A 48,149-nucleotide genomic window follows, 5' to 3' on the forward strand; every position below is an offset into this window, starting at 1 on the left:
AAGAATTACTAAGACAAATTCTCCTGTTTTTTTAATTGACGAGGTGGATAAAATTTCTGCTTCAAATTATGGGGATCCTTTTTCGGTTCTTCTTGAAGTTTTAGATCCCGAACAGAATGTTAAATTTAGAGATCATTATCTTGATCTTCCTTTTGATATTTCGAATGTATTTTTTATTTTAACTGCTAATTCTGTTGAAACCATACCAAGACCTTTGTTAAATAGAATGGAGGTTATTGAAGTTTCCGGATATGTTGATAACGAAAAAATAGAGATTGCAAGAAAGTATTTAATCCCTAAAGTTTTAAGTGAAAACGGAGTTGATAAAGATTCTTTAAAATTTCAAAGCTCAGCTCTTGTTCAAATTGCTCAAGAGTATGCAAGAGATAATGGAGTGAGAAATTTTGAAAAATATTTAAACAAAATTGTGAGAAAGGTTGCAAGAAAGCTTATTGAGAATACTGAAATTAAATCCTATCAAATTTCTAATGAAAATTTAGAAGAATATGTTGGTGTGCCTGTTTTTAGAAAGGAAAGCATGCTTAATGCTATGTGTTCGGGGATGGTAATGGGTCTTGCATGGACAAATTATGGGGGTTCAACTTTAATGATTGAGACTGTAAAGACGGAGTCCAAGGTAGGTGGAATTAAATTGACAGGTAGACTTGGAGATGTTATGAAGGAATCTGCTAATATTGCCTATACTTATGTTAATAGTATCAAAGGAGATCTAAATATTAGCAAATCTTTTTTTGAAAAAAATATTATTCATTTACATATTCCAGAAGGAGCTACCCCAAAAGATGGGCCTTCTGCAGGAATTACAATAGCTAGTGCTTTTATTTCTCTTGCTCTTAATAAGGTGGTTCGACCCCATTTGGCTATGACTGGAGAACTTTCTCTTACTGGGAATGTAATGATGATAGGGGGACTTAGAGAAAAAATAATTGCAGCAAAGCGTAGTGGTGTTGAGCACATTATTGTTCCTCAGGCAAATAGAGTTGATTTAGAAGAGATTCCTATTAACATTAAGAGCGGCATTAATTTTTATCTTGTAGATAATATGCGAGAAGTCATTAAATTATTGTTTTAATTTTTTTAAATTGTTATTTAAGGCTAGTTTTACCCTAGGTTTAAATAAATAAATTAATAATGGAAGAAGAGTTAGCGATGCAAGAGATGTCGTTAGCATTGTAAAAGCAATTATTGCTCCAAGAGTTGATATTATTTTATAGGCCGAAAATGTTAAGGTTAAGAACCCTATTCCAACTGAAATAGAATTTGCGAATATTCCATTAAATACGCTAGGTATTGATTCAAGAAGTGCAGTTTTGTATATTTGATTTTTTTGGTATTTTAAAATGAAAGTATTGAAAAAATGAATTGAATAATCCACTCCAACTCCCATGCTTACAGATGCGATTGTTGCTGTTGCAGGGTTTAAGGTTATCCCAAATAATCTCATTACAGCAAAGTTTAAAAATACCGACCATGCTACTGGGATTGCAATAATTATTCCGGTTTTTACAGATTTAAAGAAAAACATAAGCAATAGTGTTATTGATCCAAGAGTTGTTATTATGTTCATAATCTGCTCTCTTACCATTGTTTTAGCTATTAACACCTTATCATATACCCCCGAGAAATGATATTTATTATTTCTCATATGTTCATTAATTGTTTCAATAGCATATTTTTCAAATTTTTTTATTCCTTCGGTTGAATTGTCTTCAATTCTTACTATAATAGATATTAATGACCAATCATCATTAATATACATTTTTTTATTGTCTTTAGTCCAATCGCTTCTATCTACTAAATTTATTAGTTTATTTAGTATAGTTTTGTTTTCAGGCAGTTTATACTCTAGCGGAGATTCTTTTTTAATTTTAAAATTTGTAAATTTTAAAATTCCATTAATAGAGCTCGATTGAGTTTTTGTAGAAAATGCATCAAGCTTGTCTGTAATTAAATCTAAGATTTGCATTGCTTTAGCATTTTTAAATTCACCCGGCTTGCCTTCAAGTTCTATTTTAAAAATCGATATACCCCCCATTTCTTTTTGCATTAGGTTTAATGTTTTTTTCACACTTGTAGTTTCTTTAAAGTAATCTTTTTCGTCAAAGTTGATTTCGATTTTTAAAAGACCCACAATAGAAATTCCCAGTATGATGACGACTATTATAGAGGATGTATATTTTCTTTTTAATATAGACTTTGTTATTTGTGTATTTAGCTTGGCAAGTTTTTCAAGGAATAATATTTTAGGTATTTTATTTTCATTTTGTTTTTCAAGAGATCTTTTTTTTGCAAATGGGATTAATGTTATTATTCCAGGCAAAACGGTTAATGAAATTGTCATTGAGATAATTACTCCAATTGACATGAAAATACCCATTGTTTTGTAAGCATTAATCGAAGAGGTTGTAAGAGATAAGAATCCAAATGCAGTTGTAAGAGATGTGAGCAGTATGGGTGTTTTAAGTTTTTTAATTGTTGTTTTTATTGATTCTTTTGAGAGTTGTTCTTTTTTTATTAATTTAAATATTCCATTTATTATGTGTACAGCATTAGCGCATCCGATTGAAATGAGTAAAACAATCATTGAAGTTTCTGGCACTGTAATAGGGGATTGTACAAGTCCTTTAATTCCAAAAGTCCAAATCAATGATAATAATGCAATAAAAATGGGAATTAATGCGCCAATTAGATTTTTTATAATAAGATAAAGTGAAATTATTACTACAAAAGTAGCAAGAGGTCCTAGAATTTTGAAGTCTTCAACCATGTAGTTTAAGATTTTTTCTCTTACTATCAAATCTCCTGTAAGATACAACTTTAGATCGTCTGTTTCATATTTTTTAATTACTTCCTCCATATCATCAAGTTCAGTTTTTAAATTTCTACTGAAGTTGATTTTGTCACTCTCTGATGGGATTATTATGAAGTATATTAAATTTTCCGAGTTGCCTAGGAATGTGTTTTTTACAAATGGAGTTGACTTTATTTTATTTTTTATTTCTTCCATATCTTTATCTGTGTAGATTTCTTTTTTAAATTGTGGAAAATAAGAAAATATGCTTGTAACGGCATTTGGAGATACTTTTAAAATTTTTGTTATTTCATTGATTACACTGTTTATTGTTTCAAAATTTTTTTTATTGAAAATATTTTTTTTATCTTGAAATATTACTATTGTAGATAAAAGTGAATTACTCTTATCAATGTCTATTAAGCTTTCAGTTTCTTTAGTCTTGGGTATAAGTTTTAAGATGTTTGCATCGAATTTAAGATTTTTTAAAAAAAATCCTAAAAAAATAGTGATTAATATAAATATTGTGAATATAATTCCTTTATATTTAATGATCAGACTTTCAAAGTCCATATTGTGCCTCTTTTTTACCTTATCACTATGTTGACAAGCTTGTTTTTAATTGCAATTATTTTTACTATTTTTTTATCGGATAAGTTTGATTTTATTTTGCTATTTTGCATTGCTATTTTTTTTAGCTCTTCTTCATCTGTTTCTTTGTTTAGTAAAATTTTGTCTTTTATTTTTCCATTTATTTGCAAGACAATTTCTTTTGCGTCTTTAATAATAAGTTTTTCATCGAATTCTGGCCATTTTGAATTTTTGAATAAACTAGGAGTTTCTCCAATATATTCCCACAGCTCTTCTGCTAAATGGGGTGCATACGGGGATAAAATAATTATAAATGGTTTGAATATATATAAATAATTTTTTTTATACTTTAAAATTTCATTTATAAATATCATCATGGCGGAGATTGCTGTGTTGAAATTTAGCTTTTCTGTGTCTTCTGTGACTTTTTTAATTACTTTATGTAGTTGAGATATTATTTCTTTTGGAGGATTGTCTTTTGATAGTTCTTTTTCTTTTAGGCTCCAAATTTTGTTTAAAAATCGAAAAACACCAATGATGCCTTTAGTGTTCCAAGGTTTAGAATCTGTTAGTGGTCCCATAAACATTTCATAAATTCTTATTGAGTCTGCTCCAAATTCCTTGATAATGTCGTCTGGGTTTATTACGTTCTTTAAAGATTTTGACATTTTGGCAATTACTTGGGTTACTTCTTTATTATCTTTTTTGTCAAAAAATTTATTGTCTTTTTCTATAACTTGGTCATTAGGTATTAAAACACCATTTTCTTTTTGATAAGAAAATGCCGTTATTATGCCTTGATTTATCAACTTTTTAAAAGGCTCTTTTGTATTTACATACCCTAGATCATAAAGAACCTTGTGCCAAAACCTTGAATAAAGTAAATGTAGTACTGTGTGCTCAGCTCCACCTATGTATAGGTCAACCGGCATCCAATATTCAATTTTTTTTTTACTTGCAAATTCTTTTTGGTTTTCAGGGTCGAGGTATCTCAAATAATACCAACAAGAGCCTGCCCATTGTGGCATTGTGTTTGTTTCTCTTGTAAAACCCGTATTATTTACATTTACCCAATCTTTAATCCTTGATAAAGGAGATTCTCCCGTTTCAGAAGGTTTAAAGTCCGCAGTTTCTGGAAGCTTTAGGGGAAGATCATTTTTTTCTAAAGGTATTGCATTTCCAAGTTTGTCAAACAAAATGGGTATAGGCTCTCCCCAGTATCTTTGCCTTGAAAAAATCCAATCTCTAAGCTTGTAGGTAACTTTTTCTTTCCCTTTTTTGTTTTTAGTGAGCCATTTTATTACTTTATCTTTTACTTCAGAATTTTTAAGATTATTAAATTCATTAGGGGAATTTATTGAAATTCCATCATCAGTAAATGCTTTTTCTAGTATTTCATTTTTCCCCGATTTTGATATCACAGGCAAAATTTTTAATTTATACTTTTTAGCAAATTGAAAGTCTCTCTCATCATGTGCTGGAACACCCATTACAGCTCCACTGCCATAAGTTCCTAGTACGTAGCTTCCAACCCAAATGGGAATTTTTTCGTTTGTTATTGGATGAAATGCATAAGATCCTGTAAAAACACCCGATTTGTCTTTTTCAAGAGAGGTTCTCTTAAGATCACTTTTTAGTTCTTCGTGCTTTACATATTTTAAGACATTACTTTTAAAGTTATTTTTTGTTATTTTTTCTATTAGTTTATTTTCTGGTGCGATTACTAAATATGTGATACCAAAGATTGTGTCTGGTCTTGTTGTAAAGACTTTGATTTTATCATTGCAGCCTTCAATTTCAAAGTCAATTTCAACTCCTGTTGATTTGCCAATCCAATTTCGTTGCATTTCTTTTACAGGTTCAGGCCATTCTAATTCTTCAAGATCGTTTAACAATCTTTCAGCATACTTTGTAATTTTTAAAACCCATTGTCTTAAATATTTTTTTTCTACGTTGTGAAATCCCCTTTCAGATTTTGGTCCATTCGGGGTTTGAATAATCTCTTCATTTGCTAATACTGTTCCAAGCTCAGGGCAGTACCATACAGGCATTTCTTTTGCATAAGCCAACCCTTTTTTATACAATTCCAGAAAAATCCACTGTGTCCATTTATAGTAATTTTCGTCGTGTGTTCTAATTTCTCGATCCCAATCATATGCAAATCCCAAAGCTTTTATTTGTTTTTTAAACTTATTAATATTTTCTTCTGTGCTTTTTTTAGGATGAGTTCCCGTTTGTATTGCATAATTTTCAGCAGGAAGTCCAAAACTATCGAATCCTATTGGGCGAAGTACATGAAATCCATTCAAAAGTTTGTATCTTCCAAATATGTCAGTAGCTGTGTATCCTTCTGGATGTCCAACATGGAGCCCGCTGGCAGAGGGATAGGGAAACATGTCAAGTATGTATAATCTTTTTTCTTTGGGAATGCTTGGATCTTCTTTTACCTTGTATATTTTGTTATTATTCCAAAATTCTTGCCATTTTTTTTCAATTTTTATGAATTCGTATTTAGACATTTGTCCTCTTGAAAATTAATCTACAATTTATTCTCTAGAATCCTTTTAAATCGCATTTTTGTAAGTTTTACTTTAATAAGTTACTAACAATTTTATGCTGTGAACTGGACTTGAACCAGCATGAGCTTGCGCTCACTAGCCCCTCAAGCTAGCGTGTCTACCACTTCCACCACCACAGCATTATTTCATTATATTTTTTATTTTAAATTCTTGTCAACTTTTTTATTTTTTTTAATTATGCATATTATTATTGTTGTTGTTACTGTAATAAATATTGCAAATATGATTATTTTTATTTTTGAAAATATTACTTCAAATGATTGTCCTAGTTTAAAGCTTAGGGTAAAGTAAATCATTATTGAGAGTAACGTTGCAAAAAAGTCAGAAACAATAAATAGATTCGATTTCATATTTCCCATTCCTGCTGATATAAATATTGCGTTTCTAACTCCAAAGGGTATAAACCTTCCTATGAATAAAGTTAATACTCCGTATTGACCATAATAGTAATTTATTTTGTCAAGCAGGTTGTTGTCTTTTTTATTTTTAAACAGCTTATTTCCCATTAATTTTCCAATGTAAAAAGATATTATGTCTCCAAGATAGGCTCCCCAAAAAATTCCTAAAAATATTAATAGGGTATATTCATTTTTTCGACTAGATAAAATTCCACCCATTAGTACTATTGCATCCTCAGAAATAGGAACATTAAGACCTGCTAAAATTAGCAAAGAAAAAAATACTATTGGGGAATAAGCTATGTTTGAATCAATGGATTCTATTATTTTGTTTATATACATTGTTGTCATCTATTTCTTGTTTTATAAGTTAAATATATGCTTGCTAAAGTTAAATATGCAAAGTAAACAATGAGAACAGTTTTTGCTATTTTTAATGCTGTTGCAGGTAGCTTTAAAAATATCGATACAGCAAATATTAGGCAGCTTATTATTGTTATTGGTGTGGTAATTTTTCTTAATTCTTTAGTTTTTGATGGGTAAATAAACTTTATTGGGATAAAGCTTAGAATAATGCATATTGATATCGTAATAAGATTTGTTATTTGTCCTATTTTAAAGATTATGTTTAATATTACAAAGATATTCCATAGAGAAGGAAATCCTCTAAAGTAGTTATCATTTGTTTTTGCATCTGTTCTTGAGAATTGATATGCTGATGAGAGTAAAATTCCAATACAAATGGCGATTTTATATTTTTCTGCAATGAATTCTCCCAAATAAAAAAATATAACGGGTATGAATGTATAGTTTATATAGTCTGTAATGTTATCAAGTAGAGTGCCATCAATTTCAGGTATTAATTCCTTTACCTTAAGCTTTCTTGCCATAGTTCCGTCAATTCCGTCTATTATAAGCCCTATTACTGTTAACTTTAAAAGAAGAGAATAATCACCATTTACAATTGAAATTATTGAGTAAAGTCCTACAATCAATCCAGATGCTGTAAAAGTATGTACAAGCCAAGCTAAAATCAAATTGATATTTTTCACAGTAAATCTCCTTTTATTGGAATATTTTTTTTATCTCTTCGAGTCTACATTTGAAAATGTTAATAACATTTTCTATCGGTGCTTTTTTTGTTAAATCTACTCCGGTAATATTTAAGGAATCTAATGGATATTTAGAACCACCTGTTTTCAAAAATTTTATATAATTTTCTACCGCATCTTTTTTATTTTCTTTAATGTCTTTGTATATTGATAAAGCGGCCGCAATTCCTGTAGCATACTGATATACATAAAAGGGTGAATAAAAGTGAGGAATCCTAAGGCATTCAAGGGGACTTAATTCGTCAAATTTTAGACTAGGTCCAAAGTACTTTTTTAGCAAATTCATATAAGTTTCCGTTAGTGTTTCTTTTACTATAGGTTTTTCTTTACTAATCATTTCATGAATAATGTACTCAAATTCAGCAAACATTGTTTGTCGAAAGAATGTTGAAACCATGTCGTCAATTTGTGTGAGTTTTATATATTTTATTTTTTTAGTATCTGTTTCGTTTTTAAGCAAATATTCTGCTAATATTTGTTCGTTAATTATTGATGCTATTTCTGCTTCAAAAATGGAATAATTATAATGAGGAAATGGATTGTTTTTTATGCTAAAGTAAGAGTGCATTGAATGTCCCGCTTCGTGTGCAAGCGTAAACATATCTCTTATTGATTCGTCTTTGTAATTAAGAAGTATATAAGGTTTCCCATTATATGATCCGGCGCTAAAAGCTCCTGATCTTTTTCCGGTATTCTCGTATTTATCAACCCATCTTTCTTTTAAAAGACCGTTTCTTAAGATTTCTGTATATTCGTTTCCCAGTATCTTTAAAGATTTTAATATTTTTTCACAAGCTTCTTCAAACGAATTTTTAAATGTTATTCCTTTTGTTAATGGTACGTAAACATCGTAATGATGTAGATATTCTTGGTTTAAAGCTTTTTTTCTAAATTCATAATAGTCATTAAGAGCAGATAAATTTTCATTTACAGTTTCTATTAAATTTGTATAAACTTTTTTGTCAATGTTATTTGAAAATAGTTGCATTGAAAAGGTATTTTCAAACTTTCTTGTCTTTGCAATGAAATGATTTTTCTTAAAGTCTGAAATAATAAGATTAGCAAGTGTATTTTCATTGTTTTTGTATTTTTGATAAAATTTCAAAAAGGCTTCTTTTCGTATTTTTTGATCTTCGTTTTGTAAAAATAGTGTATAGGTTGAATTGGTTAGAGTGTGTCCATTAATTTCTCCGAATTCCATATCAGCATTTGTTAATGCTGAGAATATGTTTTGATAAGTTGAGTAAAGAGGGGTGTAGTTAGCAAGTATTTCTTCTTCTTGTTCGCTTAAAATATGTTTTTTTTCTTTTAGTATTTTTTCAATTGCAATTTTTTTGTCTTTAAGCTCAGGTGCAGTTATCCAAGCTTGAATTTTTTTTGCATCTGTTTTTAGTATTTTGGGCATGAAGAATGAGGTGGTATTAGATACTTTTGTAGCTAAATTGACACATATAGAATATATTTTATTTGAATCTTTGTTGGTTACATCTGTTTCTAATTGAAGCATTGCATAGTAAGAGACTTTCTCTAAATCTTCCATAATTTTATAGTATTTATTTAAAGTTTCTTTAAATAAATCAAAATTTAATTCCAATTTTTCATATTTTTTAAATTCTTTGGTTTTAATTTCAATATCATTGACTGCTTTTACATATTCTTCTTCATTTGCAAATAGAAAAGATAAATCCCATTTATCATTCTCATTGATTTCATTTCTATTTATCACTAAATTCTCCTCTTCCTTTTCTTCATTGTTTGGAAAGAAATAGTACATTGAAACTTTATAAACATTGTGCCTTTTATTTTACAATAAAGTCTAAACTTTATATATAAAAAGCCTTTAAGTTTAACTGTTGAATAAAGATTCTAATAAAAATTTTTTAAATTTTAAAAATGCTATTCCTCGATGGGATATTTTATTTTTTTCTTCAAGTTTTAAATCGCTAAGCTTTTTATTATTTTTAGTTAAAAATATTGAATCATAACCAAATCCATAGTTTTTATCACCATTTAAGCTTAAGGCAATTTTTCCTTTAATAATTCCTTTAAAATTTGATATTTGTCTATTTTTTGATATATAGCTTATGTTGCATATAAAATATGCTTTTCTATTTTTTTCATTTTTCATTAAGTCTAAAATAAGTTGATTTTTTTCATTAGTGTTTAATTTTTTACACAGTTTATAAGTGTCATATCTTTTAGAGTAAATTCCAGGTTCCAAGTTTAGCGCTTCAATGCATAACCCAGAATCCTCTCCAAAAACATTTTGTTTTTTATTTAAAATTTCAAACAGCGCTTTTGCTTTGAGCAAAGAGTTTTCTTTAAATGTTTTTCCTGTTTCTTTTATGTTAAAGTTTTGAGGGACTATTAAGTTTAAATTGGGTATATTCAATATATTTTTTACTTCATTTATTTTATTTTCATTTGTTGTTGCAAAAAATAGTGTTTTCATTTACATAATAGTAAAGTATTTGTGAATTTAATTGTATAATCATATTAGTTTTAAGTATTGTTTTCTTTAATAATTATGTAATTATGTTTATTTGTTGAGTATTTTTGTACCAGGTTTTTATCGAAAAAATTTGTATTGTTGTCTAAGGTATTAAAATAAATTTTTAATTTTTTTGTTTGAGCTTGGTATTTTTTAGTAAGGTTTGACATGAAAAAAAGAATTAAATTCAAGATTATTTTAGGTTTTAAGGGAATTTTCAAGTTTTTTTTGGCTATTTATAATTCTTTTTTTGTAGCCCTTAAAGTTATACATTCTTTTTTAAAGCAAAATATTAGCTTTATGGTTATTCCTCATGTTAAAGGGAATGTAAAAAATATTAAAATTTCTTTTTTGACTTTATTTTTCTTTTCTATATTTTTTTTAGGTGGTTTTATAGGGTTTGTTTTGCTTGCTGTTAATTATGTTACTCTCTCATCAATTGTGAAATCCACAGAGAAAAATTACTCTTTAGCAGAATCTGAGATTGAAGATTTTAGAAATACAGTTGTGGAAATTAATTCTGTTGCAAAAAATTTTTCCAAAATTTTAGATGAGCTTAAAACCTCTTTAAAAATTAATTCTAGTAGTGTTGATTTAAATAAAAATAAACAAGATGGAGACCTTTCTGATTTTATTGATTTGCAAATTTTAGAAGCTAATTCAATAAAAGAACTTAGCGATCTTAAAAATATTAAAAGCAAAATAGAAAGTTCAATTCCTCCACTTAAAAGCATAGTCAAGGTTTTGCATGCTCAGGATAAACTTTTAAATGATATTCCTTCTCTTTGGCCCCTTGCAGGTGGATCTGGAATTATTACTTTGCATTTTGGCCCCGCTATTGAACCTTTTACCAGGCAGTGGTACATCCATAAAGGCATAGATCTTGGAGGAGTTAGAATTGGGACTCCCATTGTTGCAACTGCTGATGGAGAGGTTGTTAGGGCAAGTTATCAGTCAGCAGGCTATGGCAATTTTGTTCAAATTAAGCATAAGTATGGACTTGCAACGCTTTATGCACATATGTCGCGTCTTAATACTTCTAAAGGGGCTTATGTTAAAAAGGGGCAGATAATTGGATTTATGGGGCAAACAGGTTATGCAACAGGCCCACATGTTCATTATGAAGTTCGTGTAGGTTCTCAAGTTATTAATCCCGATATGTATTTAAATTTAGCAACAGGAGTTTCGAAGTAGATGTTAAATTTTTTGACTGTTAAAAAAGAAACAAAAGCATCATCTTTGTTTCTTTTTGATGAAATAAAAACAATAGTGGGTGTTGGTGATTTTTTTAAAGGAGATTTAGTTTCAAATAATTTTATTCGACTTGATGGCGATTTTATGGGCACTATTAGTTCTACAAAAAGAGTAATTATTGGAGAGAGTGGGAGAGTTAAGTCTAGTATTGATGCTAATGAGCTTGTTATTTCTGGAATGGTTGTTGGCAATATTTATGCTAAAAGCAAAATTAAAATATTCGCATCAGGATGTGTTATTGGAAATATTTCTTGTAAGTCGATTGAAGTTGAAGAAGGCGCTATTATTGATGGGTATATGGATATTGGTGCTGAATATCTTAGAGTCCCTGAAAGAAATACATTTTTTTATACTGGTTCTTATAAGGTTAATGAAGATCTTTTAATTGAAATTAATAAAGAGCATCAAGAAGAAAAAAAATCTTTTCAACCTTTAGAAGGCGAAGATGATAAATATTTTTCAAGTGTTATGAGCAAAATAGATGAAAGTAAATAATTTGATTGCGGGAGCATTAAATCTTAATTCAAAAGATTATAAAAAAGGTGGCAAAAAAGTATTTTTTGACAAAAGTAATGTTTTTTCTTCGGTATTTCAGATTGAAAGTGTTAAAGAGGATAAGCGTTTTATTTTGCTTGAAAATGGTGAATTTAATCTTGATTTGATTAAAGATATGTTAGATGGAATTAACGAAATTGGCGAGAGACTTTTGAGTGAGCCTTCCAGGCAAAATGTGATTTTTTACAAAAAAGTTATTTCAGAGTTTATATCCATTATTATATCATCTTCTGTTTGTTTGAAAGAACAAAAAGGGGGTAGTTTAGGAGATCCTAAGCGTCCTAAGTATAGAATTATTAAGATTATTAACGATAAGTTAGACAAACTTGCCTATTCTGTTTTACAAAATCAAATGACCCAGATTAAACTTTTAGACAGCATTGAAGAGATTCAAGGTTTGCTTGTTAATTTACTAATGTGAGTTAGGTTTAAACTTTTAAAATGCTTTTAATTTCAAATTAAAAGGGATTGCTTGACAATCCCTTTGTTTAATAGCAAAAATATTTAATTTGTAATTAAATATTTTTTACTTATTTCTAAAAAGGTTTTTATTTGTTCATTTTTCCACTCTTCAGATTTATTTAATTTTTTCATCATTATTTCAGCAACTCTTGGAGCAGCTTCAATTGTAGCTTGAGGATTTAAAGGTAACGATCTTGTTCTTCTTGCTAAAACATCGTCAATAGTTTTGGCTTGCTCAAATTCAATTGAAAAAGCTATTTGAGCTTCATTTAAATCCAAGTCTTCGTGTATCTTTTTGTCAAACCCTTCCATATTTTTTAGAATTTCAAAGTCACTACCATAAGCTTTAAAAGGTTCAGGAATTTTTATTACTTCTTCTTTTTCAAGATAACCGTGTAACTTTAAATTTTTTGTAGTTGATGTATAACTTGGTATTAAATTTTTTTCTATGGCCTTAAGCAAGGTTTTTTCTGCCATTTTTCTATATGTAGTATATTTTCCCCCCGCTATTGTAATAAGGTTTGAATCTGATATAAATATTTTTTCATTTCTTGAAATTTTTGAAGTGTTGCCCTTAGCTTTTGGATCTATTATTAAGGGTCTTATTCCAGTATATACGCTTTTTATATCCGATTTTTCTATTTTAATATTTAAATAGTTGTTTAAATTATTTATTATAAAGTCAATCTCTTCATCAAATCTCTCAGGTTCTGCTTCTATATCTTTTATTGAAATGTCGGTGCTTCCGCAAACAACACTATCATACCAAGGAATAGCGAATAAAATTCTATTGTCACTAGTTTTAGGTATTAATATTGCATGATTTTTGGGGAATTTGTCTTTTTTGATTATCAAATGGCTACCTTGGGAAGGTTTGATAATGTTTAAAGCTTTTTCATCATCTAATCTTCTTATTTCATCTGAAAATATTCCTGTTGCGTTTATTATACATTTGCTTTTTAATGAAATTTCTTCTTTTGACAATGTATTTTGTATAATAACCCCTGAAAGTTTTCCGTTTTCCTTGCTAAATTTTTTAAGCTCTGTATAGTTAAAGGCAATGCCCCCTTTTTCGGTAAAAGTTCTTAATAATGTTATTGCCATTCTAGCATCATCGAATGAATCATCGTAATATAGAACAGAGCATTTAAGGCCTTCTGTTTTAATATTGGAGGCTTTTTCAATGGTAGATGCTTTGGATAGTAATTTAGTTTTATATTTGGCAGTTTTTTCTTTGCCCATGAGATTGTGGTAATAACTTAATCCAAAATAATAATAAGGTATTTTTAAAATATTATAAATAGGAGTAATGAATGCACATTCGTTAATTAAATGAGGTGCATTTTTCTCAAGAATGGCTTTTTCGTGTAAAGCTTCTTTAACTAAAGAAATATTCCATTGAGCCAAATATCTTACTCCACCGTGAATTAATTTGCTTGATCTAGAGGAAGTTCCTTTTGCGTAATCAAATTTTTCTACAAGCATTGTCTTGTATCCTCTTGTGATTGCGTCTACTGCAATACCAAGACCTGTTGCGCCCCCCCCAATTATTATTAGATCAAATTCTTGATTTTCAAGATCTTTTAATTTTGTTTCTTTGTTATAATTCATGAAATTTGAATATTCCTCCATTTTAGTTAATTTCTTTTCCTTTTAATTAAATGCTAGATTTTAGAAATTTGCAAAAACCATTTGTTTTAATTTCATTAAGTAGCGCTATAAAGCAATTAGACATCGATTAAAAAATTTAATTAAGTGCTGTTCGTATAATCGATTGATTTGCTTACCAGGCATTTTTACTATATATTGTTTTAGTTTTAAAGAATTAAAAAAATTGTACATAATTTTTTCTCCAGTATATTTTGTTATGATCTTTAAAGTCTTGTTTTGAACTTTTATAGACCGTGAGAGTTTTATACCCAAGATTTTGACCTTTCGATTGCTTTGTTCCAATTCTCAAGAAGATTTTCTTTTTTATTTTTTGGCATTGAAGGTTCAAATATCTTATCTACTTGCCAAAGGCTTATTATTTCTTCAGCACTTTGCCAATAACCCGATGCAAGCCCTGCAAGATAAGCAGCTCCAAGAGCGGTTGTTTCTGTTATTTTTGGTCTTACAACTTTACATCCTAAAAGATCAGCTTGAAATTGCATTAACAGATTGTTTTGACTTGCTTTCCCGTCTACTCTTAATTCTTGAATTTCAAAGTTGGGAACGGATTTTTTCATGGTATTTAGTATGTCAAAGCTTTGAAATGCAATGCTCTCAAGAGCGGCCCTTGTAATATGAGCTTTTGTTGATCCTCTTGTTATTCCGATAATTGTTCCTCTTGCATAAGAATCCCAATGAGGTGCACCAAGTCCAACAAATGCTGGTACAAAATAAACCCCCCCATTATCTGAAGCAGAGCTTGCCAATGATTCTGCATCTGAGCTTTTTCTGAAAAGTTCAAGGCCATCTCTTAGCCACTGGATTACGGCTCCACCAATAAAAACACTTCCTTCAAGAACATAAGTTACAGATTTTTTTCTTCCCCATGCAATTGAAGTTAAAAGCTTTTCATGGTTAATAATTGGTTCTTTACCTATATTTACTGTTACAAAGCAGCCAGTTCCATATGTGTTTTTAGCCATACCTTTTTTAAGGCAAGCTTGTCCAAATGTTGCTGCAAATTGATCTCCGGCAATTCCTGCAATAGGAATTTCTACTCCAAATAGCGATGTGTCTGTTTTACCATATATTGTAGAACTCTCTTTAAGTTCGGGTAAAATTGCTTTTGGAATATTTAATATGCTTAAAAGTTCATCATCCCATTCTAATGTTTTTATATTTAACAATAATGTTCTTGAAGCATTAGAATAATCGGTTGCATGTACTTTTTTTTGAGTTAGATTCCATAGTAGCCATGTATCTATTGTTCCAAAGCATAATTCACCATTTTCAGCTTTTTGTCTGGCACCTTCTATATTATCTAGGATCCACAGTATTTTTGTCCCGCTAAAATATGAATCTAGTACTAAGCCTGTTTTTTCCAAAATAATTTTATCTTTTCCCTCTTGTGTTAATTGGTCACAAATTTTTGAAGTTCTTCTATCTTGCCATACTATTGCATTGTAAATAGGTTTTCCTGTATTTTTTTCCCATATAACTGTAGTTTCTCTTTGATTAGTTATTCCAATAGCATCAACTGCATTTGGCAAAATTCTTGAATTTGCAAGAGCTTCTGTTATGACTCCAAGTTGTGAACTCCATATTTCAGTAGGATCATGTTCCACCCAACTTGGTTGTGGATAAATTTGAGTGAATTCTTTTTCAGCAAACCCTTTTATGTTTGCATTTTTATCAAATACTATTGCTCTTGAGCTAGTAGTACCTTGATCAATAGATAAAATGTATTTCATAATTTTTCCTTTTTGTTTCAACAAAGATAAATATCTTTTAACCTTTGTTATTTTTTAGTGTAAATTCGTAAATTATAGCGCCCAAGATTGCCCCAATTATTGGGCCAATTATTGGCACAATAAATATACTTAGGTTGTCAAAGCCATGATTTTTAAATCCAGCAAATAAGAGTAAAATTCTTGGTCCTAGGTCTCTTGCAGGATTAATGGCATAGCCATTCATTCCCCCAAAACTTATTCCTATTGCCAAAACCAATGCTCCTGTAATGAATGGAAGAAATGGATTGTCATTGTGTTTTTTTACAAAATCTCCAACAACAGAAATTAAAAACATTAGCAAAAAAGTTCCAAAAACTTGATCAATAAATCCAGGCAAAAATCCAGGAATTGCAGGGAAAGTTGCCATTATGCCTTGAGTATTTTCTAGGCCAGGATCTATTTCTATCCATTTAGGATAAAATACGACAAGTGTCATTAATGCGCCTGTAAATGCTCCTAATATTTGCGCTACAATGTAATGAAAAAGTTTTGAAACGGGAAATTTCCCAATACTTGCTAATCCTATGCTGACAGCTGGATTTAGATGTGCCCCGCTAATTCTTGCTGATGTATAAATGCCAAATGTTACACCCATTCCCCATCCAAATACAATATTTGTATATCCCCCTTTTATTATTTCTCCTGCTATTTCGGGATTTGAAGGAAATAATACTGTCATTGCAACAGATCCAGTTCCTAGAGCTAATAGGATAAATGTTCCTAAGAATTCCGATATAAATTCTTGGAATTTTGTATAATTCATATTTTATCTCCTCATTTTTATATCAATTTTATTTTTTTTTTAAAAAGTTTTAATTTTTAAAATCGAATGTATTGATTTTAAATCAAATTTCATTGTGTTTTTATAAAATGGCTAGAATTTTTATATTTTAGCCATTTTATTTCAAGAATAATTAACATTTTTAATTATTCTTGAAATAAATATTTACATTTAATATATTATTTTTAATTAAGATTAATGTCAATAAATTAAAGTTTTTAATTTATAATTTATTGATTTCTTTCCTAAAATTTGTTTAAGGATTTTTTATTTTATATTAAAATTTTTACATTGGATTTTTTTGATTAATTAGGTTTTATGATTTAGCAATTTTTTAGCTTATATTCGAATTATTGAAGTTATTTTTGGAGGTAGACTTGGTGATTGTAATAGAAGGGTTAATTGGGGTAGGAAAAACTACTCTTGGAAATATTTTATCAAAGGAGCTAGAAGTTCCTTTTTACAGTGAGCTAAATAATGATTTTACTTTGTCCGTATTAGATAAATTTTATAAGGATAAATCCAGATGGGCATTTCCAGTTCAAATTAATTTTCTTAATGAGAGGTTTAAGTTAATAAAAGGAGTGTTTAGAACAAAAGGAGGCATACTTGACAGATCTATTTATGGTGATTGTGTATTTGCGTCTCTTTTAAATTGCGATGGGTATATCTCTGATGAGGAGTATAAAATATATGTTGATCTTCTTGGTAATATGCTTGAACATTCTCAGCAACCAAGTTTGCTTGTTTATCTTGATTGCAGTATTGATGAGGTTGAACGCAGAATTAAAAATAGAAATAGAAGCTTTGAAATGAATATTCCCAGAGATTATCTTGAAGGTCTTAATAAAAAATATTTGAAGTGGTACGATGAATACAGTTTGTCTTCAAAGATAAAATTTTCTTATGATGATATAAATATTTTTAATGAAGAAGATAAGAATAAAGTGATTTCTTTAATTAGAGATAAACTTGTACTATAATTACTTTTAGTAGATTGACATTCTTTTGTTTTATTTTAAAGGTTGAGTGTTAATGGAGGTTCTTATGAGAAGATTATTTCTTCTGTATTTTTTATGTTCTTATGTTTTTTTGAATTTGTTTGCTCAAGGTAGTTATTCTTATATTGATAAGCAAAAAGAGCTTGCTATTTTTTATTATGAGGTTGGCCAAAGGTATATAAACGTTGGTAAAGTTAAAAAGGGAAAGCTTTTTCAATCAAAAGCTTTAAAGATTTATCCAAACTTGAAAAAGGGAGTTGATATCAAGCTTGCAGTTAAAGAACTTGATGCTAGGATTAAGGATGACAATTCCAAGGTTGTTATGCTTGAGGATGTTAAGCTTGAGGAGATACCTGGAATAGTGCATGAAAAAATAGAAATCAATGATTTTACAAATGCTCCTAAAATAGAATACATTGCTCAAAGAGAGAGAAGTAAAAATCAAGATAAAATTATTAAGTTTCAATTTGGAAAGTTTGCAAGAGCTTTAATTTCTCAAAACTTTGATTTGTTTGCCTCTGTTATTGCAGAGAAAGTTAATGTTATGGGTCAATTTGAATCAAAATATGATTTTATATCAGCTTTGTCAAGTGCTTCATCTAAGGTTAATGCTGATGAGTTAGAGTATTTATCAGTTGATGATTATTACGATTTAAAGTCTTTGAAAATTTTAAAATCCAACGATACTTCTTTTGTTGTTAATGTGAATGCCAAAAACAATGATGTTACTAAAAATTTTCCATTTTGGAAAGAGCGTCAGACTTTAATTTTTACTAAAGAGGATGATAATAATTGGTTTTTGTCTTCCATAGAGTGAAATCTTAGTGTTGTAATTAAAAACATTATCATTAATATATTTATAAACAAGTCTCCAATTTTTTCATAGATAGTTGTAAATGTTGGAGACAATTTTACGGTTGATAATAAGTAGCCTTTTGTAAAAGTTTCTAATCTTTTAATGATTTCTCCATATTCGTTGATGATTGCAGTAATTCCTGAGTTTGTAGCTCTAATGGTTTTGATTCCATTTTCAATGCTTCTAAATTTAGCCACAACAAAGTGTTGCCATTCTGCTGAATTTGTTTTTGACCAAGAGTCGTTTGAAAAATTTAGTAATGTATTAGCGCCTTGGATTTTATAAAACCTTGAAAGTTCTGGAAATGCGTCGTCATAGCATATTAAGGGAGCGAATTTAAATTTTTTCAATTTCAATATTTCAATTTTATTACCTTCAAGTTGCCCCAGGATTCTAAAATTTTTTAAAAAAAAGTTTCTTACAAATTCATATTCGTAAAACGGAATTTTTTCTGCAAAAGGGACCAAGAATATTTTAGAGTATATATTTGCAATGTTAAGGTTTGGCTCTACCATATAAATAGAATTTTGTTGGATTCTTATAGTTTTTTCAATATTTGAGGGAGCCCCAATGGCAAATGGGATTTTTCGCTCTTTTATAAAGCTTTTAAGTTCATTATGCAAATCATAGTTTTTAAAGTATTGGTCTTCTTTGTTAAAAGGATAAGTTAGCACCCCTTCACTCCAGATTACAAATTCTATTTTTGGATTTTCTTTTAAGGCTTGTTTTGTAATTTCAATAGAATCACTTATTCCCTTTTTGTCATTTCCAGGTAACCATGGATCAGTATTGAGTTGAATAGCTGCAATGTTTAGACTATCTATTTCTTTTGACAATAAGTCTTTTAGTTCTGTCTTTTTAATCATTCCGTAAGTAAAAGATGTTGTTATTAATAGTATTGGAAATATTATGTTTAGTAAATTTGTTTTGTTTTTATGGATTAAAAAGTCTGCAATTCCTGAGTTTAAAAAGTAGACTACAAATGATACAAAAAATACACCGAAAATATCTGCTACTTGAATTAAGTTGCTAAAGTTATTTACAGTGAAAGCTGCAAGTCCCCAGGGATATGCTAAAAATCCAATTGATCTTGAGTAATCATAAAATGTAAAAAGTATTGCTATTGTTATTGTCTTATTTTTAAAGTTTTTTAAAGAGTAATAAAGAAAATAACCTAAAGTTAATGAATATGGAATGTATCCTATTACCACTCCTATGAATGTAATCCATCCAAATGCATGAAAAAATCCAAGCCAAAAATTTTGCAAACTGTTGGCTATTATGAAGTAAAACACTGTCAATCCTATTAATGTTTTTTTATCTTTTAGTTTATTTAAGGCTATAAAAAGCGGCACATAAGCAATAAATCCTAGTACTGAATATCCGGTTTCTTTGATTTCATTTGGAATTGCAAGTGTTGTAAGAATTCCTGAAAATGCGGCTAGGCAAAAGTATCTAGTTTTCATTTTTCCTCTTTTTTACTATTATTAATAATATAATAATGTAATATATTTAACACTATCATTAATAATTTTAAATGATAGCATTGATTTTTTGTGTTATTTTTGAAAATTTATGCTTATAATAGACTTTTAAAGAGTAAAGGAAATTATGTTAATTTTTGGTTTTATTGGTTTATTGTTTTTAAATCTTTTCAGTTTGCATGCTCAAGGAATAGTTACCAATAAAGATGCTCAAGAGGAGTTTAAATGGGCTCTTAATTCTTATAATAATGGAATTTATGATGATGCTCTTTTATCTTTTAAAAAAATTTTAAGCTTTGATCCTAATAACCTTGATTATCATTTTTGGACTGGCAATGTTTATTATAGGCTAGGTTATGTTGAAGAAGCTTTAATGGAATGGAGAAATTTAAAAGATCAAGGTTATAAGGTCCCTTATCTTAGGCATTTGATTTCTACTATTGAGCAAAGGAGAGGTATTTTTTCAAATTACGAACTTGATTTTAAAAAACTTGTAAAAGTCGCTTCTCTTGATAATTCTATTTATAAAAGGCCACATGGATATCAGATTACATCTTTAAGGGCTGATAATTACGGTGGATATTATGCTGCTAACTTTGTAGGTAATGAAATATTGTATTTCGATGTTAATAATAATGTTAGTGCTTTAGTTAAAGATGGATTTAGTTACTTAAAATCCCCTTATGATGTTATCGAGGTTAATAATTTGCTTTACGTGACTCTTTATTCAAGTGATGAAATTGGTGTTTATGACAAAGTTTTTGGAGTTAAAAAGAGATCTATTGGGAAAAAAGGCACAAAAGACGGTGAATTGCTTGCTCCTCAGTATATGACTATTGATAAGAGAAACTATATTTATGTGAGTGAATGGGGAAATAAAAGAGTGAGTAAATTTGGACTTGAGGGCGATTTTATTCTGCATTTCGGCCATAGAATTTCGGGTTACAAGGGCCTTTTAGGTCCCACAGGTGTTACTTATTTGAATGAAAACATTTACGTTGCAGATTCTTTGAGAAATACTATTGAAGTTTTTGATACTAGCGGTAATCATTTGTATTCAGTTTCTACTTTTATTGAAGGAATAGAGGGTCTTAGTAGTGATTCTGCTGGCAATAATGTTATAATATCTTCAAGACATGGTGTTTATAAGTACAATATTGCTAAAAAGACAATTACAAAAATTTTAAAAGCAGATAAAGTGAATTCTAAAATTTCTTCATCTATTTTGGATGCTAATAATCAGATGATTGTCTCAGATTTTAATAATGCCAAAGTCTCAGTTTATAAGAGTGATTCAAGTCTTTATGACAGTTTGAATGTTGATGTTAGAAGAATAGTTAGGCTTGGGGGGCCCAAAATTTATGTCGAGCTTAATGTAAGCAGTAAAAGCGGATTACCGGTTGTTGGGCTTAAAAGCGAAAACTTTTCAATTGCAAATGAAAATTATTACATTGTTAATCCTAAGGTCGCATACAATGTAAATGCTTCTAAAGACATTAATATAGCAGTTGTTTTTGATAAATCTTCTTATATGAAAAATTATGATTTAGATCAAATTGTAGGTTTAAATGCTTTAATAGAGTCCTCAAAAAATAAAAACTTTAGTTTTATAAATGCAACAAATGTTCCCATTATAGATAATATTGAAAGCTTGACAAATAGCATTAGAAATACAAGTTCTCTTGGTCCTTATAGTACAGATTCTGTAAAAACAGATGTTAGTTTGAAGTTAGCAGGTTCTGGGCTTATGTCAAAAAGTTCAAGAAGAGCGGTAGTTTATTTTAGTGGTGGTGTTTTAAATCGTAAATCCTTTGAAAAGTACTCTTTAGATACGATAGTAAGCTATTATAAAAATAATGATATAAGATTTTACTTAATATTGTTTGGCAATGATCCTGTTAACAGTAAGCTTCAATATTTAGTTGATGAAACAGGTGGTGCCATAATTCCTTTTTCATCTTATGAAGGAGTATCTAAAGTATATGATTTAATTTTAGAACAAAAAACCGGTACTTATTTGCTAGAATATTATTATCCAGGCCCCCAGGAGCCTAATAAATACTTTAATTTATCTGTTGAAGCAAATATAAATCAACAGACAGGAAGAGGTGAGTTTGCATATTTTATCAATTAGATTGATTTTTGATTTTATTAGGGGGGGGATAAGCTGTGAGGCTTAATGCAGGGATTGTGGGGCTTCCCAATGTAGGTAAATCTACTTTATTTTCATCGTTGACATCATCTAAAGTTGAGATCGCGAATTATCCTTTTTGCACTATTGAGCCAAATATAGGAATAGTAGAGATTCCTGATGAAAGGCTTTTAAAAATTGCTGAGTGTATTGTTCCACGAAAAATTATTTCTGCTGCTATGGAATTTGTGGATATTGCAGGTCTTGTTAAAGGAGCATCAACAGGCGAAGGACTTGGCAATAAATTTTTGGCTAATATTCGAGAAGTTTCTCTTATTATTCATGTTGTCAGATGTTTTGAAGAAAAAGAAGTTATTCATATTAATAATGATATTAATCCTGAGAAAGATATAGCTACAATCAATGTTGAGCTTTGTTTGGCAGATCTTGAAACTGTTCAAAAAAGCCTTCAAAAACAAGAAAAAAATGTTAAAAGCACCGATAAAAAAGTTAGCGAATCTTCTAAAGCAATTGTTTTAATGCTAAAAAGACTTGAAGAGCATTTAAGCAATATGAATCCTGTTGTTGATTTTAAATTTGATGATTTTGAATACAACTTTATTAGATCATTAAATCTTTTGACTTTTAAAAAAGTTTTGTATGTTTGTAATGTTGATGAAAATTCACTTAGTGGTAATAAATATACAGATATTGTAAAAAATATTGCCTTGAAAGAAGGGAATGATTTTTTAATCTTATGTGCCAAAATTGAAGCTGAGCTTTCCGAAATAAAGGATATATCTTATAAAAATGAAATGTTAGAATTATTTGGGATAAATAATAGCAGTCTTGGCAATTTAATTAAAAAAGCCTATTATACTTTGGGACTTAGAACTTATTTTACAGCGGGTTTGCAAGAAGTTAGAGCTTGGACATTTAAACAGGGCATGAAAGCTCCTAAAGCTGCTGGAATAATTCATAGTGATTTTGAGAGAGGTTTTATTAAAGCAGAAGTTTATTCTTGTGAGGATTTGTTTGAATTTCAAAGTGTTCAAAGACTAAAAGAGAAAGGACTTGTTAGAATTGAAGGTAAAGAATATCTGGTAAGAGATGGAGATGTAATCTTTTTTAAATTTAATGTTTAGATTTATTTTATATTATGGGCGGTTTATTTTTCAGCAGTATAAAGCTAGTTAGTTTGTTTGTTTTTAATATTGTTATTTGTTTGCTTTATTTGTTTTTGTATGATGCAATTTTTTTTTACTTTGTTTTGACACTTCTTTTAGTAAATTTTTTTGTAATTCTTTTTTATTTAAAGTATTTTTGTTCTGTCTCCTTTAAAGGATCTAAGATTTATTATAAGGGTGTTTTTTTAAGTTGTAATTTTGGTTTTGATGACGTTATTTCGTTTGAAAAAAGATTATCAGACAATGTTTTGATTTTGAAATTAAAAAATAAAAAAAAAATTAAGGTTTGTTTTTGGGTAGGCAATGGTTCGAGTGAATTATTCAGAGAGCTTAAATTTAAAAGAAAAGATTTGTTTATTCCAAAATTGGAAAATTTTCCAATAAGATACTATTTGTCTTATGTCTATCTTTGCATGTTTTTGGCCCGTATTATGATTAGTTTATTTGTTTATTATCTTTCATTAAACAATATATTTATTTTTTTATTTATTTGCTTTATTGATATTAAAGTTTTGTTAGGCGATTTTTTAGTTATCAGTAATATAGTGTTGTTTTACGAATTTAGAAAAGATTCAATTTATGAAAGGAAAATCTTTAAGAGTGAAATTTATTTTTATGAATTTTTTGAAAAAATTTTTATTGCTAGGGAATTTGAATTTAATAATAAAAATTATTTATGCTTTTCTTATAAAGGTAATCATCCGGCAAAAAAAGTATATATTTTGAATAAAAAAATTTCTTATTCCATGCAAAAGGTTTTTGAATATATTAAACAAAACTATTGCACTGAATTAACTTAAGCTTTGATTGACTATATTTAAATTAGTTGATATATTAAAATTATTGTTTAATAATATTAAGGAGTATCACTTGAGAAAAAATGCATCTGCATTGAAGCGCTCTCGCCAAAATTTAAAAAGAAAGATTAGAAATGTAAGTGTAAAAAGTGAATTAAAAACAATAGAAAAACGCTGTATCAACATGATTAAAGCGGGCAAGAAAGACGAAGCTATTGAATTTTTTAAGTTTGTTGCAAAAAAACTAGACACTGCTGCTAGAAAGCGAATAATTCATAAAAATAAGGCCGCTAGAAAAAAATCTCGTTTAAATGTTTTGCTGTTAAAACAAGGAAATTAGTTTATGTCTTTTTCAAGAAGACCAAAGGTTACTAAGTCAGATATTGTTGATCAAATATCTTTGAACATTAGAAATAATAATCTAAAATTAGAAAAAAAATACATAAGACTTGTGATAGATGCTTTTTTTGAAGAGCTTAAGGGCAATCTTTGTTCGAATAATGTTATTGAGTTTAGATCTTTTGGTACATTCGAAGTTAGAAAAAGAAAGGGACGTTTAAATGCGCGTAATCCTCAAACAGGGGAATATGTTAAGGTTTTAGATCATCATGTTGCGTATTTTCGTCCAGGCAAAGACTTGAAAGAGAGAGTGTGGGGTATTAAAGGTTAAGTGCCGGTTAATATGGTAGATTCTTATAAATGGGATTGTAAGCTTGATTCTAGTTTGACTTTTAGAGGAAAATTAAAATTTGAAGGAACTTTGTATCTCGATTCTTCTTTTGAAGGTGAAATATCTTCAAAAGGGGGTGTGCTTTTTATTGGTAAGAACAGCAAGGTTATTACCAACGTAGTAACTTGTGATACATTGATAGTAGAAGGAATTTTGAAGGGCAATGTGAATGCTGCTAGTAAAGTTTATTTAAACAGCGGTTGTAAAATATATGGGGATGTAAAGACAAGAAAAATATTTATTAATGATAATATAATTTTTGATGGTAAGTGTGAAATGATAAAGTCTAATGAAATTGTAGATTTATTTTCTTTCACTGTTTCACAAATAAAAGATACTTTGCAATAGAGTCGGTGTTTTTTATTAATTAATAATAAGTAGATTTTTATAAAATCCTTTCTCAAAAATTTAATTCGTAGAGGAAAATATGGATAAAAAAAATGTTGGATTTGATTTAGAAAGTGAAATGAGGCGGTTGGATGTTTCTAAAGAGTTTAAGATTGAAGATAATTTTAAAAAAAAAGTGGTTAAAGTTGTTGCTAAAAAGGATTCTGCATCTAATGTGGTAAAATCTGTAGATTTAAGTAGTGCAAAGGATTCAAACGGTGTAGTATTTTCTGAATTTGATTATGATGTTCCTGCTTCAGGTTTAGAAAATAACATTAAAACTTTAGAACAAAGTAATATCATAAAGTTTTTTAACGGCAAAGATTATGTAGAGATTGAAAAACTTTATGACAAGCCAATTACAGAGGTTAGAAAAATTGTTGAAGGTCTTGGGACCAATCATACTATTGCTGTAACAATGAAAAAAACCGAATTAATATTTTTATTGGTAAAAATATTAAGTGAGAATAATATTGATGTTTTATTTACAGGTGTGCTTGATGTGCTTAGTGATGGTTATGGGTTTTTGAGAACTGCATCAAATTCTTATCTTTCAGGAGGTAATGATGTTTATGTTTCTCCTTCTCAGATTAGACTTTTTAATTTAAGGACAGGTGATATTTTGTATGGCCAAATTAGATCACCTAGAGATGGGGAGAGATTTTTTGCCATGGTTAAAATTAAATCTATTAATAATCAAGATCCTACGTTTGCTCAAAACAGAATACCTTTTGATAATTTAACTCCTCTTTATCCTAATATTAAGTTGAATCTTGAATATGAAAATTGCAATATTTCTACAAGGCTTATTAATCTTTTTTCACCTATAGGTAAAGGACAAAGGGCTTTAATAGTTTCTCCTCCAAAAGCGGGGAAGACTACCTTGCTTCAAAAAATAGCCAATGCAATAACTACTAATTATTCGGATGTTATTTTGATGATATTGCTTATTGATGAGAGACCAGAAGAAGTTACGGATATGATTCGTAGTGTTAAAGGTGAAGTGATAGCATCTAATTTTGATGAGCAGGCTAGTAGGCATGTCCAGGTAGCAGAGATGGTTATCGAAAAGGCAAAAAGGCTTGTTGAGAACAAAAAAGATGTTGTTATTTTGCTTGATTCTATTACAAGGCTTGCAAGGGCATATAATCAAACTATGCCAACTTCTGGTAAAATTTTATCGGGCGGGGTAGATTCTAATGCTCTACATAAGCCAAAGAGATTTTTTGGATCTGCTAGAAATATTGAGGAGGGAGGAAGTCTAACTATTATAGCTACTGCTTTGGTAGATACTGGGAGTAAAATGGATGAAGTTATTTTTGAAGAATTTAAAAGTACTGGTAATATGGAATTAATTCTTGATAGAAGCTTGGCAGATAGAAGACTTTTCCCCGCTATTAATATTAAAAAGTCGGGCACCAGAAAAGAAGAGCTTTTACTCAGTGAAGAGGAGCGTTCTAAAATTTTACTTATTAGAAGAATACTCAGTGGTGTTGATGATTATGAGGGAGTTGAAGTTTTGATAGAAAAGATGAAAAAAAGCAAAAATAATGAGATCTTTTTAAAGACAATGAGCAATGGTAATTAAATAAATTGACATTATTTCTAATGTCAATTAAACTTTACTGAAGGTTAAGAGGAGGGTTTTATGAGAAAAGGTGTACATCCTAAAAGTAATTTAGTGGTATTTAAAGACGGATCAAATGGAGCAATGTTTTTAACCAGGTCTACTTTGAACTCAAAAGAAACTATTAAGTATGTTGATGGAAATGAATATCCATTGATTACTGTAGAGATTACAAGCAAATCACATCCTTTTTATACAGGTCAACAAAAGTTTGTTGATGCAGCGGGAAGAATTGATAAATTTAATAAAAGGTATAAAAAGATCTGAAAATTAGGTCTTTTTATATGAAATTTTGAGAAAATATTAATAAATTTTTTTTACATTATATTCTTTCCCCATTAGTTTTTCCAGTTTGTTTTTTTCTTCTTCATATGTTTGATTATTTACCAAAGATGCAATGCTATTGTGTTGTCTAATTTGTTTTAGAATCTTTTCGGATATGTCTTTAATATCTTGAGGCGTAATTGTAAAGTAGGCATTTCGAATGTCTTGTCTTAAACTATCGCTAATATTTAACATTTTTCTTCTATAGCTTTGCAAGGCTTCTGTAGCTTTAGTTTTTACATAGATGTTGGTTCCTATTAAACCTATCAAATAGGTATAAATCTCTTCATTTGTCATTTTATTATTAGCCAATTCTTCCAAAGAGTTTTCAAAAGCTTGGTAAGTTTTGATGAAATTGGGGTCTCTGTAGGATGCAAAAGAAAAAATTCCGTTAGCGATCGATGCGCTTGCTCCGTATGCACCACCTATTACTCTTATTTTTTCCCAAAAAATTCCACTTCTTAATATATGCTCTAAAAAATTTGCTTTTGGATAATTTTCATCGTTGATTTTGTAACTAGGGAAACATATGGCATTGAAAGCTACTTTTGATTGGATAATTATTATTTCTTTTAATGCTTTGTTGTTTGTTTCAATATTTAGCAATCCATCGTAATAATTATTCTCTTCCAGGCTTTCTTTTAGATTAAACAATTCATTTTCCAAATTTTTAAGAATATCGTCAGTGTTTCCTATTATTAGTGCAGATAGATTGTTTTTTAAAATTATTTTATTTTTTAGATTGTCTAATTTATTTGCAATTTCTTTTAAAGACTCTGTATCGGTTTTTACTTTTTGCCAAAATTCTCTACCCGTTATTCCATTTTGTAATTCTTTTAAATATTCATTTAATTTTAACTTCGATTTGGACCTTAATATTGCTAAAAGATGACCTTTGGGGATTAATAAGGATTTAAAATCGTTTTTCAAGCTTAGTGTTATTTCTTTTAATCTCTCATAATCATAGAAATTGATGTTAGTTAAAATTTCTTTGATCAGTTCAAATGATTCTTTAACTTTATGGTTAAAAGATTTAAAGCTAATATTAAATGAATTTAAAATGTTTCCATTAATATCCTCATCGTAACTCTCAGATATATTTATTTGTCCCAAAGTATTTTGAATTTTATTGTTAATATCTATGTAAGAATAGTTTTTTGTAGATAAATCTTGAAGAGCTCTTTTAAATAAAGATAGATGTATATAATCTTCTTTTTCTAAAAAATTTAGTTTAAAAAATAAGTTTACATTAAAAATATTGTTATTCTTAAATTTAAAAGAATGTAGATTTAGTTCTTTTACTTCATTAAGATCTAGACTTTTTTCTATTTGTTTTGGCAAATCTTCTATTTTTAGTAAAGGAAGTTTTGCTATATCTGCTTTGGAGTCTTTTTTATTTTGGTATTTTTTAAACTGATTAAAGTCTTTTTTAAATTGTATAAATTTTTCTGGATTTTGTTTAATTTTAATTTCCTTTTCCATTAATTTTTTTTCAATTTCTTCTTCCATTTCTTTTTCTGTATCATGCGATGGAATAAAGCTTATTAATGTATAATGATTGTTAAATATTAGATATTTTTCGATTAAATTTTCGAAGTAATAAATTCCTTTTTCCAGTTTATTTGTAATTTCATTTATATAGTAGCTTGTTTGTAATGTTTTGATTGGATGCATGCCATTTAACCATCCTTTAAAACTTTTTATCATTAAAGCGATGGGAAGATTTTGTCCTTTTTCTTCTTTTAGAGCGAATTCGTAACCAAAAAGAATTCCTTTTATTAACTCTTTTGGAATTTTGTTTTTTACTAAATTTTTAAGTTCGCTGAAAATTAAATTTTTAAATTCTTTTTCCTTTTTTTCAACAACATTTTGAAGTCCAAACGAAAAAACGGATTCTTTTAAATCTGTATTTATTCCGCTAACATGGGCTATATTTTCGCCAATCTCGCTTTTTAAGATATTGATTGTGAATGAGCAAGAATCATCTAAGAGTATTTCTGAGAGAATTTCAAGACCAATGCTATCTTCAATATTGTTAATTTCCGTGCAAAGCCAATTTATTGTGTATACCCCAAGAGCATTATCGTTTTCTTTAGGAATTTTGTATGTTAATTTTTTCCCTTTTTCCCATCTTTTAACGTTTTCTATATTAATATTAACATTGCTTTTTTCTTTTTTATAAGGCCTTATTATGTATTTTTCAATGAAATTTAGATTTTTTTCAGTCTGAATGTTGCCGCATAAAAATATTTTGCAGTTTTCAAGTGTATAATATTTTTTATAAAAATCTAAAAAACTTTCATAGGTGAGATCAATAATATTTGTTGGGATGCCACCCGAATCGTATTTATATGCTCCCTCTTCAAAAAGAGAACTACTTGCTATTTCGTTGATTAGGGAATTTTTATTTGAGTAGCTGCCTTTCATTTCATTGAAGACAATTCCAGATACTTTAAAATCTTTTGGGTTTATATTGTATCCTTCTTGCATAAATGATTCTTTTTTAAGTAACGGGTGAAATATAGAATCGGCATAGATATTAAATAAATTAAAATAGTCTTTTTCAATTGTTGATGCTGCTGGGTAGATGGTTTTATCCGGAAATGTCATTGCATTTAAAAATGTGTTTAGACTTCCCTTTAGTAGGTAAAGAAATGGATCTTTTATTTTATATTTGTTAGAACCACAAAAAATTGTATGTTCTAAAACATGTGCAACTCCGGTATTGTTTGAAGGTATTGTCTTGAAAGCTATGCAAAATGCATTTTCTTTAAAAGAATCACTTTTTAAGTGAAATATTTCAAGGCCACTGTCGTGTTTAAAATAAGATCCTTCCGCATCATATTCTTCTAAATAAGTTTTTGAAATTAGTTTAAAGATTTTTTTCTTTTTCATTTATGGCTTTAATCCTTATTTTACAAATTGTGCTATTTCGCTTGCATTAAATTCAAATATGTTTTGAAGTTCCTCTGTGTCGTCTAGTTTAAATGTGTATTCAGGAAATTTAATAACAATTTTTTTGTTTTCAAAGTAAATTGCTGCTTGCTGTAAATCAAATAGTAATTCGTTAGGTAAAATTTTTTCTTTAATTTTTTTTGTAAAAAATGGGAATGCTTCATCTGTTTTAATTATGTCGTCAATATTATGAACATAGTTTCCTTTATCTTGAATGTAATAGCTTCTGTAATTTGTAATAGGACTGCTATTGATTTCTTGAGTTGCAATAAGTATTATTGTGTAGGTATTGTATCCATGGTGAATTTCATAGTCTATTTTCAAGCTGAATTTTTTATCCTCAGGTTTAAGCTCTTTACTAACAATGTCAAGTCTTGCTACAATTTGGTTTACATATTCATTAAGCTCAGTATTTAATTCTTCAAGATTTCCTTGTTCCTTTCCTTCAATTATTAATTTAGGTATTCTAATATTGTATTCATAAAATTTTGATTCTTCTTTTGAACTCATTGAAGTTATTATTAAAGAATTCATTTTGTTACTATTTGAGTCAATATCTTTGAAATTGATTTTGGTTAATTTTTTTGTACATCCGTTAAAAATCATTAATGTAAATATTAACACAAAAGTTGCTTTTGTTGTTTTTGAATTTAGCATACGATGATTTCTCCCTGCAATATTTATTTTAATCCTGCTATAAGATATTATATAATAACCTTGATATGAATTAGTATTATTTGTAATTTTGTTTGAAAATTTTACTTAAGACATATCTTAGGAGATAAGATGCTTGATCTGAAATTTATTAGAGATAATCTTGATCTTGTTAAGAGAAGTATTAAAGCAAGAGGCCTTGTTTTAGATGTTGATAAGTTAATTTATCTTGATGATAAGAGAAAAAAAATAATTACTAAAATTGGTGAGCTTAATGCAAAAAGAAATGACAATTCTTCTAAAATGCGAGAAAATCCTGATAAGGTTTTAAAGATCTCTTTAATAGAAACTGGAAAGATTTTAAAAAAACAGATTACTGATCTAGAAGAAGAGCTTGAGAGATTGTCTTTTGATTTTGACCTTGAAAATAAGCGAGTGCCTAATATTTTATCATCTGACGTGCCTATTGGTAATAGTGAGGAAGATAATTTTGAGATAAAAAAAGTTGGAGTTGTTCCAAAGTTTGATTTTAAGCCAAAAGATCATTTAGAGCTTGGCAGAGATTTAGATCTTCTAGATTTTGACAGAGCACGTGAAGTTAGTGGGAGTAAATTTTATTATCTTAAAAATGAAGCAGTGTTTTTAGAAATTGCTCTGATTAATTTCTCTTTGAATAAATTAAGAGAAAAAGGTTTTGATGTTTTTATTACTCCTGATGTTGCAAGAGAGTATATAGTTGATGGAATTGGTTTTAATCCTCGTGGCAATGAAAGCAATATTTATAAGATCGAAGGTACAGATAAATATCTTGTAGGCACTTCTGAGATTACGCTTGGTGGTTATTATTATAATAAAATAATAGATCTCACTTTGCCAATAAAAATGGCAGGATTTTCACATTGTTTTCGAAAAGAAGCTGGAACATACGGACAACTTTCAAAAGGTCTTTATAGAGTTCATCAGTTTAGCAAGGTAGAGATGTTTTGTTTTTGTAAAGCGGAAGAATCGCATGTTATTCATGACGAATTTTTGAACATTCAAGAGCAAATTTTTACTGAGCTTGAGATTCCTTATAGGGTTTTAAATATTTGTTCTTTTGATCTTGGTTCGCCAGCTTATAAAAAATATGATATTGAAGCATGGATGCCCGGAAGAGATGGTAAAGGTAGGTATGGAGAGGTTACCTCAACGTCAAATTGTACAGATTATCAATCAAGAAGGCTTAAGATTAGATATAAAGATAAAGATGGACAAAATAAATTCGCACACATGGTAAATGGAACAGCAATAGCTACAACAAGAGCTATTATTTCCATACTTGAAAACTTTCAGGATGAAAGTGGGGGAGTTAAAATTCCCAAAAGTTTGGTTAAGTATACAGGTTTTGACCACATTCCTTTTAAGAATTAGAATCTAGTGTTTTTTCTGGTAATGTTTCTATAGCTTTTAGCAATATTTCATGTTTTTTTAAGGTTTTTGGGAATGGTGCTGTTAAATTTTGTCTAAATTTTTTAGATCCTTTTTTGGAAAATGTTATTCCCATAAGATTTTTGAATAATACATTTATTGACAAATAATTTTCGTATTCTTTAATATATTCTACCATTTGCATCAATATTTCTTTTCTTGTAAGAATTTTATCAGTTTCGTTTAAAAATTCTCTTGAGGTGTTTGCAATAAAGTATGGATTTTCAAACGCACTTCTTCCAATCATGACAGAATCAACAATGGATAAGTGTTTTTTAATTTGTTCTGAGTTGCTGATTCCTCCGTTTGTCTCAATAAACAAATTTTTATTCTCTTTTTTGAGATTATATACAAATTCATGTCTTAATTTTGGTATATTTCTATTATTTTTAGGGGAAAATCCTTTTAATATTGCAACCCTTGCATGTACAATAAAATTCTTGATACCAAAATCTGAGATTATTTTGACAAAGCTTTTTAACTCAGAGTAATTTTCATTTTTATAATCACTAGGTGAAAGCCTTATGCCCAATCTATGTTTAATTGAAATAGGTTTATTTGTGTTTTCTTTCATTATTTTTAAAATTTCACCTACTTGATTGGCATTGCTCATTAGACAGGCTCCACAACTTGCATTTTGGATTTTTAGAGATGGACATCCGACATTAAGGTTGTATTCATCAAAATTGAAGTGTTTTTCAAGAATCTGAATGGCCCTAAGAGCATCATTTTTAGAGTTTGTTGCTATTTGAATTGCAATTGGAGAATCTAAGGGCGTTTGTTTTACAAGTTTTTTTACATCACCCATGATTATTGACTTTGCAGAAACCATTGGAGTATATAATGTAACTTTTTTTGATAAAAGTCTTATAAAATATCTGAAATGCTCGTCTGTGATGTTTACCATTGGAGCTATTGATATTTTTCGATTTATTAACATTACTTAATATGTTAGAATAAACGAGCTAATTTAACAATTGTTTGTTTTTGTTTTTAGGAGGAATTGTTATATGTTAGGAAGAAAAGATTTATTTTTTTACTACTTTTTCTAGCATTGTCAATTATAATTTATTATGGAAAAAACGTTAACATCAAGAATGGTAATTATATTTTAGAGGGCATAAGCTAAAAAAGAAATCCTTTTGACATTTTCGAGTTGGAATTTACAATATGATTTGAATGGTAGTATGGTTGATGATAACATTAAAGCGAATAGTTTAAATTTATCTAAGATTGAAATTATCTAAGTTTAAAAACTTTTTTATTAAATGTGGGTTTAATGAAGACTATTCATATAAAAATGGGATTTATGAATTTTAATTAGGAGAGTTATAAAAAACTCTCATTATATAGGTAGAGTATGTATGTTTATTTAATTGTCAATACAATTGATGTTAGGAAAATAAAAGCAGTAGAAAAAAATATTATTGAGCTTTATAATCAAGGTTTGTTGATTATAAATGATGGAGACTCAAGATATTATTTTTATAAAATTAATCATATAAACTCTGAAATGCTGGCAGATTCAATCAGAAATGTAGAATTAACAGTTTTGGAATTTGCAAAACATTTTGGTTTCAAATCAGGTAAAATTAAGAATGCAGATCAAGAATATTTTGAATTTTTTTTAGTTGATAAAAGCTTTGGTAATCAAAAGCTTTTATCTTCAAAAAAGATTAAGGCTTGTTGCAATTATTTCTTATTATTTAGATTAATATGTATTAAAGGAAATTGAATGGAGTTTTTATATTCTGATGAAGAGAATTATTTAAAAAATAGATTTTTTGATTTTTTTAATATGAATATAGATAAAGATAAGTATACAAGCATTGGAATTTGTGGTGGTCGAAGTATAGTCACTTTTTTAAGTGTTTTTTTTAAAGAAAATTTTTCTTTAAAAAGATCACATTTTTTTTTAGTCGATGAACGTTGTGTTCCGTTGAATGATGAGAATAGCAATTATAATTTTTTAAACAAAAATTTTTTTTCCAAAATGGTTGATAAAAATTTAATAAGTGTTTCCAAATTTCATACTTTTGTTTATAACGAAATAGATGAAACCACAGCTATCCATGAGTATAATATTGAATTTAATTCTAGGTTTAATATTTTTGATTTTATTTTAGTTTCTGTTGGTGAGGATGGCCATATCGCATCTCTTTTCCCTTCAAGAAAGCTGTTGTTTTCAGATGTAGAAGGTTATCAGTATGAATACAATTCTCCTAAATTTCCTAGTAAAAGAATAAGCTTGACGCCAAAATCTTTGTTTAATTCAAAAGCGGTTGTTTTGCTATTTATGGGAGTTGATAAAAAGCGTGCTTTAGAGAATTTTTTAGGTTTTAATAGTTCTATTAATGAATGTCCAGCTAAACTTCTCAAAGAGCATCCCAATTTATTAGTTCTTACAAACATCAAAAGAGATGAAAGTTATGCAGGATCCTAGGCTTTCTAAGTATAAAAATACTAAAAATTTAAGTAAAAAAACTGTTGAACAAATTGATACTTTGAGTTTAAATAAAAACTTTTCCGATTCAGAGATTCAAGGCTCTATGCTTAGATCTTGGATAAGTCTTATTAAGGGTAACAAGACTAAATCACCTATTGAGCCTAAATCTAATAATATTAATGATTTAAAGCCAGGGTTTATTCGCAAAGAGAGCAAGGTTACAAAGATTGCAAAATATTTTTTAGCTATTGGACTTGAAAAATCTGCAAAGATTATGTCTGAGCTTGATGATTCGGATATAATCTTAATTACTAGAGAAATTTCAAAGATTAGTTATATTGCTCCAGAAGAAAAAGATCACATTATTAAAGAATTTGAAGAGTTGCTGAGGAATGAAAAAAGGTATGTTAAGTTTGATGACAACTTTGCTTACGAATTATTAAATAAAACATTAGGAAAGTCTAAAGCAAAATCAATTTATAAAAAAGTTACTGGCAATGATATTTTTATTCCTTTTGACTATTTCTCTCAAATTGAGCATGAACAACTTTGGGCATTAATTAAAGATGAGAATATTAAAACGCTTGTCATATTATATAATTATTTAAATAAAGATCAGAAAAAGTATGTTTTTTCAATGCTAGGAGAAGAAGATAGAAGAGAATTTGTAAAAGATCTTGCTAGACCAAGGCAATTGAGCATGGAGACAATAGAGGCAATTTCAAATAAGCTTAAGGATAGATTTAAGATGCAAGGAAGACTTAAGACAGATAAACTTGATGGATCTAAGATACTTGTTGATATTTTAAGCTATATGGATTCCAATGAAGAGAAAAATCTTCTTAATAAGATTAATATTCAGGATTTAAATCCTGTTGTAGACAGTGAAATTCGAGAAAAAATATTTGATATCAATGTAATATTGAGAATCATGGATAATGACCTTTATAATATTTTAAGAGAGTTTACAGACAAAGAGATTGCAATTATTATTAAAGATAAAAGCGATGAAGTTAGAGATAAAATGCTTTCAAATGTCTCAAAAAGGCGTAAAGAAATTATTTTAGATGAAGAAGCTTTTTTGGGAAAAATAAGTAAAAAAGATTTAAAAACCATGACACTATCTTTTATTAATTATATTAAAAATTTAACTTTAAAAGGCGATTTAGTAATATATAGAAAAAATGAGGAATTTGTTTAATGACACTTGACAAGTTGCGTAAAAAATATATTGATTTTTTTAAATCAAAAAAACATTTTGAAATAATGGGTAAATCATTGATTCCTGAAAATGATTCTACAGTTCTTTTCAATACAGCCGGAATGCAGCCCCTTACTCCTTATCTTCTTGGAGAAGTACATCCATCAGGAGATATGCTTGTTAATGTTCAAAAATGCTTAAGAACAGGCGACATTGATGAGGTTGGAGATTTGAGTCATTTAACTTTTTTTGAAATGCTTGGAAATTGGTCTCTTGGAGCTTATTTTAAAGAGTATTCTGTAAAGTGTAGTTTTGAATTTTTGACGTCTTCTGATTATTTAAATATTCCCAAAGACAGTCTTTACGTGAGCGTATTTGAAGGCGATCAAGAGATCCCTCGTGATACAGAGACGGCTAAAGTTTGGGAAAGTTTGGGCATTCCCAAAGATAGAATATATTATCTTTCTAGGAATCATAATTTTTGGGGGCCTGTTGGATCTAAAGGGCCTTGTGGACCAGATACTGAAATATATGTGGATACTGGAAAGACTAAGTGCTCTCTTGGCTGTGATATCACGTGTTCTTGTGGTAAGTATTTTGAAATTTGGAATAATGTTTTTATGCAATACAATAAAGATGAAAATGGTAATTACGTAGAATTGGATCGAAAATGTGTCGATACGGGAATGGGACTTGAGAGAACAATTGCTTTCTTGCAGGGTAAATCTTCAGTTTATGATACAGATGCATTTATTCCTATAATAAGAAAAATAGAATTTATTTCTGGTAAAATTTATGGACAAAAAGAAAATGACGATAGATATATTAGAATAATTTCTGATCATGTTAAAGCGGCTTGCTTTATTTTTGCTGATAGTTCTGTTGTTTTCCCCTCCAATTTGGGTCAAGGATATGTTTTAAGAAGGCTAATAAGGCGATCGATTAGATATGCAAAAAAGCTTGGAATAAAATCCTATTTTTTAGCTGATCTTGTTGATTCTGTAGAGACCATTTATGGATCTTTTTATAATGAGTTGACAGAAAAAAAAGATTTTATCAAAAAAGAATTGATCACAGAAGAAGAAAAGTTTTTTAAAACCTTATTTCAAGGTGAGCAAGAATTTATTAAAGTAACACGAAATTTATCTTCTAAGACTATTCCTGGCGATATTGCTTTTAAGCTTTACGATACTTATGGTTTTCCATATGAAGTAACAGAAGAGCTTGCTTTTGAATATGGCTTTAATATTGATAAGTTGGGTTTTAATGAGCATTTTAAAAAGCATCAAAAGACTTCAAAGAAAGGGGGTGACAAAGTCTTTAAAGGAGGGCTTGCTGATTATACTTATGAGACTACCAAGTTACATACAGCGACTCATTTGCTTCATAGGGCGCTTCAATTAGTATTAGGTGATCATGTTAGGCAAAAAGGAAGCAATATCACTGCTGAGCGATTAAGGTTTGATTTTGTGCATTTTAAAAAGATGACAGATGATGAGATAAAAAAAGTTGAAGAGATTGTTAATTTACAGATAAAAAATTCTTTATCTGTAAAAAAATCTATAATGGAATTAAGTGAAGCTCGAGAAAAAGGTGCCATGGCTCTTTTTGGAGAGAAATATGATAATTTAGTGAGCGTTTACGAGATAGATGGATTTTCACTTGAAGTGTGTGGAGGTCCTCATGTAGAGAATACCAATGAACTTGGTACTTTTAAAATACAAAAAGAACAATCCTCATCTTCGGGTATAAGAAGGATAAAAGCTATTTTGATTGATGAGTAAAATTGTTTATTATTTGTTGATTTATTTTAATAGGAGGTTTTATGATAAAATCAATTTTGGATTATTTATTGACTTTGCATCCTGTATTATTAGGACTTTTGGGTTCTACTTTTACTTGGTTTACTACAGCTTTTGGAGCAGGAGCAGTTTTTTTCTTTAGAAAGGTAGATAATAAAATAATGGACGCTATGCTTGGTTTCTCTGCTGGTATTATGATAGCGGCCAGTTTTTTTTCGCTTATCCAACCGGCTATAGAAAGAGCTGAAGAGCTTGGATATATTACCTGGATGCCAGCTGTTTTTGGATTTCTTGTTGGAGCATTTTTTATATACATTGTAGATGTATTTATTCCAGATCTCGATAAACTTACTTTTATTGATGAAGATTTAACCAAACACGGTAAAAAAGATTTTCTACTCTTTACTGCCGTTACTTTGCATAATTTTCCAGAAGGATTAGCTGTTGGAGTTGCTTTTGGAGCCTTGGCGTCTAATCCAGATATTCAAACTTTAGTTGGGGCTATGCTTCTTACGCTAGGTATTGGCATTCAAAATATCCCTGAAGGAGCTGCTATTTCTCTACCTTTAAGAAGAGGTAATGTTGCTTTGGCAAAATGCTTTAATTATGGCCAAATGTCAGGATTAGTGGAAATTGTAGGGGGGCTCATGGGTGCTTATGCGGTTTATTCTTTTACCCGAATTTTACCTTTTGCTTTAGCTTTCTCAGCAGGAGCCATGATTTATGTCTCCATTGAACAATTAATACCTGAAGCTAAGAGAAAAGATATTGACAATAAAGTGCCAAGCATATTTGGTGTTATTGGTTTTACATTAATGATGTTTCTTGATGTTTCATTAGGTTGAAATTACCCAAATTTTCCACTGATATATTCTTCAGTTTTGGTACTTTTGGGATTAAAGAATAGTTCGTCAGTTGGGCTTTCTTCTTCAATGCATCCATTAAGGAAAAATGCGGTTCTATCAGATATTCTTCCGGCTTGTTGCATGTTATGGGTTACAATGATTATTGTGTAACTTTCTTTTAAATTTATTATTAGCTCTTCAATCTTACCTGTTGATATTGGATCGAGTGCAGAGGTAGGTTCATCCATTAGTATTACATTTGGCTGTATTGCAAGAGTTCTTGCAATACAGAGTCTTTGTTGTTGACCTCCTGACAAACTTAATGCATTTGTATTAAGTTTGTCTTTGACCTCGTCCCAGAGTGCAGATTTTTTTAGCGATTGTTCTACTATTTCATCTAGTTTTTTTTTATCTTTTGTTCCATGAATTTTTGGTCCGTAGCTTATATTGTCGTAGATAGACATTAAAAATGGGTTAGGAGTTTGGAATACCATTCCTATTTTTCTTCTAAGTTCCAGGATATCGAAATTATTTGAATAAATGTTTTTCCCCTCATATATTACATTGCCTTCTATTTTAACGCCTTCAACAAGGTCATTCATTCTGTTGAGAGTTCTTAAGAATGTTGATTTGCCGCATCCAGATGGACCTATTAAAGCAGTAATACTATTTTTTAGTATTTTAATATTTATTTCGTTTAGAGCCTTAAAGTCTGTATAAAATAGATTTAGATTTTCTGTTTCTATTATAATTTCATTTTTTGGTTTATCTTTTTCCTTTACCACTTATTTAATCCTATATAATTTGTTTATTAAAAATTTTGATGTTAAATTTATTATGAGTACCATTATTACAAGTATTGAAGCTGTTCCAAATCCTTTATCCAGGTGTCCTTCTTGAAATAACATCAGTAAGTGCACGGTTAATGTTCTTGATGGTCCATTTAAATTTGTTGCAAGTCCTAAGTTTGTTCCCATTGTAAAAAGTAGCACAGCTGTTTCTCCCAAGGCTCTTCCTATTGCAAGAACTATTCCTGTTAGTATTCCAGGAATAGCTGCTGGAACCATAATTTTAATGATAGTTTCTGTTTTGTTTGCTCCTAAGGCAAATGAAGCATATTTGTATGATTTTGGGATTGTTTTAAATGTTTCTTCGGTTGTTTTAACAATCATTGGCAATATCATTAAAGAGCTCGTTATTGCTCCTGAGAGTATTCCCATTCCAAAAATTGGCACAAAAAATATCAGTCCAAAAAGTCCAAAAATTATTGCAGGAATTGAAGACAGAATGTCAACGCTCATAGATAGTATTTTGTAAAATATTTTGTTAGAAGTGTACTCGGCAAGCATTATGCCAGTTCCTATTCCAATGCATATTGAAATAGCAGTTGTTAGCAATATTACATAAAAAGTATTTAAGATTAAGTAAGAAATTCCGCCATATGCACCAGAATCTCTTGGAGTAGATAATATGAAATTTAAATTCAAGGGACTACTTTTGTCAAAGTAATGCATTTTAATAAAGGGTGCTTCAATATTTTGAAAATAATGCCAAGGTACAATTGCTAGTGCGCCTTCTGTTTTTTCTATAGTTTGTATTATTTTTTCTTTTTGGTCAGTATATTCTATTATTTTTAATTTAATATCCTTTGATATTAAATTAATCCATTTTTCTTTGCCTTCAATAAGTTTTTCAACCTCATCAACACCCAGTGTATTGATTATTTCATTTTCATTTTTTGTTAAAGTTTTTTTATTTATTAGGACAGACATAGTTTTTATTTTTAAAGCTTTAATATTAGGATATAACTTTAAATCTAGGGACTCGAATTCTTCTTTTGTTAAATAACTTACAGAGCCTATTGTGCTGTTTATGGTTTGAAGTATTTTTTTTGTAGATGGTTCGAATTTTATGTATCTTTTATTAAATACATTGTTTTTGATTAGTGCTCTTAAAATAGCTTTGTTAGATGTGATGTTAAGTGAATTGACAATAGGTATAATATCGATTCCTTGATCTGAAATACTCCCCCAGTGTGAAATTTTATTATTATATATGTTGTAAATGTCTTTTGTTGAGATTTTATCTACATTGATATTTTTGTTAACGATAAAAGCAATTTGTATTTCTTTGTCGTCTTCTGTTTTAAATGGCACAAAGTTTTGAGTTTTGCTTAAAAATAAAGTTTGTTTTTTTTTAAAATAAAACAAGGAGTTGTACAATATATATGCTATTAGAAAAATTAATAGCGCTGTTAAAAAATATGCAATAAGGTTGATTATAAAGAAATAGAACTTGTTGATCAATTTGTTTATTTGAGTTTTGGTCACTTTTTCTTTAACCTTTTATTTGAAGATAGTATGAAATTTTTGAGTAAATTTGTAATTATTGAAAATAGTAATAACACCAGGGCTGTAGAGAATAGAGCTTCTCTGTGGGTACCTGAGGCGTATCCCATGTCCATAGCAATATTTACAGTTAGTGTTCTAATCGGAGAAAATACATTTTTTATAAAAAGAGGAGAGCCCCCTCCTACCATTAATACTGCCACTGTTTCTCCAATAGCTCTTCCTATTGCTAATATTGTTCCTGCTAAAATGCCTCGACTAGCTGATGGTATTGTTATCTTATATATTGTTTGCCAGTCTGTTGCTGCTAATGCAAGAGATGCAAATTTATATGATTTAGGAACGGCTTTAAGTGATGAATAGCAGACGCTAATTATTGTGGGAACTATCATTATACTTAATATAAGTGATGAGCTTATTAAATTGTATCCCAAATTGTCTTCTCTTTGAAAAATGTTTTTTACTAAGGCGGCAATAAATGTGCTTCCAAAAAATCCGTAAACCACACTAGGAATTCCTGCCAAAAGCTCTATTACTGTTTGTAAAAATTGTCTGTAAAATCCTTTTGCTTTTTCAAGTAAATATATTGCAAATCCCAATCCAATCGGTAAAGCGATTAAAATAGAAAAAAGTGTGGTTAAAAAAGAATTAATAATGAATGCTAAGATTCCATAAGATTTTTGTAGGCTATTAGTAGGATCCCAATTTGTGCTAAATAAAAAGTTGAAAATTTTAATTTTATTAGTAACAAATGGCGTTATTCCAGTTTTTAATATAAACGCACCTAAAAACACTATTGATAAGGAACTGATTATTGCAGATATAAGAATAAAAGATTTGAAAATAATTCCAACTATCTTTCTTTTTGTCTTTAAGCCTAGATGCATTTTTTAAAAGAATCCCTTAAAGCTCATGTTAGTGTTAAATTGTATTACTTGACTTGATGTTAAGTCAAGTAATCTTTTATTTAATTTAATTTGTTTTTATCCCCAAAAAACCTTGTTCTTCAACGATATCTTGTCCAGTTGAGCTTGTCATAAAATCAATAAATTGAGTTACGCTTTTATCTTCGTATTTGTTATTTGTAACTATTATTAAATTTCTTTTAATGGTGTATTTATTGCTATTTATTGTTTCTTTTGTAGGGTATGTTCTGTTGACTGAAAGTATATTTAACCCTTTTTCTATTGAATTTTTTGCGTATCCAAGGCCTATATACCCTATTGAGTTTGGAGTAAGGCTTGTTTTTTCAATTACCTCGCCATTGGATTTTACTACTATTCCGTCTTGTCTGAATTGAGATTCTTCGTGAGTTTTAAATATTTTATTAAGAAGTAGATCTTTTATAGACGAATAAGAACCTGATGAGGAATCTCGATTAATAAAGTTGATTTTAGCATCAGGGCCTCCCACTTGTTTCCAATTTTGAATTTTTCCATTTAGTATTTTAGCTAGATTTTCTTCTGTAATATTTGTAATTTTTATTTCGGGGCTTGTGATGAAAATTAAAGCATCATAAGCAAATACGGTTTCTTTTGCTCCCTGTTCAATTTCCTCTTTTGTTAAATCTCTTGATGATATGGCTATTTTATATATTCTGTTGAATAGCCCGTTTATGCCAACACTACTTCCTTGTGCATCGTATGTTACTTTAGCATTGCTGTTTATTTTATTATATTTTAAAATCATTTCGTCTAGTATTGGGCTTACAGTTGTAGATCCCCCAATTGATACAATTTGTTCATTGTCTTGATTTTTACAGTTGTATAATAAACTTGTTGATAGCATAAAAATTAAGATAATAATTTTTCTCATCAAGTAAACTCCTTTGTTTAAGTATATAATAGCATTAATTTAAAATAAGTCAATTATAAATTAACTTTATTGATTAAGTTATAATTGGGGAATAATAGTAAATATTTAAATTTTTTGGTATAAATTAACTACTAGATTTGTATGTTAAGTTTTGCGAGGTATTAAAATGGCGTTAGTGAGATCTAGTGAGATTGAAAAAGGTTCTTTTTTACTTATCAAAGGAGCCCCCCATATTGTTCTTGAAAGAGAATTTTCAAAAACGGGTAGGGGAGGGGCAATAGTAAGATTAAAGCTTAAGAACTTAAAAAGCAAATTTATCATTAGAGAAACTTTAAAAGGAGCAGATACTGCAGAAGCGATTGAAATTTATGAGGTTGGTGCCCAGTATTTATACAAAGATAAAGACGTTTTGGTTTTTATGGATTTAGAAACTTATGATCAAGTTAGTTTGGACTTAAAAGAAAGTGCTAATTTCCAAGATAAGGTACCTTTTTTGCAGGAGTCGGAAATCTATTCTCTTGTGATGTTTGACAATGTGGTTATTGATATTAAGTTGGCCCCAAAGATTGCTTTTGAAGTTGTAGAGGTTGAAGCAGCTGTTAAAGGTGACACTGTAACAAATGCAATGAAAAATATTACTCTTAATACAGGGCTTGTAATAAAAGCTCCGCTTTTTATTAACGTTGGAGATAAAGTTTTGGTTAATTCTGAAACCAAAGAGTATGCAGAGCGGATTAAAAGTTAAATTAATATTATTTTTTTGTTGTGTTGTTTGTTCTTGCGAAATAAATTATCCAGAGATAAAAGAACTTGATTATAAGGTAAATTATTATTTTACTGAGAATCGTTTAGATTATTTTATGAGTTTTGATTTTGCAATTAAAGTTCTAAATCCAAAAGATGTTTTTAAACTATCAATAGAAAATAAGAACACCAGTGAGTTTATTCAGGTGGTTAATAACGATTATAGCTCTTTTTTTATTGATTCTAGTCTTGGCAAGGATATTTTGTATTGCAGGGATTTGAGGTTTAATTTTTTTGATGAAACTTTTGAAGACTTTATATCATCTGTTCGTATTTTTGATAAGGGTATGAGGGTGTATAATAAAGAGCTTGTTGTTTCTTTAGGTATGTCAAAATATGATTTAGATGATGTTCATAATTATGTATATAAGTCTAAAGACATTGCAATGTTAAATAAGTTGAGCAATTCTAAAGTATTTTTTGTTAAAACTCTTAAAGATAAGCTATATCCAGTCTCTTCAGTTGTTGGAATTGATTCAATGGATGCTCTAGAGATCGATGAAACATTGGACAATTATATAAGTTTTTATTATATCGAAAAAAATTCAAATCTTTTTTTTAAAGTCAATTAAAAAAAAGATCAAATTGGGCCCACCAGGACTTGAACCTGGGACCTACCGATTATGAGTCGGGTGCTCTAACCAACTGAGCTATGGGCCCTTAGCTTTAATTATTATATTTATTTTTTATTCATTGTCAAGTTCATTTTGAATAACTTCTATTTTAGAAGTTAATGTATCTAATTTGTTATTAATTTTATCTTTTTCCTTCGTTAGGACTTGTATTTTTTGTTGAATGGTTTTTATTTCTTCCTGTTTTGCTATTTTTATTAAATCATTACTTAAGTTTAATATTTTATGGTTTGTTTTTTCTATTTTTTGGATTATTGAGCAGATTGCATTGGTTTTATTTGTTATTTTATTTTTTTTTGTTGTTTCAATAAATTCTTCAGCAATTTTTTTTAGAATATTTTCTTTGTTTTTTATAATAACATTGATTTCGGTTTTTATTTGACTCTTTTTGTATATTTTTTCTTTTTTGCTTATATGTATTATTTGTTTTATTTCTTCTTTTTTGCTTTTTACATTTGTTTTGATTTCATTTATTATTTTAAATTCTTTAATAATTAGATTGCTTAATTTTTTATTTAATGAAAATTCGTTTATTATGCTTTCAAAATTTTCAGAAAGGCAATATATTATGAATACTTGTTTTTCTAATTCTTTTGATATTTTACATACATTTACCATATTTATAATGTTGTTTATTGATGAGTTTACTTTAAGCATTATTCTTTGTAAAGAATTTTTTGTTTTATTATCATTTGATAATTCTATTTTTTTATATTTTTCAAGTTTCAATTTAGAAAAATTCATGTTGTATTTTGATATTAATTCTAGGTTTTGAGGATAAATTTTGATTATTGTGTTAGCAATTTCTTTAAGGTTTTTTTTATACGATTTGCTAACAGATTTATATTCTGTTTTAAGAATATAAATCTGTTTGTTTAAATTTTTTAATATGTTTTCATTTTCTTCTGATTTGCTTAAATTGCTTTTCATTTGGTACAATTCTTTTTCTGCTAATTTTAGATTAGGATAGTGGCTTAAATTTTTTAATTCTACTGTATTATTATTTTTTAATATTTTCCCAAGCTCAATTAAACTTTTTTCTTTTTCTAGCTTTAGTAAGCTGATTTCGGATTTGATTTTTTTTATCATTAGAACTCTGGTTTTATTTTATGCTCTGTCAACTTTTTTTTCAAGCTCAAATTTAGATATTTTGTAATAAATTTTTCGTCCATGAGGGCAATGTTTGATTTCTAGTTTAAAAAATTCATTTATTAAAAATTTGCTAAATTCAATGCTTAATATGTCATTTGTTTTAACAGCTTTTCTACATGCAATAGTTGCATATAGATCGGATTCAAGAGAATTTATTGTTCTACTTCTTCTTGATTGAAAAAAATGAATAAGAGTATTTTCATATTGATTGCAAATATTAGGAATAGATTCGAGTTGATATTTTTTAGAGTCTATTTTGGAGATTATGATGTCCAATTTTTTATATTCTTCGATTTCACTGTCTACAATTTCTTCTATGTTTTTATCAACTATTGTGAATTCAATTGGTATTAGAAGCTTTTGAATAGTTTTTTTTGAATTTCTAAGTTTTTCATATATTATTTTTTCGTGAACTGCGTGTTGGTCTATGAAGTAAATTTCATTTACTTTTTCAACGATCAAAAATTCAGAGAATATTTGACCGATATAGTTAAATTTTATGTCTTCTTTTTCATTTTTGGTTGGCGGTTTTTCAAATTCTAAAAAGTTGTCAGAGAAAATGTTTGCAATGTTTTCCTTAAGTGATGGTCTATTTTGTATAATTGAGTTATATTTTCTAAGGCCAATGTCGTTTTGTAGTATGTCTTTGTTTAGTTCGTTTACATTATTTTCTGTTTCTAAATTTTTGTTTTGTGGCATATCATATGTGTTAGTTTTATTAAAGTTTTCTGGTTGGTTTATAATTTCTATTAAATGATCGTCATCTGTTAATTGTCTTTTTATTATTATGTCTTTGTAGCTATTATCTATGTTTTTATCGAAAAAATTATTAATATTGTCGGAGATTAGTTTAAATAAAAATGGAAGATTGTAAAATCTTACTTCTTTTTTTTGAGGGTGAACATTAAAGTCAATATATTCAGGGTTTATTTCTAGAAATAAATAACATATTGGGAAGTTGCCAGGGGAAAGTATTCTATTGTGCCCATTAGTTATTGCTTCTAAGAGATCTTTTTGATCGATAGGTCTTCTATTGACAAATGTTTTAATATATCTTTTACTTTTTTTAGAAAAATTATCTGGTGCTAAAAATATTTCTATTTTTATATTTTCATGTTCTTTTTTTAAGACTTTAAATTTATTATTTTCTATTACATTTCCATATACATTTTGCACTCTATCAATTAACGATTCTTTAAAGTAAATTTTTCTTAGTTTTTGATTCAAATTAATTTCGAAATTGATTTCTGGGTGGGTTATTATTTTTTCTTCTAAAACTTTTAGACACATTTTTGTTTCAATAGGTTCTTGCTTTAAGAACCTTTTTCTTGCTGGAAAGTTGTGAAATATTTTTGTAACATCTACTATTGTTCCGGTTATGGTAGGTTGTTTTTTAAAGCATTTTTCGATTCCATTTTCTACTTCTATTTGATAGCTTTCATTGCCAGTTGTTGAGCTTGTTATTGAAATGTTGGAGCAAATTGCAATACTAGAGAGAGCCTCTCCTCTAAATCCTAGAGTTTCTATTTTTCTCAAATCCTCTTCTGAGGATATTTTTGAAGTAGTGTGTGGTAGATAGCATATTTTTAAATCTTCTTTACTTATTCCGCTTCCATTGTCTATTATTAAGATTTTTTGAATTCCTCCTTCTTCAAGAAAGACCTCAATTTTAGTAGCTCCAGAATCTATTGAATTGTCTAATAATTCCCTTAATATTGAACATGGTCTGTCTATTGATTCTCCTGCTGCTATTTTTTGAACCAAGTATTTATCTAAGAATCTTATTTTGTTCATTGAAATTTATATTCCTATTATTTTTTTAATATTTTCATTTTTTTTGTAATTTGGAAATTTTTCAACAAGTTCTCTTAATGTTTGATCATTGTTATTCTCATTATATTCTATTATTCCAAGCGCATGTAAGGCTTCTGGATTGTTTGGGTTTAATTTTGTGTATTCCTTTAGAAGGTCTTTAGCTCTCGTGTTATCATTAACTTCAATTAGAGTGGTTGCAAGATTATATTTTGCTTCAATATCTGAATTGATTATTGCTTTTTCAAAAATTTCAATTGCTTTTTGATAATTTTTTTGTTTTTTGTAAAGTATTCCAAGATTGTTTAAGGCCAATTTATTGTTTTTGTTTATTATTTTTTCAAGAGTTGAGATTGCTTGAGTCCTATTTCCCGATTTTTCGTATGCTTTTGCTAGGTTTATGTATGCTGAAGTATTTTCAGGGTTTTTTTCAAGTACTAAGTTGTAAAGCGATATAGCATTTCGGTAATTTTCGGTTTTAAAATTTATAGATGCTTTTAAATATAAATATTCACTTTTTTCTGGGTTTAAATTTATGGCCTTGTTTATTATCTCAAGAGATTCTTCAAGTTTGTTGTTCTCAAATTTTGCTATTGACAGGTTATAAATAGCAATTTCGTTAGGTTTTTTTGCATTGTCATTAAAAAAACTTAAATACTCTTCGCTTTTTTTGAAGTTTCCCAAGTTGTTAGATACTATTCCAGCTTTTAATGCATAATTTAGTTTTTTGTCAAGATCATAGGCATTTTTAAAACTTGTGAATGCTTGCTGCATGTCGCCATTTTTTTCTTCCGCTATTCCTTTTTGGTAGTAGGCAGTGTCATAATTTTTATCAATTTGTATTGCTTTCTCGAAAGCTTCTATTGCTTTTTTGTTTTCATTTAGCATTATTAAAGCTATTCCTTTATTGTTATGTGCTTTTTTATGTTTTGGATTGAGTCTTATTGTTTGATCAAATGACTCTATTGAGGGTTCATATTTTTTAAGCTTGAATCTAATGATTCCAAGTTTGTAGTAATCTTCTTGGGTATTTGTGAGTTTGGCAATTTTTTCATATACATTTTCTGCTTTTAGCAAATCTCCATTGTTTTCATAAGCTTGAGCTAAAGTTTTAGAGGCGTGGGTGTCATTGGGATTGATAGTCAAGAATTCGTTTAGATCTTTAATGGCTTGTTGACGTGTTTTTGGGTTTTCAAGATCAACAGGTTTTATTGAAT

The 48,149-nt window shown here is 28.7% G+C and carries 41 protein-coding genes, 2 tRNA genes and 1 pseudogene (1 of these 44 cut by a window edge); 22 read left to right on the plus strand and 22 right to left on the minus strand.

The genetic code is table 11. The annotated features are described in order from the left end of the window. Positions 1–1,093 carry the 3' portion of an endopeptidase La gene (gene lon / locus BLO14_RS03015; RefSeq protein WP_091972680.1) on the plus strand. Its footprint begins 1,328 nt before the window's first position, so only the last 1,093 of its 2,421 coding nucleotides appear in the window; its start codon lies off the left edge, out of view; it ends in the stop codon at positions 1,091–1,093. On the opposite strand, the gene BLO14_RS03020 is transcribed toward lon, so the two are convergent. The 7 genes from BLO14_RS03020 to rdgB all read right to left on the minus strand — a co-directional run bounded on the left by BLO14_RS03020 (position 1,082) and on the right by rdgB (position 9,944). Then, positions 1,082–3,385, minus strand: a complete 2,304-nt coding sequence (locus BLO14_RS03020) for an efflux RND transporter permease subunit (RefSeq protein WP_091972682.1) — start codon at positions 3,383–3,385, stop codon at positions 1,082–1,084. The genes lon and BLO14_RS03020 overlap by 12 nt on opposite strands. A gap of 14 nt (positions 3,386–3,399) precedes the next feature. After that, positions 3,400–5,922 carry a leucine--tRNA ligase gene (gene leuS / locus BLO14_RS03025; protein WP_091972684.1) on the minus strand — a complete coding sequence of 841 codons (2,523 nt, stop codon included), beginning with the start codon at positions 5,920–5,922 and terminating at the stop codon, positions 3,400–3,402. Between the two features lie 95 nt (positions 5,923–6,017). Next, positions 6,018–6,101: transfer RNA gene (locus BLO14_RS03030), tRNA-Leu, on the minus strand. 18 nt (positions 6,102–6,119) lie between these two features. After that, on the minus strand, positions 6,120–6,731 hold the full coding sequence (locus tag BLO14_RS03035) for a DedA family protein (protein WP_091972686.1): 612 nt from the start codon (positions 6,729–6,731) through the stop codon (positions 6,120–6,122). After that, positions 6,728–7,432: a phosphatidylcholine synthase gene (gene pcsA / locus BLO14_RS03040; RefSeq protein ID WP_091972688.1), complete on the minus strand. Its 705-nt coding sequence runs from the start codon at positions 7,430–7,432 to the stop codon at positions 6,728–6,730. Before pcsA ends, BLO14_RS03035 begins: the two co-directional genes overlap by 4 nt. A 13-nt stretch (positions 7,433–7,445) precedes the next feature. Further along, positions 7,446–9,218: an oligoendopeptidase F gene (pepF, locus tag BLO14_RS03045; RefSeq protein ID WP_091972690.1), complete on the minus strand. Its 1,773-nt coding sequence runs from the start codon at positions 9,216–9,218 to the stop codon at positions 7,446–7,448. Positions 9,219–9,338: 120 nt separating this feature from the next. Continuing rightward, the gene (gene rdgB / locus BLO14_RS03050) at positions 9,339–9,944 is read right to left on the minus strand and encodes an RdgB/HAM1 family non-canonical purine NTP pyrophosphatase (RefSeq protein ID WP_091972693.1); all 606 of its coding nucleotides are present in this window, start codon (positions 9,942–9,944) and stop codon (positions 9,339–9,341) included. Between the two features lie 207 nt (positions 9,945–10,151). Between rdgB and BLO14_RS03060 the strand changes: the two genes are divergently transcribed. Genes BLO14_RS03060 through BLO14_RS03070 form a run of 3 tightly spaced genes read left to right on the plus strand, consistent with a single transcriptional unit; the run spans position 10,152 to position 12,213 of the window. Then, positions 10,152–11,177, plus strand: coding sequence for a M23 family metallopeptidase (locus BLO14_RS03060; protein ID WP_091972697.1), 1,026 nt, complete (start codon positions 10,152–10,154; stop codon positions 11,175–11,177). Next, complete coding sequence (locus BLO14_RS03065; RefSeq protein ID WP_091972699.1) at positions 11,178–11,732, plus strand: bactofilin family protein; 555 nt, start codon at positions 11,178–11,180, stop codon at positions 11,730–11,732. Next, positions 11,719–12,213 (plus strand): DUF327 family protein, encoded by a 495-nt coding sequence (locus tag BLO14_RS03070; protein WP_091972701.1) that lies wholly within the window; start codon positions 11,719–11,721, stop codon positions 12,211–12,213. The genes BLO14_RS03065 and BLO14_RS03070 overlap by 14 nt, the downstream gene beginning before the upstream one ends. Positions 12,214–12,296: 83 nt before the next feature. Here the strand turns inward: BLO14_RS03070 and BLO14_RS03075 are convergent, their stop codons facing one another. From BLO14_RS03075 to BLO14_RS03090, 3 genes are all read right to left on the minus strand, one after another. Continuing rightward, a complete protein-coding gene (locus BLO14_RS03075; RefSeq protein ID WP_091972703.1) occupies positions 12,297–13,886 on the minus strand; it encodes a glycerol-3-phosphate dehydrogenase/oxidase in 1,590 nt (529 codons plus the stop codon). Between the two features lie 281 nt (positions 13,887–14,167). Continuing rightward, positions 14,168–15,655, minus strand: coding sequence for a glycerol kinase GlpK (gene glpK, locus BLO14_RS03085; protein ID WP_091972707.1), 1,488 nt, complete (start codon positions 15,653–15,655; stop codon positions 14,168–14,170). A 37-nt stretch (positions 15,656–15,692) separates the two neighbouring features. After that, a complete protein-coding gene (locus BLO14_RS03090; protein ID WP_091972709.1) occupies positions 15,693–16,457 on the minus strand; it encodes an MIP/aquaporin family protein in 765 nt (254 codons plus the stop codon). Between the two features lie 398 nt (positions 16,458–16,855). Here BLO14_RS03090 and BLO14_RS03095 point away from each other — a divergent pair, with 398 nt between their 5' ends. Both BLO14_RS03095 and BLO14_RS03100 read left to right on the plus strand, forming a co-directional pair. Continuing rightward, positions 16,856–17,458 (plus strand): deoxynucleoside kinase, encoded by a 603-nt coding sequence (locus tag BLO14_RS03095; RefSeq protein WP_200780487.1) that lies wholly within the window; start codon positions 16,856–16,858, stop codon positions 17,456–17,458. A 64-nt stretch (positions 17,459–17,522) separates the two neighbouring features. Beyond that, entirely contained in the window at positions 17,523–18,293 is a 771-nt protein-coding gene (locus BLO14_RS03100; protein ID WP_091972713.1) for a hypothetical protein, read from the plus strand. Here BLO14_RS03100 and lnt read toward each other — a convergent pair. Further along, positions 18,233–19,798, minus strand: a complete 1,566-nt coding sequence (lnt, locus tag BLO14_RS03105) for an apolipoprotein N-acyltransferase (RefSeq protein WP_091972715.1) — start codon at positions 19,796–19,798, stop codon at positions 18,233–18,235. The genes BLO14_RS03100 and lnt overlap by 61 nt on opposite strands. Before the next feature lie 145 nt (positions 19,799–19,943). Here lnt and BLO14_RS03110 point away from each other — a divergent pair, with 145 nt between their 5' ends. The 8 genes and pseudogenes from BLO14_RS03110 (at position 19,944) to BLO14_RS03145 (ending at position 26,942) form a co-directional block, all read left to right on the plus strand. Next, positions 19,944–21,950 carry a hypothetical protein gene (locus tag BLO14_RS03110; RefSeq protein WP_091972717.1) on the plus strand — a complete coding sequence of 669 codons (2,007 nt, stop codon included), beginning with the start codon at positions 19,944–19,946 and terminating at the stop codon, positions 21,948–21,950. A gap of 35 nt (positions 21,951–21,985) precedes the next feature. Beyond that, positions 21,986–23,092, plus strand: coding sequence for a redox-regulated ATPase YchF (gene ychF, locus BLO14_RS03115; RefSeq protein WP_091972719.1), 1,107 nt, complete (start codon positions 21,986–21,988; stop codon positions 23,090–23,092). Positions 23,093–23,106: 14 nt separating this feature from the next. Next, positions 23,107–23,934 (plus strand): hypothetical protein, encoded by an 828-nt coding sequence (locus tag BLO14_RS03120; protein ID WP_091972721.1) that lies wholly within the window; start codon positions 23,107–23,109, stop codon positions 23,932–23,934. 70 nt (positions 23,935–24,004) lie between these two features. Next, on the plus strand, positions 24,005–24,271 hold the full coding sequence (rpsT, locus tag BLO14_RS03125; protein ID WP_091972723.1) for a 30S ribosomal protein S20: 267 nt from the start codon (positions 24,005–24,007) through the stop codon (positions 24,269–24,271). A 3-nt stretch (positions 24,272–24,274) separates the two neighbouring features. Next, the gene (locus tag BLO14_RS03130; RefSeq protein ID WP_091972726.1) at positions 24,275–24,601 is read left to right on the plus strand and encodes an HU family DNA-binding protein; all 327 of its coding nucleotides are present in this window, start codon (positions 24,275–24,277) and stop codon (positions 24,599–24,601) included. Continuing rightward, entirely contained in the window at positions 24,602–25,009 is a 408-nt protein-coding gene (locus tag BLO14_RS03135) for a bactofilin family protein (RefSeq protein WP_091972727.1), read from the plus strand. A 316-nt stretch (positions 25,010–25,325) separates the two neighbouring features. Then, positions 25,326–26,636 (plus strand): annotated as a pseudogene (rho, locus tag BLO14_RS03140) (transcription termination factor Rho); the annotation flags it as partial. Between the two features lie 60 nt (positions 26,637–26,696). Next, positions 26,697–26,942 (plus strand): type B 50S ribosomal protein L31, encoded by a 246-nt coding sequence (locus BLO14_RS03145; RefSeq protein ID WP_091972731.1) that lies wholly within the window; start codon positions 26,697–26,699, stop codon positions 26,940–26,942. Positions 26,943–26,978: 36 nt separating this feature from the next. Here the strand turns inward: BLO14_RS03145 and BLO14_RS03150 are convergent, their stop codons facing one another. Further along, the gene (locus BLO14_RS03150) at positions 26,979–29,894 is read right to left on the minus strand and encodes an insulinase family protein (RefSeq protein WP_091972733.1); all 2,916 of its coding nucleotides are present in this window, start codon (positions 29,892–29,894) and stop codon (positions 26,979–26,981) included. A 15-nt stretch (positions 29,895–29,909) separates the two neighbouring features. After that, positions 29,910–30,611 (minus strand): hypothetical protein, encoded by a 702-nt coding sequence (locus tag BLO14_RS03155; RefSeq protein ID WP_091972735.1) that lies wholly within the window; start codon positions 30,609–30,611, stop codon positions 29,910–29,912. A 129-nt stretch (positions 30,612–30,740) separates the two neighbouring features. Here BLO14_RS03155 and serS point away from each other — a divergent pair, with 129 nt between their 5' ends. After that, positions 30,741–32,018, plus strand: a complete 1,278-nt coding sequence (gene serS, locus BLO14_RS03160; RefSeq protein WP_091972737.1) for a serine--tRNA ligase — start codon at positions 30,741–30,743, stop codon at positions 32,016–32,018. Here serS and dusA read toward each other — a convergent pair. After that, the gene (gene dusA / locus BLO14_RS03165; protein WP_091972739.1) at positions 32,008–33,015 is read right to left on the minus strand and encodes a tRNA dihydrouridine(20/20a) synthase DusA; all 1,008 of its coding nucleotides are present in this window, start codon (positions 33,013–33,015) and stop codon (positions 32,008–32,010) included. The genes serS and dusA overlap by 11 nt on opposite strands. A 420-nt stretch (positions 33,016–33,435) precedes the next feature. Between dusA and BLO14_RS03175 the strand changes: the two genes are divergently transcribed. From BLO14_RS03175 to BLO14_RS03195, 5 genes are read left to right on the plus strand one after another with little or no spacing between them, the layout of a single operon-like run. Further along, a complete protein-coding gene (locus tag BLO14_RS03175) occupies positions 33,436–33,810 on the plus strand; it encodes an SIMPL domain-containing protein (protein WP_236736388.1) in 375 nt (124 codons plus the stop codon). After that, a complete protein-coding gene (locus tag BLO14_RS03180; RefSeq protein ID WP_091972741.1) occupies positions 33,811–34,518 on the plus strand; it encodes a 6-phosphogluconolactonase in 708 nt (235 codons plus the stop codon). It abuts the gene before it with no gap. Beyond that, the gene (locus tag BLO14_RS03185; protein ID WP_091972743.1) at positions 34,505–35,722 is read left to right on the plus strand and encodes a flagellar motor switch protein FliG; all 1,218 of its coding nucleotides are present in this window, start codon (positions 34,505–34,507) and stop codon (positions 35,720–35,722) included. The genes BLO14_RS03180 and BLO14_RS03185 overlap by 14 nt, the downstream gene beginning before the upstream one ends. Then, positions 35,722–37,506 (plus strand): alanine--tRNA ligase, encoded by a 1,785-nt coding sequence (locus BLO14_RS03190; RefSeq protein WP_091972745.1) that lies wholly within the window; start codon positions 35,722–35,724, stop codon positions 37,504–37,506. Before BLO14_RS03185 ends, BLO14_RS03190 begins: the two co-directional genes overlap by 1 nt. 41 nt (positions 37,507–37,547) lie before the next feature. Further along, positions 37,548–38,369, plus strand: coding sequence for a ZIP family metal transporter (locus tag BLO14_RS03195; protein WP_091972747.1), 822 nt, complete (start codon positions 37,548–37,550; stop codon positions 38,367–38,369). A gap of 2 nt (positions 38,370–38,371) precedes the next feature. Here BLO14_RS03195 and pstB read toward each other — a convergent pair whose 3' ends face one another. From pstB to BLO14_RS03215, 4 genes are all read right to left on the minus strand, one after another. Beyond that, positions 38,372–39,154 (minus strand): phosphate ABC transporter ATP-binding protein PstB, encoded by a 783-nt coding sequence (gene pstB / locus BLO14_RS03200; protein ID WP_091972749.1) that lies wholly within the window; start codon positions 39,152–39,154, stop codon positions 38,372–38,374. Continuing rightward, positions 39,155–40,591 (minus strand): phosphate ABC transporter permease PstA, encoded by a 1,437-nt coding sequence (gene pstA, locus BLO14_RS03205; RefSeq protein WP_091972778.1) that lies wholly within the window; start codon positions 40,589–40,591, stop codon positions 39,155–39,157. A 104-nt stretch (positions 40,592–40,695) separates the two neighbouring features. Beyond that, entirely contained in the window at positions 40,696–41,604 is a 909-nt protein-coding gene (pstC, locus tag BLO14_RS03210) for a phosphate ABC transporter permease subunit PstC (RefSeq protein ID WP_091972751.1), read from the minus strand. Positions 41,605–41,689: 85 nt separating this feature from the next. Further along, positions 41,690–42,532 (minus strand): phosphate ABC transporter substrate-binding protein, encoded by an 843-nt coding sequence (locus tag BLO14_RS03215; protein WP_091972752.1) that lies wholly within the window; start codon positions 42,530–42,532, stop codon positions 41,690–41,692. 166 nt (positions 42,533–42,698) lie between these two features. Between BLO14_RS03215 and efp the strand changes: the two genes are divergently transcribed. Both efp and BLO14_RS03225 read left to right on the plus strand, forming a co-directional pair. After that, positions 42,699–43,277, plus strand: a complete 579-nt coding sequence (gene efp, locus BLO14_RS03220) for an elongation factor P (protein WP_091972753.1) — start codon at positions 42,699–42,701, stop codon at positions 43,275–43,277. Next, positions 43,255–43,908: a hypothetical protein gene (locus BLO14_RS03225; RefSeq protein ID WP_091972755.1), complete on the plus strand. Its 654-nt coding sequence runs from the start codon at positions 43,255–43,257 to the stop codon at positions 43,906–43,908. The genes efp and BLO14_RS03225 overlap by 23 nt, the downstream gene beginning before the upstream one ends. A 14-nt stretch (positions 43,909–43,922) precedes the next feature. On the opposite strand, the gene BLO14_RS03230 is transcribed toward BLO14_RS03225, so the two are convergent. The 4 genes from BLO14_RS03230 to BLO14_RS03245 all read right to left on the minus strand — a co-directional run. Beyond that, positions 43,923–43,996 (minus strand) — tRNA-Ile (locus tag BLO14_RS03230). A gap of 26 nt (positions 43,997–44,022) precedes the next feature. Beyond that, positions 44,023–45,057 (minus strand): hypothetical protein, encoded by a 1,035-nt coding sequence (locus tag BLO14_RS03235; RefSeq protein WP_091972757.1) that lies wholly within the window; start codon positions 45,055–45,057, stop codon positions 44,023–44,025. A gap of 18 nt (positions 45,058–45,075) precedes the next feature. After that, entirely contained in the window at positions 45,076–46,914 is a 1,839-nt protein-coding gene (gene mutL, locus BLO14_RS03240) for a DNA mismatch repair endonuclease MutL (protein ID WP_091972759.1), read from the minus strand. A 6-nt stretch (positions 46,915–46,920) separates the two neighbouring features. Then, positions 46,921–48,149, minus strand: a 1,229-nt coding sequence (locus BLO14_RS03245) for a tetratricopeptide repeat protein (protein ID WP_143280319.1), incomplete at its 5' end; no start/stop codon positions are given.

This window comes from Borreliella japonica, from assembly GCF_900099615.1.
Taxonomy (GTDB): Bacteria; Spirochaetota; Spirochaetia; order Borreliales; family Borreliaceae; genus Borreliella; species Borreliella japonica.

Bases quoted from the DNA above. Each gene is read 5' to 3' on its own strand.
- BLO14_RS03020 (WP_091972682.1), bottom strand. From the start codon at position 3,385: ATGGACTTTGAAAGTCTGATCATTAAATATAAAGGAATTATATTCACA.
- leuS (WP_091972684.1), bottom strand. From the start codon at position 5,922: ATGTCTAAATACGAATTCATAAAAATTGAAAAAAAATGGCAAGAATTT.
- BLO14_RS03035 (WP_091972686.1), bottom strand. From the start codon at position 6,731: ATGACAACAATGTATATAAACAAAATAATAGAATCCATTGATTCAAAC.
- rdgB (WP_091972693.1), bottom strand. From the start codon at position 9,944: ATGAAAACACTATTTTTTGCAACAACAAATGAAAATAAAATAAATGAA.
- BLO14_RS03060 (WP_091972697.1), top strand. From the start codon at position 10,152: ATGAAAAAAAGAATTAAATTCAAGATTATTTTAGGTTTTAAGGGAATT.
- BLO14_RS03065 (WP_091972699.1), top strand. From the start codon at position 11,178: ATGTTAAATTTTTTGACTGTTAAAAAAGAAACAAAAGCATCATCTTTG.
- BLO14_RS03070 (WP_091972701.1), top strand. From the start codon at position 11,719: ATGAAAGTAAATAATTTGATTGCGGGAGCATTAAATCTTAATTCAAAA.
- BLO14_RS03075 (WP_091972703.1), bottom strand. From the start codon at position 13,886: ATGGAGGAATATTCAAATTTCATGAATTATAACAAAGAAACAAAATTA.
- glpK (WP_091972707.1), bottom strand. From the start codon at position 15,655: ATGAAATACATTTTATCTATTGATCAAGGTACTACTAGCTCAAGAGCA.
- BLO14_RS03090 (WP_091972709.1), bottom strand. From the start codon at position 16,457: ATGAATTATACAAAATTCCAAGAATTTATATCGGAATTCTTAGGAACA.
- BLO14_RS03100 (WP_091972713.1), top strand. From the start codon at position 17,523: ATGAGAAGATTATTTCTTCTGTATTTTTTATGTTCTTATGTTTTTTTG.
- lnt (WP_091972715.1), bottom strand. From the start codon at position 19,798: ATGAAAACTAGATACTTTTGCCTAGCCGCATTTTCAGGAATTCTTACA.
- BLO14_RS03110 (WP_091972717.1), top strand. From the start codon at position 19,944: ATGTTAATTTTTGGTTTTATTGGTTTATTGTTTTTAAATCTTTTCAGT.
- BLO14_RS03120 (WP_091972721.1), top strand. From the start codon at position 23,107: ATGGGCGGTTTATTTTTCAGCAGTATAAAGCTAGTTAGTTTGTTTGTT.
- BLO14_RS03130 (WP_091972726.1), top strand. From the start codon at position 24,275: ATGTCTTTTTCAAGAAGACCAAAGGTTACTAAGTCAGATATTGTTGAT.
- BLO14_RS03145 (WP_091972731.1), top strand. From the start codon at position 26,697: ATGAGAAAAGGTGTACATCCTAAAAGTAATTTAGTGGTATTTAAAGAC.
- BLO14_RS03150 (WP_091972733.1), bottom strand. From the start codon at position 29,894: ATGAAAAAGAAAAAAATCTTTAAACTAATTTCAAAAACTTATTTAGAA.
- BLO14_RS03155 (WP_091972735.1), bottom strand. From the start codon at position 30,611: ATGCTAAATTCAAAAACAACAAAAGCAACTTTTGTGTTAATATTTACA.
- serS (WP_091972737.1), top strand. From the start codon at position 30,741: ATGCTTGATCTGAAATTTATTAGAGATAATCTTGATCTTGTTAAGAGA.
- dusA (WP_091972739.1), bottom strand. From the start codon at position 33,015: ATGTTAATAAATCGAAAAATATCAATAGCTCCAATGGTAAACATCACA.
- BLO14_RS03175 (WP_236736388.1), top strand. From the start codon at position 33,436: ATGTATGTTTATTTAATTGTCAATACAATTGATGTTAGGAAAATAAAA.
- BLO14_RS03180 (WP_091972741.1), top strand. From the start codon at position 33,811: ATGGAGTTTTTATATTCTGATGAAGAGAATTATTTAAAAAATAGATTT.
- BLO14_RS03185 (WP_091972743.1), top strand. From the start codon at position 34,505: ATGCAGGATCCTAGGCTTTCTAAGTATAAAAATACTAAAAATTTAAGT.
- BLO14_RS03190 (WP_091972745.1), top strand. From the start codon at position 35,722: ATGACACTTGACAAGTTGCGTAAAAAATATATTGATTTTTTTAAATCA.
- BLO14_RS03195 (WP_091972747.1), top strand. From the start codon at position 37,548: ATGATAAAATCAATTTTGGATTATTTATTGACTTTGCATCCTGTATTA.
- pstC (WP_091972751.1), bottom strand. From the start codon at position 41,604: ATGCATCTAGGCTTAAAGACAAAAAGAAAGATAGTTGGAATTATTTTC.
- BLO14_RS03215 (WP_091972752.1), bottom strand. From the start codon at position 42,532: ATGAGAAAAATTATTATCTTAATTTTTATGCTATCAACAAGTTTATTA.
- efp (WP_091972753.1), top strand. From the start codon at position 42,699: ATGGCGTTAGTGAGATCTAGTGAGATTGAAAAAGGTTCTTTTTTACTT.
- BLO14_RS03225 (WP_091972755.1), top strand. From the start codon at position 43,255: ATGCAGAGCGGATTAAAAGTTAAATTAATATTATTTTTTTGTTGTGTT.
- BLO14_RS03235 (WP_091972757.1), bottom strand. From the start codon at position 45,057: ATGATAAAAAAAATCAAATCCGAAATCAGCTTACTAAAGCTAGAAAAA.
- mutL (WP_091972759.1), bottom strand. From the start codon at position 46,914: ATGAACAAAATAAGATTCTTAGATAAATACTTGGTTCAAAAAATAGCA.